Source organism: Blautia sp. MCC283 (assembly GCF_018785565.1).
GTDB lineage: Bacteria > Bacillota > Clostridia > Lachnospirales > Lachnospiraceae > Blautia_A.
Window position 1 is genome coordinate 226,038 of sequence record NZ_WQQB01000069.1, and the last position, 57,671, is coordinate 283,708.

Here is a 57,671-nt window from a genome sequence, read left to right on the forward strand (position 1 = left end):
TATTTGCGAAGCAAATGACATCGAACGACGGAGTCGTGAGATGACCACCGCTGGAGTAGCCTAAAAGAACAGGCGATGCAGCGCAAGCTGCGAGCCCGTGAAAAAAGGCAAATCGGCACGCAGGTTAAATTTGATTCAACAAAAACGATTAACCATCAACAAACACATGTATGTAGTTTTTAAGGTACAAACCTTAATAAATAATCCTCCTTAGCTCAGTCGGTAGAGCATGCGGCTGTTAACCGCAGTGTCGTTGGTTCGAGTCCAACAGGGGGAGTTTTTTTATGCCTGTAAACAGCACTCTGTTTACAGGCATATTTATATTTTCACATAATATCTGTTTAAACTGAATCGGGCAAGTCTCCTGCGGGATGGCGAATCCTCAATCTGCAGACAAAATCCAGAAATTCAGTTTACTCTCATCATACTCGATCGAGGCTCTTTTTCCTGCAAAAAAATTCTCCAGAACCTGATACATTTCATCAAAATGTCCTTCACATGCACAATTCCCAAGCGGTTCGATCCAACAGGATTGTTTTCCACAAGCATCACGAAGATGAATGCGAAAATGAAGTCCCTGATCTTTAAGTAGTCCATTTAGTTCAATGATATCATTAAAAGAAATACAATACATAAAATCAACCTCCCGTCAAATAATTATTGTGGTTAGAAATATCATAGCAAAGAAAAGAAAAACAGGCAATACAGATGCCGGTTTTCCGACAACAGACTGGAAACTGTTTTCAAATCATGTTAAAATATATACTATAGTAAATTTTGTCAGTTCCCAGACATTTTGGTAATCAGATAAAAAATCATCTGATTCACTTAAGAATAATTATAAGAGAAAGAAGCAGACAGATAAGAATGGAAATATTTGATATCATAGATGAAAACGGAAATCCCACCGGAAAGACCGTAGAACGGAGCATTGCCCATGCAGAGGGAATCCGCCATCGCACTGCGCATATCTGGATCATCCGCCGGAAAAATGGAAGAACAGAGATCCTTCTTCAAAAAAGATCCAGAAACAAGGATTCTTTTCCAGAAAAATTTGATACTTCATCTGCAGGCCACATACAGGCAGGGGATGAACCGTTGGAATCAGCATTGCGGGAACTAAAGGAAGAACTGGGGATACATGCAGTGCCAGAATATCTGCAGTTTGCAGGAAAATTCCCGATATCTTTTGCCAAAGAATTTCATGGAAAAATGTTCCGGGATGAAGAGATTGCCTTTGTTTATATCTACGATCATCCGGTAGAGATCGATCGTCTTACACTTCAGAAAGAAGAAGTAGAAGAGGTACAGTGGTTTGATCTGGAAGAAACGTATCAGCAGTGCAGACAGCACAGAGATAAATTCTGTGTTCCATTAGGAGGCCTGCAGCTTGTGCGGGAATTCATAAAAAATAACAACAATAACGAATATAAAGGAGAGAAACAGTCATGAGAAAAGATTTTGGTGCAAAACCTTATACCTATCCACAGCCAGTATTAATGATCGCCACATATGGCGAGGATGGCAAACCGGACGTTATGAATGCTGCCTGGGGCGGAATCAGTGATGATAAGGAAATTTCCATCTGTGTCAGTGAGAGTCACAAAACAACCGAAAATATTCTGAAAAAAGGCGCTTTCACAGTAAGCATGGCGGATGTGGATCATATGACAGCCTGCGATTATGTGGGAATTGTTTCCGGAAACAAAGAGCCGGATAAATTTGCAAAAACCGGATTTACAGCAGAAAAGTCCGAAAAAGTAGATGCCCCCATCATCAAAGAGCTTCCCATCTGTGTAGAATGTAAACTGAAAAGCTACGACAAAGAAACCTGCCGTCTGGTTGGTGAGATCGTAAATGTCAGCGTGGACGAACGTGTTCTGGACAAAAACGGAAATGTAGATGTAGCAAAAGCTGCACCGATCACGTTTGATCCGTTTAACAACGCATATATCCGTCTTGGCGAAAAGGTGGGCGATGCTTTTAAAGCTGGAGCTGCATTGAAATAAATAATATTTATGGAAACAAAAAAGTCTCTTTAAGAAGAAAGGATTGAAAAACCTGCCTTCTGGAAGAGACTTTTTTTATAATATTCCAAACTCTTTAACCAAATCAAGTAAGTCCCCTGCGGGGTTGCGAAAAGCAATAAGCAGTGGGTGGGGACTTGCTTGTATCAGGAGGAGTGCAAGCTCCTCCTGATAAACTGCGGAGCAGTTATTTGGTGTAGAGCCACGTAGCGAAGCGGATTGCGAATATCCGCTTGACATGCCTGGAAAATCCCGTCCTGATCATTACTTTTTGTTATAAAAGAAACAGCAGATGAAGCTACAGATCATATATGAACATAACAGATTCACGAAAAAACTTCGGATTATTCAGAAATTTCATGCTTGTATGTAAATATACGATATGATAACATAATCCATATATTATTTTTTGTAAAAAACATACAAAAAGGAGGAGCTGCCATGCGCCCAATGAGAGAAAAAAATGCATACAGGAGAATTATATCTCCCTAATGACGATGAAATCTTTCAGGATCAGATCAGGAAACTGGACAGGCTTTATGATTTCAATATGACACGCCCTACACAGCTGGATAAAAGAAAAGAAATGCTGAAAGAGATGTTTGCGGAGATTGGTGAAGATTGTTATATCGAGCCACCGCTTCACGCCAATATGGCAGGTGCATATGTCCATTTTGGAAAAAATGTCTATGCCAACTTTAACCTGACACTGGTAGATGACGGTCATATTTATGTTGGCGATTATACCATGATCGGTCCAAATGTGACCATCGCAACTGCGGGGCACCCGATCTTACCGGAGCTTCGTGAAAAAGGATATCAGTATAATATGGAAGTTCATATCGGTAAGAACTGCTGGCTGGGATCTGGAGTTGTTGTGTTACCGGGAGTTACTATTGGTGATAATGTTGTAGTTGGGGCCGGAAGTATAGTAACGAAGGATCTGCCTTCCAATGTGGTTGCAGTCGGCAATCCATGCAGGGTGCTGAGAGAAATGAATGAGCGGGATAAAGAATATTATTTTAAAGACAGAAAAATTGATTATTCTGAGATCGTTTAACCAAATCAAGTAAGTCCCCTGCTTCAATTGCGAAAAGCAATAAGCAGAGGGCAGGAACAGAGGCGTAAGCTTTTGCACATCAACAGATAATGCCGGGAGCAAAGGTCGAATGATCTTATGAAATATGAAACAGGTGGATGAGAACAGGAATGGATGAGGACCTGTCTGATGCTGAAAGAAAAGAGGAAAAATTATGGGAATGAATGAAACACCGTCAGCAGACCGTGTACATATCGGTTTTTTTGGCAGAAGAAATGCAGGAAAATCCAGTATTGTAAATAAAGTGACAGGTCAGGAACTTGCTGTGGTTTCCGATGTTAAAGGAACTACCACGGATCCGGTGAGCAAGGCCATGGAGCTGCTTCCAATGGGACCGGTTGTAATTATTGATACGCCGGGTATTGATGATGAAGGACATCTTGGAGAACTTCGAGTCCGAAAGGCAAAACAGGTACTGAACCGTGTGGATGTGGCAGTTCTTGTTGTGGATGCTACCCTTGGAAAAACCAATGTGGATGAGGAGCTGATCCACATTTTTAAAGAAAAGGAAATTCCGTACCTGGTTGTATACAATAAATCCGACCTTCTTTCGGAAAATCAGAAAATAAATGCGGATTCTCCGGATCGGAATCAGGAACCCTTCATTTACGCCAGTGCGGCAACAGGTCAGAACATCTATGAACTGAAAGAAAAGATCGCATCTCTTGCAGTAACCGATGATCTGAAATTACGTCTGGTAGGAGATCTCCTGGAGCCGTCAGACTTTGCGGTTCTTGTAGTACCGATCGATAAAGCCGCACCAAAAGGCCGCCTGATCCTTCCACAGCAGCAGACAATCCGGGATGTGCTAGAGGCTGGAGCAGCAGCCATTGTCATCAAAGAAAACGAGCTTTCCAATACACTGAAAACCCTGGGCAAGAGCCCCAAAATTGTGATCACAGACAGCCAGGTTTTTGCAAAGGTCAGCAAAGAAACACCGAAGGATATCTGGCTCACTTCATTTTCAATTCTGTTTGCCAGATTTAAAGGAAATCTGAAAACAGCGGCAGCCGGTGCAGCAGCCATTGACCGACTGAAAGACGGAGATAAGATCCTGATCTCTGAGGGATGCACCCATCATAGACAGTGTGATGATATCGGAACAGTCAAGCTTCCACGCTGGATCCGAAATTATACGGGGAAAGATCTGGAATTTGAGTATTCTTCAGGAAGAGATTTCCCGGAAGATGTGACGAAGTACAACTTGATCGTGCACTGTGGTGGATGTATGCTCAATGAGCGGGAAATGCGCTACCGTCAGAAATGTGCGCTGGACCAGGAAATCCCCATTACCAATTATGGAATTGCCATTGCTTACATGCAGGGAATCCTGAAACGATGTGTGGAAATGTTCCCGGATGTAAGAAAAGAGCTGGATGTTTAAAGATATTTTGAATTTATGAAGCAGCTGTTTTTTGCACAGAATTTATTTTCTGTGCAGAGAGCAGCTGCTTTTTGCATACTCATTTATAAAGCAGAAAAAATTTTGAAAAAAGATAGTTTAATTTAACTCAACTGATTGGCAAACAAAGAAAGTTATTTTAAAATAACATTGTTATTAAATAACGGCGTTATTGAATAAAGGAGACAAACATATGAGACCTGTAAATGAGAAACTGGCGGCAGATCTTCTGGAAGCGGGAAAGCAGGAATTTCTGGAAAAAGGTTTTCAGGGAGCTTCCATGCGCGGGATTGCATCCAGACTGTCTGTGACAACCGGTGCACTGTACCGCTATTACACAGACAAGGAATCTCTCTTTGATGTACTGGTAGAAGAACCGGCCAGAGTACTGGAGGAGAGATACCGTGCTATCCAGAAGGGATTTGCAGACCAGCCGGTGGATGCCCAGGTCCAGACACTTCCGGAGGTGTCTGACGAAGGCTATTCCTGGATGGTGGAATACATTTATGATCATTTTGATGCATTTAAGCTGATCGTATGCTGTTCCACAGGAACCCGCTATGAACACTATCTGGATGTCCTCACGGAGATTGAAGTCAATTCCAGTATTGTCCTTATGAAAAAAATGAAAGCAGCGGGTTATCATCTGGAAGAACTGGATGAAAATCTGATCCACATGGTAGCAAGCAGCATGTTTAACGGCATGTTTGAGACAGTACGCCACGACATGCCCAGGGAAAAAGCCAATTCCTACATGAACAGCCTGCGGGAATTTTATTCTGCCGGATGGTTCCGGCTGCTGGGGATCCGTGGATCATGAAAAAAAGGAGTTGATGCATATGGAAAAAAAGAACCTTCCCCGATATCGGTAGTATGGGGATGGGCAGAAAAATATCACAGTAAATTTTATGGCTCTGTAGTCCTGGCTGTACTTGGTGTGGCAGGAACCATGCTGGCTTATTTCAGCATTGCGGCAATGATCCGCATCCTTCTGGAAAACGGGGATTTCAGTCAGTGCCTGCCATGGTGCGGATTTCTCCTGATCGGTTAATAAGGGGTATTGCCGGCGGTTCTTAGCGACTGCCGGCAATACACGTTCAGGGGATGTTTACAATTCCGAAAGAAAGTGCTATAGTACTAGAGTTTGTATTTTTAAAATATAGAGGAGTTATAAACAATGATCGACCAGACACTTGCACAGGCTCTGCAAAAAGAAATTCCCATACTTACAGCCCAGATCCGCAGCCTTTATGCGGAATTTGATAAAAAATTTCATCTCAATGGAGCGAAGATTCCCATTACCTTTGGTATGGAGCCAGATCTTCTGGGATCCTATACAAGAGGCAGTTACCACGAAAAAGAGCATTTTCATTTTTCCCTGCTGTTTATCGGCTACGCGGTAAAAAATCCTCTGAAAAAAGAGGACAGGCTGGACCTTTACAAACATGAATATGCCCATTATATGCAGCATAATTTTCACATTCCCCAAGAGTATCAGTGGCAGCACGGAACTCACGGAAGTGCCTGGAAATACTGCTGCTCCCTGACCGGCGCGGCGCCAACGCCATATTATAAGGCAGGGGAAGCCCTGATGAAACACGACTACGAGAAAAAGCTCCGAAGCCCAATCCATGACCGGACAGTAACAGTACGGGATACTTACCGGAGAAAGCAGCAGCATGAAAATACCCGGAACAGCATTGTGCGCTACGAGATCGGAGAGGATGTGAGCCATCCGAAATTCGGAACCGGAAATATTGAGCATGTAGAGCAGCTTCCAGGCTCCGTAAGGCTTCATATCCGGTTTGGAGAAGATCTGAAAGTGATCGACCAGAAGTGGCTCCTCCGGTCAAAATATAAATAGAACAAAATGGTATAAAAAAATCTCCGGCACAGAAAAACTGTGATCCGGAGATTTTTGAATTTTATAAATTCGATATTTTATTCAGAAACTTTCACAAACTGGCTGTTATAAAGATTCTGATAGAATCCGCCTTTTGCCATAAGTTCCTCGTGATTTCCCTGCTCAATGATACTTCCGTCTTTCATGACAAGGATCTCATCCGCATTACGGATAGTAGAGAGACGGTGGGCAACGATGAAGCTTGTTCTGCCCTGCATCATCCGGTCGAAAGCTTCCTGGATCAGCATTTCGGTTCGTGTATCAATGCTGGAGGTTGCCTCGTCAAGGATCAGCATTGGTGGCAGGCACAGCATGACACGGGTGATACAGAGAAGCTGTTTCTGTCCCTGGCTTAAGCTGTCTTCATAGAGAATGGTATCCAGGCCATTTGGAAGACGGCGGATAAATTCCCAGCTGTGGGACATTTTTGCTGCCTGGATCACTTCCTCATCAGAAGCATCCGGTTTTCCGATACAGATGTTATCACGGACAGTTCCATGTTTGATCCAGGTATCCTGGAGAACCATGCCATAGCTTCCGCGGAGGGCATGTCTGGAAACTTCGGTGATCGGTTTTCCGTCTACGGAGATACTTCCGCCGGTGACGTCGTAGAAACGCATTAGCAGGTTGATAAAAGTTGTCTTACCACAGCCGGTAGGACCTACGATGGCGATTCGTCGGCCAGGCTCTGTGTGAAGGTTAAATCCTTCAATGAGAGGTTTGTCCTCTTCGTAGCGGAAAGAAACATTCTGGATATCTACGGCACCTTTTACATCATCAAGAGTTCCGGACAGGTCCGGGCTTTCCGGTTTTTCTTCCAGAAGGTCAAAGATCCTGGTAGCGCAGGCCAGAGCGTTCTGAAGCTCTGTAATCACGGAGCTGATATCATTAAATGGTTTCATATACTGGTTGGCATAGGCAAGCAGTACGGAAAGACCACCAACAGTCAGATGACCGCCCGGGATCAGGAAGGCGCCTACAAGAGCTACACCTGCATAGATGATGTTGTTGACACATCGTGTGGACGGGTTGGTGAGACTGCTGTAAAAAACAGCTTCCTGGCTGGCATTTCGAAGCTCCTCGTTGATCGAAGCGAAACGCTCCGAAGAACGGTTCTCATAGCCAAATGCCTGAACCACTTTCTGATTTCCGATCATTTCCTCGATCAGTGCAGTCTGACGTCCACGGGCATCACTCTGTGCACGGAACATCTGGAAGGAATGGGAGGAGATGAATTTTGCCACAAAAAAGCTCACCGGAGTCAGGACAATGACCATCAGTGTGATCCACACATTTTTGGAAAACATGAAGATCAGAGTTCCGATGATGGTGATGATACCGGAAAACAGCTGTGTAAATCCAAGGAGCATACCATCAGAAAGAATATCCGTATCCGCAATGACACGGCTGATGATATCACCGGTGCTGTGTCCGTCCAGGTAGGACAGCGGAAGTTTCTGGATATGGCGGATGGATTTCGCACGGATATCCTGTACTGTGCGGTAGGTCATACGGTTGTTGATGATGCTCATGACCCAGGTGGCAATACCGGAAAGCACGATCATGACAAGAATACGGGAAAGATAGAATCCCATTCTGCCAAAATCAACTTCATGGGCAGCAATCACCTCATCAATGGCATAGCCGAAAAGTACGGGAACATACAGCTGCAAAATTACGGTAACTGCGGCAAGGATTACACTTAAGACAAGAAGGAAACGGTATTTTCCGATAAAGCGGAGCACCTTGAAGAAGGTTGCCATGCTGTTTTTGTTCTGGGATTTTTTGTATGTTTTACTCATGCCAGGACCTCCTTTCCGGTTGCTTTTTCATATTTGATCCGTTCTTCTGGGAACTGTGAGAAAAAGATCTCACGGTAAGTTTCACAGGTGGAAACAAGCTCCTGGTGGGTTCCTTTTCCGGCGAGCTGGCCGTCGTCCAGTACCAGGATCAGATCGGCCTGACGGATACTGGCTGCTCTCTGGGATACCAGGAAAGTGGTGGTGTTTCCGCCAAGCTGGTGGAGAGATTTCCGAAGTGCCGCATCTGTGGCAAAGTCAAGAGCACTGGCACTGTCGTCCAGGATCAGGATCTCCGGCTTTTTCACAAGGGCGCGGGCAATGGTAAGTCTCTGGCGCTGGCCACCGGAAAGGTTCCGGCCGTTCTGTTCCAGCTTAAAATCCAGCTGGCCATCTTTTTTCTCCACGATCTCACGGGCCTGGGCAGTGGTAAGAGCCTCCCACATTTCCTCATCTGTGGCGTCTTCCCGTCCCCAGCTTAAGTTCTCGCGGATGGTTCCCTGAAAAAGTGCTGCCTTCTGAGGAACCACGCCGATCTTTTCACGGAGCTCTTTCTGAGAGTAGGTCTGTACATTCTGGCCGTCAAGGGTGACGGTTCCACTGCTTGCGTCATAGAAACGGGCGATGAGATCCACAAGGGTGGACTTACCGCTTCCGGTACCGCCGATGATTCCAATGGTAGAGCCTTTTTTTGCGAAAAAAGTGATGTCCGAAAGGCTGGGTGCGCCGGTTCCTGCATAGGAGAAGGTCACATGGTCAAAAGCAACGGCACAGTCGTTCTTTGCAGCTGCCGGTGCGGAAGTTTTCTCCGGGTAAGTCATGGTGGAATCTACTTTCAGGATTCCGGCAACACGGTCTGCACAGGCCATGGATTTGTTCAGGGTGATGATCAGGGAAGCAAGTTTGATCAGCTCCACGATCATCTGTGCCATGTAGTTGTAAAGGGCAACGACTTCACCCTGCTGCATGTTTCCAAGATTGACCTGTACGCCTGCAGTCTGGATCAGGATCACGGTTGCGATATTGATCAGTACATAGGTGGCCGGATTTAAAAGTGCGGAGATTTTTCCTACAAACTCATTCAGCTTTGTGAGAGCAAGGTTACTTTCGTCAAACTCCGCAACTGCGTGATCTTCCCGGCAGAATGCACGGATCACACGGACACCGGTCAGGTTTTCTCTGGTAAGGCGTGTGACAGTATCCAGGCGTCCCTGTACTTTTTTGAAAAGAGGGATACTTAAGAACATGATCACAAAGACAACCAGGAACAGTACCGGGATGGCAACTACGAAGATCAGTGCACAGCGCACGTTGATGGTAAAGGCCATCACCATGGCACCGAAAACAATAAACGGGCTTCGAAGAAGAAGACGAAGGCCCATGTTTACACCGTTCTGTACCTGGTTTACGTCGTCGGTCAGACGGGTGATCAGGGTATCAGTTCCAAGGGTATCCAGCTCCGTATAGGAAAGCTTCTGGATGTGGTCAAAGACTGCCTGGCGTACTTCTGTGGCAAAACCTACGCTGGCTTTTGCCGCAAAAAACTGGGCCGTGATGCTGACTGCCAGTCCTGCGGCTGCCATCAGTATCAGGATAAAGAATTTCTGTACGATGTAGCCGTGGTCATTGTGAGCAATACCCACATCAATGATCTGGGCGATGACGATAGGCACCAGCAGGTCAAACACAACTTCCAGAAACTTGAAAAAAGGAGCCAGAATGCTTTCTTTTTTGTAGTTTCGAAGATATTTTGCGAGTGTTCGCATTTCTTTTTCTTTCCTCCATTTCCTTTTTATTACAATAAACCTCTGTTATTATACTCCCTCCGGGATGATACGTATAATATTGTTTTTAATGTATTATAATATAAAAATTATATTGAAGAAAACGTGAGTTTATGGGAAGATGATCATAGTATCTGCAAAAATGAAAAAATCATTAGTATGCAGTACAGAAGAATATAGATTGCGAATATCCGCTTGACACAAAGACAGAGAGTGTTTGATGCGGATCATCCGGGAACGGAATGCGGAAATTACAGAAATTATTATATGCAATTAAAAGGAGAAGGATATGGAGATCAGACAGTTGGAATATTTTCATGAGATTGCGGCAACGGGAAGTATCCATGAAGCTGCAAGAAGACTGAATATGTCCCAGCCGCCCTTAAGCTACCAGATCAAACAGCTGGAAGCAGAGTTGAATGTGAAGCTTTTTGAGCGGACCAGGGCAGGGGTGACACTGACAGAAGCGGGAAAGCTTCTTTATGACAGGACGGAGAATATTTTAAATTATGTCCGTTCCACAGAGCTGGAAGTATCCAAGGCAGGGAAAAAGCAGGTCTTACGTATCGGGATCACGCCCACCACAGTAACCACCATTATGCCTTATATTTCCAGATTTTCCAGGGAAAATTCCGATGTAAACTTTGAGGTGCGGGATGCCATTACCTTCACACTTCTGAACTATCTTATGGATGGGATCATTGATGTCTCTGTGGTGCGGACACCTATCAAGCTGGAGGGATTAAATTATCTGGAGCTTTCGGAAGAACCCATGATCGCAGTCCTTCCCCCGGCATTCCCGGAAAACAGGACAAAAAAAGAGGGCATCAGCCTTAAGAAACTGACTGGACGCCCTCTTATTATTTACCGGCGATACGAAGAATTTCTGATGAAAGCCTTTGGAGAAAAAAATCTCCAGCCGGATATTTTCTGTGTCTGCGACGATCCCAGAGATGCCATGCTCTGGGTGCAGGAAGGCCTTGCCACTGCCGTTTTTCCAAGATCCATGGAAGACCTCTGTACAGATCTTCCCATCCGGATCATCGAAGAAGAGAAGCTTACGACTAGGATCCTTCTTGCCTGGAAAAAAGACCGCAGGCCTTCCGCTGTAATGCAGGAGTTTATCAATATCTGTGAGGAATATAAAGAAATCAGTCTTTGAGATGTTCCTCTTTCCAGTGTTTCCACTTCTGAACGGCTTCCGGATTCTGTTTCTCCAGCCGTTCTTCCAGTTTCTTTCTGCGCTGTTCCAGCCGTTCCAGAACTTCCGGGTGTTCGGCCAGGATTTTTTCTTTCAGTTTGCCACGGCGTTTTTCCAGAAGCTGAAGGATCAGTCTCCGGTCGGAAGTCAGCTCTTCCGGCAGTTCGTCCATATGTAACTCGATCCTTCGGAGAAGTTCATCTTCATCCAGAAGCCCCAGGCCATGCCAGTTATCCAGAAGTTCTTCCAGACCTTCTTCGGAGAGACGTTCAATATCCGGGATCTGATGTAACTGTTCGATAATGTGATGGACAGATTTCTCGATCTCTTTTACCGCATCATCTCCGAAAGCCCAGGCAAACTCTTCCAGGGTATCTTCTTCCTCTGCCGGGAGAAAGGCGATGCTGCGGCGGAGAAGTTTTGCCTCGTCCTCCTTTGGAACATCCAGTTCATAAGGAGCTTCGATCCCTGCGTCATGTAAGGCGGCAAGAATGGTACGGCGGACCATACCGTCCTTGATCATATGGCCGATGCCGAACTGACGCAGCTGGTCATTGATCTGAGTGGAATGTTCGGTAAGGTAAAAACGGATCCCTCGTTTTTTCAGGCTTGCAGAGATGGCATCCAGCCGGTCGGCAGCAGTAACGTCAATGCTGTTAATGGCACTGGCATCTACGATCACCACTTTTGTATCTTTCTGGATGCTGTTTTCAATATCTTCCTGAAAGATCTTTACATTTGCGAAAAACAGGTTCTCACTGAAACGGTAGATGACAACGCCTTTGATGGGATAGGCGTAACGGTTTCTGGAAAGATCAAAATAAACATCTCTGCCCGGGATCATACCACGGAAAGAGCGTGGCGGGTTGGTAGCTTTCAGGATCACAGCTACGAAAGAGAGCAGGATGCCGATGATAACGCCATAGATGGTTCCAAGGCAGAGCACGCTGAAACCGGCAGCCATAAAAATGTAAAATTCTGTGCGGCTCACCTTGAAAAGACGTACAGCCAGATGGGTTTCCACCACATCCATCAGAGCAGAGATCACAATGGCTGTCAACACAGGAACCGGAAGATATCCGATAAATCCGGTGCCAAAAAGAAGGATCAGAGCCATGGTGATCCCGGCAGTGATGGAAACTGCCTGAGATTTTCCTCCGTACTGTTCATTGAGAGAGGTACGGGAAATACTGCCGTTTACCGGACAGCATCCCACAGCAGCTGCTGCAATGTTTCCCGCTGCACAGGCCAGGATCTCCTGACGATCGTTCAGTTTATAGTCATTGCGAAAGGCGAAAGTGTTTTCTGCAAGAAGGGTTTCCGCCATAATGACAACGGCAACCATAAGGCCGCGGCCTGCTGCCTGGGTCAGATCAACATTTCCGAAATCCGGGATCACCAGGGAAGGAAGGCCACGTTCTACAGACTGCAAAAGCACAACGCCCTTTTCATCCACATGAAAAACAACGGTGGAGAGAACACCCAGGGCCATGATCGCGATGGCCATGGGGAATTTCGGCGCCAGTTTTTTGAATATGCGGATCAGTATCAGCGCACCAAGTCCCATGCAGAGGGAAAGCCAGCTGATATTTTTTGCGGCAGCGAAGATATGTTCTGCCAGCTCCAGAAGTTCACCGGAACCTGCCGGGCTTCCCATCAGTTTCGGGATCTGCATCAGGATGATGGTGACTGCGATACCGCTGATAAAACCACCCATTACCGGTGTGGAGATGAAATCTACGATCTTATCCGCATGGAGCAGGAAGAACACAAACAGCCACAGGCCTGCAAAAAGTGCAATGGCAGGGACATAATCCATGGCAGCTTCCGATTCCGCGGCAATGCCAAGGGTAGACAGCGCGCCGCCTACAATGGCAGCAGGTGCCGCGTCAACGCCGAAGATAAACTGCCTTGAAGTGGAAAAGAGCGCAAACAGCAGGATTGGCAGAACAGAACCATACAGTCCGTATACCGCCGGAATTCCGGAAATCTGGGCATATCCCATGGAGATAGGAATGGAAACTGCGGCGATGATGATACCGGAAAAAATATCTTTGAGAAGGTATTCTTTCCGGTATCCCCGCAGCGTGGAAAACAGGGAAAGCTTCATATAGTCACATCCTTTTCTGAAAAATATTTTCTATTATATACCAAAGAGAGCCTGCGGGAAAGAAGCAAAGCAAAGGTTCCGGGTGAAAAATCGTGGACAAAGGATATCTGTCATATTATAATAAATGCGAAATTACAGCTGTGTGGGATGCGAAATCCCGTACTTTTGCTGTGTGAAAAAAGATCATCAATGAAAGGTTAAGATATAAATGAAAAAAGCGATCATAGCAATGAGCGGCGGTGTGGACAGCTCCGTGGCAGCTCTTTTGACAAAGGAATCCGGTGACGAGTGCATCGGTGCAACCATGAAACTTTACAACAACGAGGATATCGGTGTCCACAGGGAAAAGACCTGCTGTTCCCTGGACGATGTGGAGGATGCCAGAAGCGTGGCTTATCAGATGGATATGCCTTACTACGTATTTAACTTTACCGCAGATTTCCATACAGAAGTTATGGATCGTTTTGTGGAGGCTTACGAAAACGGCTGCACACCCAATCCATGTATCGACTGCAATCGTTATCTGAAATTTGACAAAATGTTCCACCGTATGCAGGAGATCGGCTACGATTATATTGTAACCGGACATTACGCAAGAGTGGAGTACGATGAGAACAGAGGCCGCTATCTTCTGAAAAAAGCAGTGGACGACACCAAGGATCAGTCCTATGTGCTCTATATGCTGACCCAGGAACAGCTGGCACATGTAAAACTTCCTCTTGGAGGCCTTCGGAAAGATCAGGTCCGTGTCATTGCCGAAGAGCATGGCTTTATCAATGCCAGAAAACATGACAGCCAGGATATCTGCTTTGTGCCGGATGGCGATTATGCGAAATTTATCGAGAAATATACAGGCAAAAAAACACCGGAAGGTGATTTTGTAGATAAAGAAGGAAACTATATCGGACGCCATAAAGGAATCATCCATTATACCATCGGTCAGCGCCGTGGCCTTGGTATTCCGGCAGCCAGCCGTCTTTATGTCTGCGAGATCTCCCCGAAGACCAATACAGTTGTTCTCGGTGACAACGCAGATCTTTTCAGCAGTGAGCTTGAGGCAGATAGTGTAAACCTGATCTCCGTGGATAATTTAAGTGAGCCGAAGAGAGTGACTGCCAAGATCCGTTACCGTCATAAAGAGCAGCCAGCCACTGCATGGCAGACACCGGACGGCATCCTTCATGTGAAGTTTGATGAACCGCAGAGAGCGATCACAAAAGGCCAGGCTGTGGTAATGTATGACGGAGACGAAGTTGTAGGCGGTGGCGTTATAAATAAAATCTATAGCCAGTCATAAATAAAGGTGAGAACCTAAATAGATAAACCCCATTGACATACTAGGAAAAGGGTGATATGATTGCATCATCAAAAAACGGAGCACACAAAACAAGGTGAGCAACGTGATGATCAGGAGGAAATCATGAAGGTTTTACAGAAGTCAACAAGGGTGTTTATCGAAGAAAAGCGAATGTGTTGTTGTCGCTGATAAGCAGATGATCATAAGATAAGAAATTACTATTTTACCGAATATAAAAATAAAAGAAAAGAGGACAAACACATGAGCAAAATTACAAGAGATCAGAGAAAATTCAAATTTGAGACATTACAGCTTCACGTAGGACAGGAACAGCCGGATCCGGTTACAGATGCAAGAGCAGTACCAATCTACCAGACATCTTCCTATGTATTCCGCAACTGCGATCATGCAGCAGCACGTTTCGGACTTGCAGATGCCGGTAACATTTACGGACGTCTTACAAACCCGACAGAGGACGTATTCGAGAAGAGGATCGCAGCACTTGAGGGTGGTTCGGCAGCACTTGCAGTAGCATCCGGTGCAGCAGCTATCACATACACGATCGAGAACCTTGCACAGCAGGGAGATCACATTGTAGCAGCCAAAAATATTTACGGCGGTACAACAAACCTTCTGGAGCATACGCTTCCGGCATACGGAATCACAACAACATTTGTTGATGTATTTAATCTCGAGGAAGTGGAGAATGCGATCCAGGAGAACACAAAAGCTGTTTATATTGAGACTCTTGGAAACCCAAATTCTGATGTTGTAGATATTGAGGCTCTTGCAAAAATCGCTCACAAACATAAAATTCCGCTTGTTGTAGATAATACATTTGCAACACCATACCTCGTAAGACCGATTGAGTACGGCGCAGATATCGTTGTTCATTCTGCAACAAAATTCATCGGCGGTCATGGAACCACAATCGGTGGAGTGATCGTAGAGGGCGGTAAGTTTGACTGGGAGGCATCCGGTAAATTCGCATCCCTTACAGAGCCAAACCCAAGCTACCATGGTGTAAGCTTCACAAAAGCTTGCGGACCAGCAGCATTTGTCACAAAGATCCGTGCAATCCTTCTCCGTGACACAGGAGCAACCATTTCTCCAGTAAGCTCCTTCATCTTCCTTCAGGGACTTGAGACACTGTCTCTCCGTGTAGAGCGTCATGTTGAGAATGCACTGAAAGTTGTACAGTACCTGAACAACCATCCGCAGGTAGAGAAAGTTCATCATCCGTCTGTATCCACAGATCCAAGCCAGCAGGAACTTTACAAGAAATACTTCCCGAACGGCGGTGGTTCCATCTTTACATTCGAGATCAAGGGAGACGCACAGAAGGCAAAAGATTTCATCGACAACCTTGAGCTGTTCTCACTTCTTGCAAACGTTGCAGATGTAAAATCTCTGGTTATCCATCCGGCTACTACAACACACAGCCAGTGCACAGAGGAAGAGCTTCTTGATCAGGGAATCAAACCAAACACAATCCGTCTTTCTATCGGAACTGAGAATATCGATGATATTATCCAGGATCTTGATGAGGCATTCAAAGCAGTTCAGTAAATAAGACAATTAAATAAGAAGAACACCTTCTAAATCAATAGCACAGAAAAATCTGCTCCGGGACGTATGAGAATATAGTTCCGGGGCAGATTTTTTATACGTTTATCTGGAAGATCCAGAAGCTGGAAGATCAGTGCTTGTGGTACTGAGGATGCACAGGGTATGTGCGATTTTTTTCAGGCGGCTTCTACAAGTTCTTCCAACGTTCCGAAAGTGTATCCCATCTCTTCCCATTTCGTCAGCAGTTCATCCAGGATGGAAGCGTTTGTAGAGGAAGTGCTGTGCAGCAGTACAATAGCGCCCGGATGGATCCGCCCCAGAAGTTTTTCAAAGGCTTCTTCTTTTGAGGGCTGTTTATCCTGATACCAGTCCACATAAGCCAGGCTCCAGAAAAACGTGTGATATCCCAGATCTTTTGCCATCTGGAGGTTTTCTGTACTGTAGATCCCCTGTGGCGGACGGTAAAATTTTGTCATTTCTTTTCCAGTTGCTTCTTTATAAAGAGCTTCCACATCTTCCAGCTGTTTCTGAAAAGCCTCTTTTGTGGAGATGCCGGACATATCCGGGTGGGTCATGGTGTGATTGCCAACGGTATGGCCTGCATCCACAATTTCCCGGATCAGTTCCGGTTTTTCCCGGATCAGAGTTCCCACAACAAAAAATGTGGCATGTACGTGATGTTTATGTAAGGCATCCAGAATGGCAGGTGTGTTTCCATTATCATAGCCTGCGTCGAAAGTGAGATATATTTTTTTCTCATCAGTATCATCTGCGTACCAGGCATTGTATTTTTTCAGTTCCTCTATGGAAGCATTTCCTGTAGGCCGTGTGCCCTTCTCCTGAAAACCAAGCCCCCAGTTTTCGCTCTGAGAGGACAAAGAGGCAGAAGAGGGCTGGCTTTTTTTCATAAAATTCTGGTCGGATCGTGATCCGGAAGAAAAATGGGAAGAGATCTTTCCCACAAGACTGCCAAAAGCAAAAGCCATGACAAAGCAAAAGATAAGACGGTAGATATGTTTTCGTTTCATGGTAACCTCGGAGAAAATGGAGTTATTAATATGCTTATGAACGTACAGAGGAAGATATGAATATAGATGATAATGAGACTATGTTCAGCAAAATATGATGGATGAGAACATAAATGTACATTTAGCGGAAAAGTTTTGTGATGGAATGATCTTTATAAAAATGGGATGGTCAACCAGAGAAAAATATGTAGTCATGCAGACTGTAAAAAAGTAGGATATTCAGGAGAGACAGGACAAAAATAGGCAAAAAATAAGAGTCATCAGCGATTCATTTCTTCTGCCGATGACTCTTTCAATTTTCATTATCCAATGGAATATACCTCTCATTTCTTAGATTTAAAACTTATACGGAATTAAAATTTACGTTCTCGGTGGTCCGTACCTCCTTGTTTTAATTATGATGGGAAATCTTTAAATCTTCTGGTGGACTGTACCTCTCTTTCTTAGATTATGGGAAGTAAGTTATGTTTTCGGTGGGTTCACGCTCCTTTTTGATTTGTTTTTTTGTTTTCCGTTTGTTTTATTTGATGGTTATACTATAACAGATAAAAACGATATTGTCAACACTAAATTTGAAAAATAATAAAAATAAATTAAAAGAGAAGAATAACTAAAATAAAATATCTGAAATATTCAGATAATATTGACGCCGGAGAATACGTATAGACCAAAACCTTTTCGGACAAGCTACCCTTATGAACATAAGAAGAGAACAAAAAAGCGCAGGAGATCATAAACAGTATTATTATTTTCAAGGAGGGAAAACTTATGCTACGTTATCTGCCTGTTCGAAAAGTTCACGCTAGACAGGTCCTGGATTCCAGGGGGAATCCTACGGTGGAAGCGGAAGTAACAGTAGGAGAAGGAATCATAGGGATCAACGGATTTACGGGAAGAGCCATGGTGCCGTCCGGAGCATCCACGGGGAAATTTGAGGCTGTGGAGCTGCGGGACGGAAACCGTGAGGAATATCTGGGCCAGAGTGTGAAAAAAGCGGTGGAGAACATCAATACCCGTCTGGCGGATGCCATCATCGGAGAAAATGCCCTGAACCAGGCATGGATCGATCATCTTCTGATCGAAACGGACGGAACGGAAAACAAAAGCAGTGCAGGAGCCAATGCCACACTGGCAGTATCTCTGGCAACGGCCCGTGCTGCAGCCGGTGCACTCCGGCTTCCTCTTTATCAGTACCTTGGAGGTTGTCATACCATGCAGCTTCCGGTGCCGATGATGAATATTTTAAATGGGGGAAAGCATGCGGACAACACCGTAGATCTTCAGGAATTTATGATCATGCCAACCGGGGCAGGGTGTCTGGAAAAAGGTATCCGTATGTGTGCGGAAGTTTACCAGCACTTAAAGCTCCTTCTCCGGGAAAAAGGACTTTCCACAGCAGTTGGTGATGAAGGAGGCTTTGCCCCGGATCTTCCGGATTCAGAGGAAGTGCTGACCCTGATCGTCCATGCAGTGGAAAAAGCAGGATACAAACCTGGTGAAGAGATCACCATTGCCATCGATGCAGCCTCCAGTGAACTTTATGATGAGGAAAAAGGCGTGTACTTTTTCCCGGGGGAGAGCCGCATGAAAGGGGAAAAGATCTACCGGGATGCCAGGGAGATGACAGAGTACTACGAGAAACTGGTGGGAAAATTTCCCATTGTTTCCATTGAGGATGGGCTCTGGGAGGATGACTGGGAAGGCTGGAAATACCTGACGGAACATCTGGGAAAAAAGGTCCAGCTTGTGGGAGATGATCTATTTGTCACCAATATCAAACGTCTGCGCTGCGGTATTCAGTTTGAAGTCGCCAATGCCATCCTCATCAAGGTAAATCAGATCGGAACCCTCACGGAAACCCTGGATGCAGTGGAGATGGCCCAGCATGCGGGATATCGCGCGGTGATCTCTCACAGATCCGGCGAGACCGAGGATTCCTTTATCGCAGATCTGGCGGTAGCTTGCGGAGCCGGACAGATCAAAACAGGTGCGCCCTGCCGTTCGGACCGGAATGCCAAGTATAATCAGCTTCTGCGGATCCATGAACAGCTTGGGACCCTTGGAAGATATGCCGATCCTTTTGCAAAAAGATCTCAGAAAAAGCCCTGCATAAAATAAACGGAAAATGGTTGAAATCCCGGTTTAGCTATGGTAAAATAACCTCTAGTTGATTAGGAGGTGTAACCGCGTGAACATTTTGAAGATTATTCTGACTGTAATTTATGCAATAGATTGTATCGCTCTGACTGTTGTCGTACTGATGCAGGAGGGCAAGCAGCAGGGTCTTGGCTCTATCGCCGGAGTAGCTGATACTTACTGGGGTAAGAATAAGGGCCGTTCCATGGAAGGTGGTCTCGTAAGAGGTACCATTATCATGGGAGTTATTTTCTTTGTACTGTCAATCGTACTGAACATTATCTGATCTGCCAGGAGCAGAACAGAAGTTGGGAACACTCTTGCTGCGTTAGCATGCAGAAGAACCTCGGATGGAGACTTCTTTTGTTAATCAGCAGGAGTGTTTTTGCGTTGATACAGGGTCACGGGTGAGACTTCCTCTGGAATGATAACAGGGTAAAAATGAAATAGAAACAGGAGAAAATGTGAAAAGATCGAAAAATTTTGAAAAAAGAAAAAAGTTTATAATGGAGCTTCTGGGAGATCCGCTGTATAAACCTATGCGGCTGCGAGAGATAGCATCTCTCCTCCAGCTGGATAAGAGTGAGAAAAAAGAGCTTTTTGATGTGCTGGACGAGCTTTGTGCCCAGGGAAAGGCGGAAGTGGATAATAAAGGAAGATACAGCAAGGTTTCCGGCAAGCGCCGAGACAGACGGAAGAAAAAAGATGCTCTGAAGGCAGAGAAGCAGGAGCGTGGCCGTAAGGGAAGAGAACGTAAGGAACATGAGAATGAGGAACGTCATTTTTCCGAGAAGGACGGAACTATCATGGAAGGAACGTTCATCGGCCATTACAAGGGTTTTGGATTCGTGGAAGTGGAAGACCAGGAACAGGATATTTTTATTCCGGAAAATGACACGGGAAGTGCCATGCATCAGGATAAGGTACAGATCCTTGTACGGAATGGCCATAAAGAGGGCAAGCGTCCGGAAGGCGTTGTTCTGAAGGTTCTGGAGAGGGGAATGCCTTCGATTGTTGGAACATACCAGAGCAGCCGTGATTACGGCTTTGTGATCAGTGATAACCCCAAATTTTCCAAAGATATCTTTATTACCAGGAAAAATTCCATGGGGGCAAAAGATGGCGATAAGGTAGTTGCGGAAATCGTGGACTATGGTTCCAGAAACCGGAAGCCGGAAGGAAAGATCACAGAAGTGCTGGGAAATTTACGTTCACCGGGAACAGATATCCTTGCTATTGTGAAGAGTTTTAACATTCCAAGTGTATTTCCGGATAAGGTACTCCGTCAGGCAGACCGTGTGCCGGATCATGTGCAGGAAGCAGATATGGACGGAAGACTGGATCTTCGGGATCTTGTCACAGTTACCATTGACGGCGAGGATGCAAAGGATCTGGATGATGCCATTTCCCTTACAAAAGAAGACGGGATCTATCATCTGGGGGTACACATTGCAGACGTCAGCAATTATGTCCAGGGTGGCAGTGCCCTTGATCGGGAAGCACTGAAGAGAGGAACTTCGGTTTATCTTGCGGATCGTGTGATTCCTATGCTTCCGGAACGGCTTTCCAATGGAATCTGTTCTCTGAACCAGGGACAGGATCGTCTTACTTTAAGCTGTCTGATGGATGTCAATGAAAAAGGTAAGGTAATTTCCCATAAGATCGCGGAAACAGTGATCCGCGTAGATCAGCGTATGTGCTACACCGATGTAAAAAATATTCTGGAAGATACTGACGATGTGGCGAAGAAACGTTATGAATCCCTGATTCCCATGTTCTTTCTGATGAAGGAACTTTCCGGGATCTTACGCAGCCGCCGTCATACAAGAGGTTCCATTGATTTTGACTTTCCGGAAAGCAAGATCATTCTCAATGCTGCAGGGAAAGCTATTGACGTACAGCCATATGAAGCCAATGTGGCAACCAGGATCATTGAGGATTTTATGCTTCTTGCCAATGAAACCGTGGCGCAGGAATACTGTACCGGAGATTATCCGTTTGTATACAGAACTCATGAGAACCCGGATCCGGAAAAGATCGAAAGTCTTCTGATGCTTCTTCATAATGAAGGTGTTAATATACAGAAATCCGGGCAGGAGATCACACCAGGTGAGATCCAGGAGATCCTGGAAAGCATCGAGGGAATGCCAAATGAGGCACAGATCAGCCGTCTGACACTGCGTACCATGAAACAGGCGAAATATACCACCGAATGCAGCGGACATTTTGGCCTTGCGGCAAAATATTACTGCCATTTTACTTCTCCGATCCGAAGATATCCGGATCTTCAGATCCACAGGATCATTCATGACCGCCTGAGAGGCAGACTGGTAAGAGAAGGACGTACCGAGCATTACAAGGAGATCCTGGATGAAGTGGCACGCCAGTCCAGTGTGTGTGAACGGCGTGCAGATGAGGCGGAAAGAGAATCTGACAAGCTGAAGAAAGCAGAGTATATGTCCTATCATCTGGGCGAGGAGTATGAGGGAATTATCTCCGGTGTTACAGGATGGGGCCTTTATGTGGAACTTCCAAATACTGTGGAAGGACTGATCCATATCAACACATTACGGGATGATTATTATGTATTTGACCAGGATGCATATGAACTGCGGGGAGACATGACAGGAAAGATTTTCCGCCTTGGGCAGAAAGTCCGTGTCCGCGTGGCAGATGCGGATAAAATGCTGAAAACCGTGGATTTTGTTCTGGCCGAAGAAGACTGAAGGAGCGCGAAATGGCAAAAAAAACAGGAATGAAACTGATCGCAAATAATAAAAAGGCTTTTCATGACTATTTTATCGAGGACACCTATGAGGCCGGGATCGCACTGGCGGGAACCGAGGTAAAATCTTTACGTTCCGGCAAATGCAGCATCAAGGAGGCTTTTGTCCGGGTGGAAAACGGGGAGGTTTATGTATATGGAATGCATATCACTCCTTATGAAAAAGGAAATATTTTTAACAAAGATCCCCTTCGTGTGCGGAAACTGCTTCTGCACCGTTACGAGATCAATAAGATCGAAGCCAAATTAAAGGAAAAAGGACTGACCCTGGTACCTCTGAAGGTTTATTTCAAGGACAGTCTGGTAAAAATAGAGATCGGCATGGCACGTGGTAAAAAGCTTTATGATAAGCGCCAGGATATTGCCAAGAAAGATCAGAGAAGAGAAGCAGAGAGAGACTTTAAAGTGAAAAATCTTTATTAACCGACCGGTTTCTGCTGGAAAAAAGTATGATAAAAAGTGGGGAATGAAAAATGGCAGAGGTACAGGAAAGACGTAAAAAAACGGTGGAAGCGTCCATGACAGAACAGGTTCATCTGATCATGCAGCAGCATCTGAACGGAGGCGGAAGGCTTTTTGGCGGAGCGCTGATGCAGTGGCTGGATGAGGTTGCCGGTGTGGTGGCCATGCGGCATGCGGAAACCTATCGTGTGGTAACTGCCGCGGTGGACAATCTTCAGTTCAAGCATGCGATCTATGAGGGTGAGATCGTAGTACTTAAGGGATATGTGACGGATGTTGGAAGAACCTCCATGGAAGTCGAGATCGATACGTATGTGGAGCAGCCGGATGGTATGCGCCGTACTGTAAACCGGGCATTCTTTGTAATGGTAGCTGTAGATGAAAATCAGAAGCCGATCCAGGTACCTGAACTGATCATTACCACAGAAGCAGAAAAAGCCCGGAATGAAGCTGCAAAAATGCGCCGCGACATGCGGAAAAAAAGAAGAGAAAACGGCTTCTGACCGCAGATGTTTTAATTTTTGACATAGTCTGAAAAATCTAAAGATTCTGTGAAATTCAAACCGGTCAGGTTGACAAGAAAGTGATACTCTGTAATAATAGAAAGAGGTAAGCTGACAGCAAATAGAACCATTTTATATGGAGGAGATATAATGAAAAAACGTTATTTGATTCTTGCAGGAATTCTTGCGGCAAGTATGCTTGCGGCCGGATGCGGTAAGAAGAGTTCTGTGGCACCTGAGCAGAAAGTGGAAGCAACGGTGACACCGACTGTGACAGAAGCAGCGAAGTCTGATGTGGTAGAAATGCAGACATCTACAGACGATACAGCAAATATCAAGAATGTGATGGGAACCAAGAGCGAGACAACCACAAGTATTGTGTTCACAAATAAAATAGATTCTACAATCTCTGCGATTTATGTCCGCCCTACGAGAGATGACGGAGATGACAGTGATGAGACATGGGGCAGTGATCTTGTAAATGGTAAGTTTACACTGGCTTCCAATGACAAGGCTGTTTATTATATGGAAAAGAGCCAGAAAGATGACGATGGTAATGCAGTTACAAGCTTTGATGTGCGTGTGACATTTTCGGACGAAGATCAGAATGATTGCTTTTTCCGTCAGCTGCCGCTTCTGACAATTTCACAGCTGAATCTGTGCATGGATGGTGAAGGCGAAGATGGAATCCCATATGCTACATATCTGACAAGTGGAAGCACCAAGGAGGTTTCTACGTTGAAAGATGTAAAGGCAAGACTTGGTATTGAAGATGACAGTGAAGAGAGCGATTCCAGCGACAGCACGGATTCTACAGACAGTACAGACAGCACGGATAGTACAGATTCCAGCAGTACAGATTCCACATCTTCTTCTACGGATAACAGTGGAGATAATTCAGACAGCAGTGATTCCGGTAACGGCAGTGATTCTTCATCTTCATCGGATTCAGGATCGGATTCATCTTCAGATACTCCGAATCCAACAGAAACTCCATCCAGTGATGATGATCCGGCTTCGGTAGCTGCTGGCTATATCGGTCGGTCCATGTCTGAACTTGAGAATGCATGCGGCAGCCCAAATGGCAGTGATTATGAGGACGAGCCGGAGTCCGGTAAGACAGGTTATTATTATTATGATACGTTTACGGTATCCACAACTTTTGATGATAATGGCAATGAAGTTGTATCCGGCGTATGGTAAAGGAGAATAAACATATGAAAAGAGTGTTACTGAAATTAAGCGGAGAAGCTCTTGCAGGAGAGCAGAAGAGAGGCTTTGATGAGGCAACCGTTACAGAAGTTGCCAAACAGATCAAGACTATCGTGGATGAGGGACTTCAGGTTGGTATCGTGATCGGAGGAGGAAACTTCTGGAGAGGACGTACCAGTGGGGCCATGGACAGAAGTAAGGCTGACCAGATAGGTATGCTTGCTACGATCATGAACTGTATCTATGTATCGGACATCTGCAGATATGTGGGACTTAAGACAGATGTGTTTACCCCGTTTGTATGTGGTGCATTTACCACTCTTTATTCCAAAGATGCTGTAGAAGAAAGCTTCGCAGAAGGGAAAGTTGTATTCTTTGCAGGTGGTACCGGTCATCCGTATTTTTCTACAGATACAGCTACAGTACTTCGTGCCGTTGAGATCGGTGCAGATGCCATTCTTCTTGCAAAGGCTGTTGATGGAATTTATGACAGCGATCCGAAGGTAAATCCGGATGCCAAGAAGTATGATGAGATTTCTATTGATGAAGTGGTTGCCAAGAAACTGGCAGCTATGGATCTTACCGCTTCCATCATGTGCATGGAGCAGAAGATGCCGATGCTGGTATTCGGTCTTGATGAAAAAGACAGCATCGTCAACACCGTACACGGTAAGTTCTCCGGAACAAAGGTAACTGTGTAATCGGAAGGGAATAATAAAAAATAACCATACAGGGAGATATGTGAAATGGATGAGAGAATTCAGGTATATGAAACAAAAATGGGAAAAACACTGAATGCTTTGGAGAGTGAGCTGACAACGATCAGAGCCGGTCGTGCAAACCCGCATATTCTTGACAAACTTACCGTAGATTATTATGGAGCACCGACTCCGATCCAGCAGGTTGCAAACATTTCTGTGCCGGAGGCACGTATGATCCAGATCCAGCCATGGGAATCCAGCATGATCAAAGCTATCGAGAAAGCAATTCTCTGCTCTGATCTGGGATTAAATCCGAACAACGATGGAAAAATGATCCGTCTTGTTTTCCCGGAGCTTACCGAGGAGCGTCGTAAAGAGCTGGTAAAAGACGTTAAGAAAAAAGGCGAAGGTGCCAAGGTTGCGGTAAGAAATATCCGTCGTGATGCCAACGATGCATTTAAAAAACTTGCAAAACAGGATGTTTCTGAGGACGAGATCAAAGAGCTTGAGGATCAGATCCAGAAACTTACAGATAAGTACATCAAGGAAGTTGACAAGGCGATTGAGAACAAGTCTAAAGAGATTCTGACTGTATAATTGTAAGAGATACGAGGATAAAGAGGGCTTCTTTGAAGAAGCTCTCTTTCTGTATGGAGGAGATTTATGAACGTACCAAATCATATTGCGATCATTCTGGATGGAAACGGACGGTGGGCAAAAGAACGTGGAATGCCCAGAACTTATGGACATGTAAAGGGATGTGCCAATCTTGAAAATATCTGTTACGATATTAAAGACCTGGGAGTGAAATACCTTACCGTTTACGCTTTTTCCACAGAAAACTGGAAACGTTCCAGGGAGGAAGTGGAGGCACTGATGAAACTGTTCCGCAGTTACCTTAAGAAATGTATCAAGATTTCCAAGAAAAATAATATGCGGATGAAAGTTATCGGAGATATTACTGCTTTTGCACCGGATATCCAGCAGAGTGTCCGGGAACTTGAGGAATATTCCAAAGATTTTGACGGAATTTATTTTCAGCTGGCATTAAATTACGGAAGCCGGGATGAGATCCGTCGTGGTATGCAGAAGATGGCACAGGATGTAAAAGACGGAAAAGTCGAGCCGGACAGCATTACAGAAGAGACTATTGAGAGCTATCTGGACACTGCCGGTGTACCGGATCCGGATCTGATGATCCGTACGAGCGGAGAGCAGCGCCTTTCCAATTTCCTGCTCTGGCAGCTGGCTTATTCGGAGTTTTATTTTACACCGGTTGCATGGCCGGATTTTAATAAAAAAGAGCTGATCAAGGCCATCGAGAAATATAATCAGAGGGACAGACGCTACGGCGGTGTCAAGGAGGAGTAGATCATGTTTAAGACAAGACTGATAAGCGGTATCATCCTTGTCATCATTGCCCTGGCAACTATTATTTCCGGCAGCTGGATCCTGTTTTTTACACTTCTGGCTGTTTCACTGATCGGAATGAGAGAGCTTTACAAGGTAATGAAGGTAAGTGATGAGCACGTTACCGTGTTGGAACTTGTGGGATATCTTGGAGCAGTGCTTTATTATATTGCCATGAGATTTGATTTTGGAAGTTATGGAACAATGGCGATCATCATCAGTATGATCCTGATCCTGTTTGTTTATGTATTCGGTTATCCGAAATACCGTGCGGAACAGGTGATGGCAGCATTTTTCGGAATGGTGTATGTTGCGGTGATGCTTTCCTTTATCTATCTTACCAGAAACCTTCCGGATGGAAAATTCCTGGTATGGCTGATATTTTTATGCTCCTGGGGTTGTGATACCTGTGCCTACTGTGTGGGAATGCTCATTGGCAAACATAAGATGGCTCCGGTTTTAAGCCCTAAGAAATCTATCGAGGGAGCAGTAGGCGGTGTTGTGGGAGCGGCGCTTCTTGGAGTGATCTATGCAGCGGCCACACAGGGAAAAATGGCAGAGTATGCCCTGATCTGTGCAGTTGGAGCGCTGATCTCCATGGTAGGTGATCTGGCAGCATCTGCCATCAAGAGAAATCAGAACATCAAGGACTATGGTAAGCTGATCCCGGGCCATGGAGGAATCCTGGACCGTTTTGACAGCGTGATCATCACAGCTCCTGTTATTTACTATCTTGCAAAAACCATTCTTGGAATTTAGGAGATATTGAAATGAAAAATATTGCAATCTTAGGTTCTACCGGCTCCATCGGAACCCAGACACTGGATGTGGCAAGAAAAAACGAAGACCTTCGTGTTGTTGCAGTCAGTGCGGGAAAAAGTGTGGAGAAACTGGAAGAGCAGATCCGGGAATTTCACCCGATTTTGGCAGCGGTCTGGGATGAAAAGGCAGCCCGGGACCTGAAAACACGTATTGCGGATACTGACACAAAGGTAGTCAGCGGAATGGAAGGGCTTCTGGAACTTGCGTCCATGCCGGAATCCGATATCCTGGTCACTGCGATCGTGGGAATGATCGGGATCCGTCCTACCATGGAGGGAATCCGTGCCGGAAAGGATATTGCCCTGGCCAATAAAGAGACTCTTGTCACGGCAGGTCATCTGATCATGCCAATGGCAAGAGAATATGGTGTATCCATCCTTCCGGTAGATAGTGAACACAGCGCCATTTTCCAGGCTATCCACGGAGAAGAAAACAAAGAGATCCATAAACTTCTGATCACGGCATCCGGCGGCCCGTTCCGCGGACGTACTACAGAAGAGCTTCGAAATGTCACGGTTGCAGATACTCTGAAACATCCAAACTGGGTAATGGGACGGAAGATCACCGTAGATTCCGCGACCCTGGTAAACAAGGGCCTGGAAGTTATGGAAGCCAGATGGCTGTTTGATATGGATCTGGATCATATCCAGGTGGTGGTGCAGCCGCAGAGTATCATTCATTCCATGGTGGAATTTAAAGACGGCGCGATCATGGCACAGCTTGGAACTCCGGATATGAGACTCCCGATCCAGTACGCTCTGTACTATCCACACAGACGTTATCTGGATGGAGACCGTCTTGATTTCACGAAACTCCGTGAGATCACATTTGAGGTTCCGGATATGGACACATTCCGCGGACTTCCTATGGCAATCCAGGCATCCCGGGAAGGGGGAAGTATGCCGACTGTCTTTAATGCGGCCAATGAGCTTGCAGTAAAGAAATTCCTGGAAGAAAAGATTGGCTTTCTGGATATTTATGAGATTATTGCACAGTCTATGGAAAGACATAAAAAAATCGCGCATCCGGATCTGGATGAGATCCTTTCTGTAGAGCAGGATACTTACCAGTGGATCGAAAGCAGGTGGTAAATTGAGATTTGTGATTGCTGTAATTATTTTCAGCGTTGTGATACTGATTCATGAACTGGGACATTTTCTCCTGGCAAAAAAGAACCACATTGAGGTGGTGGAATTTTCTCTTGGCATGGGTCCGAGGATCATAAGTACGGTAAAAGGTGGCACCCGCTATTCTGTGAAACTGCTTCCTCTTGGCGGTTCCTGTGCCATGGCAGGAGAAGATGCGGAAGATGACAGTCCGGGAACCTTTAATTCTGCTCCTGTGTGGGGCAGGATTGCGGTGGTTGCCGCTGGTCCGGTATTTAATTTTCTGCTGGCCTTTGTCCTGTCTGTGATCATTGTGGGCTGTATTGGCTATGATCCTGCAACTGTATTGCAGGTAACAGAAGGTTCCGCAGCAGAAAAGGCAGGCCTGAAAGAAGGCGATGTGATCACAGAGTACCAGGGATATCACATTGACTTGGGAAAAGATCTCTATGTGTATTCGTATCTCAATGAACTGAAAGAGGGAGAGACCATCCATCTGAAGGTAAAACGTGATGGAAAAGAACAGGAGATCTCTTATAAGCCGGATGTGAATGTACGGTATCTCCTTGGTTTCAACCGTTCTGATGTAAATTCCATGACAGTGGAATCTCTGATCAAGGGAATGCCACTGGAAGAAGCAGGTCTGGAAGCGGGCGATGTGATCACGAAGATCAACGGTGTGGAAGTCCCGGATGGAAATGCATATGAAAAATATATCGAGGAGCATCCACTGTCTGATGAACCTGTGACGATCACTTATGAACGAAATGGGCTGGAATATGAGGCGGAGATTACACCAAGAGAATACAGGACACCGGTTTCCGGTTTCGGATATAACACATACAGCGAAAAGACTTCCGGTTTCAATGTTCTGAAATACGGTGCGGTGGAAGTAAAATACATGATCCGCACTACGATCTTAAGTCTGAAAGAGCTTGTGACCGGTCATCTTGGAATGAAAGACTTAAGCGGCCCGGTTGGTGTTGTGGATGCCATCGGTGATACTTACGAACAGTCCAAGAGCGAAGGAACACTGATGATCTGGATGAACATGCTGAATATGGCAGTTCTACTTTCGGCCAACCTGGGAGTGATGAACCTGCTTCCTCTTCCGGCACTGGATGGGGGAAGGCTGGTATTTCTGGTGGTAGAAGCAGTTCGGAGAAAACCGGTAAATCGCCAGGTAGAAGGCATGATCCATTTTGCGGGACTGATGCTTCTGATGGCGTTGATGGTTGTGGTTATGTATAATGATATTTTGAAGATTTTCTGATATCTGACAAAATAAGGCAAATATTTAGTGCTGTATGATCTATGAGAAGATGATACAGCACTTTTTCTGTGCAGATATTTATTATATAATGAAGATATCAGAGCAAAAGAGAAGGAGATATGGGAATTTGAAAAAGAATATTTTAATACTGGCGGCTTTGATAGCAGTTGTTCTGGCGGTACCTTTTCTGATCATAAAAGCGGATGAGGCAATCCAGATAAAAAATGCAGAATTTAAGGAAAAACAGAATAATGTATGTTATGAAAAAGCGGGAGAATGCATGGATGCAGGTGAATATGATGAAGCGATAGAATTACTTGAAAAACTTCCGGGAAATTATGAGGATGCAGAATATATTATCCGGTATGCAAAGTTTTGCAAAGCTGTTCAGAACGAAGAAGGAATTGAGGAGCTGCATAAACTCATATGGAATTTTCCGAAAGAGGATAAGTACAGTGGTAAATATGCAGAAGAAATGAAAAGGGTTAAAGAAGATACAGAAGTACAGTATGAAAAATATATGGCACAGAAAGAAAAAGAAGAAGAGGAAAAAATGAGGAAGAAAGATGAGACATATAAAGGAATGAAAGAAAAATATATAAATATTACGCTTCTGGGAAGGGCGAAAGAGAAAAGAACAGAACATTACTGGCGGGATACACCGGGAAAAAGGACACAGGATATTCAGTACAGATATATGTGGTATAACAGCAACGGAACAAAAAAATTCATGGCAGTCTGCAGAAACGGACGGGTCAGCAGTGTAGTTGAGTTTGTTCCGTCCACAGCATCCAGAAAAAATAGTTACAGTGGAAATACCAGCAGGAATAATACCAGAAAAGATATGTATGATGTGCAGGACTACGATGATCCGGAAGATTTTTACTATGATCATGCAGATGAATTTGATGATATTCAGGATGCGGAAGATTACTGGGAGGAAGCACAGTAAGATATATGGCATTTTTTCGATTTTGTGCATATACTGGCAGAGAGTCAGTGTGTTTTCAGGCACAAAAAGGAGTCTCTGTTTATGAAAAATCATTCTTATCTTTCCATGCAGCAGGATACCCCGGATCAGGGACGGCTGCAGGTGACGGTGCAGGACGGAGCTAATAACCGCCCTGTGGAAAATGCCAGAGTGCGGATTTCTTATACGGGAGTACCGGATAATGTGATCGAGGAAGTCCGCACCGATTCTTCCGGAAAAACACCGATGCTGGATCTGGCAGCTCCTCCTCTGGAATACAGCATGAAGCCGGTGGAAGAGCAGCCTTATGCGGAATATACCGTTCAGATCAGTGCAGATGGTTTTGAACCAAAAGAAGTGGCAGGAACGGAAGTTCTTCCCCAGGTGATCGCACAGCAGCCGGCATCTCTTATGAGACAGAGAGGCGCAGGAGAGGATTATCAACGCATTGTGATCGGCCCTCACACCTTGTTTGGTGAGTATCCGCCCAAAAATCCTGAGGCTGAGATCAAGCCGGTAAATGAATCCGGAGAGATTGTTTTAAGCCGGGTGGTGATCCCGGAGTATATCGTAGTCCATGATGGACCAGTAGGAGATACTAATGCGCAGAACTATTATGTACGTTACAAAGATTATATCAAAAATGTGGCCAGCAGCGAGATCTACGCTACCTGGCCGGATGATACAATACGCGCAAATGTCCTGGCGATCATGTCGTTTACATTAAACCGGGTGTATACGGAATGGTACCGGAACAAAGGCTATGATTATACCATCACATCCTCTACCGCATACGACCACAAATGGATCAATGGCCGGAATATTTTTGAGAGTATTGACCGGATCGTAGACGAACTTTTTGAAAATTATCTTTCAAGGCCGGATGTGCGTCAGCCAATCCTGACCCAGTACTGTGACGGGCGTCAGGTGCAGTGCAGGGATAGGGGATGGATGACTCAGTGGGGAAGCAAGGCGCTGGGAGACCAGGGATATTCTGCGATTGAGATCCTGCGGAGTTTCTATGGAAACGATATGTATATCAATGTGGCGGAAGCAGTTTCCGGGATTCCCGCATCCTGGCCTGGATATGACCTGACTATTGGAGTCACCGGAGAAAAAGTACAGCAGATCCAGGAACAGCTCAATGCCATAGCAAAGGCCTATCCAGCCATTCCGACAGTAACTGTGGACGGTATTTATGGCCCGGCTACTGCGGCATCTGTGAAAAAATTTCAGAATGTATTTGGACTTCCCACGTCCGGAGTGGTGGATTATCCAACCTGGTATAAGATTCAGGAAATTTATGTGGCAGTGACCAGGATCGCGGAACTGCGTTAATTTGAAAAAAGTGTTTGACGTTTCTGAATAAACCAAGTATAATGGCTGTTTGTATCTTTAAATGCGTTGTAAAACAATTGCGTTTATGAACATATGATAAAGCGGAATGAGAATGTCCGTTTTACAAAAGGAGCGATGAGAATGACATTTTATCAGGAACTACAGTTAAGCTCAACCGGATCAAAACAGCTGATTCGAAATACCACAGACAAAAAAGAAAAACGAAGGCACATTCTGATCTATAATTTTAAAGTATATCTTGTCATGGCATTTTGTGTGGCGGTTGTGACATTGTACAGTAAGATAACCGGCAATGATAACAGTGTTGTAGGAGTAACCGTACTTCTGGCAGTGCTGGTTTTGAGACAGGCGGATTTCGGGATCCGGACCACACATGGCTTGCTGTCCATTGCCGGAATCTTTGGTATTTTGATCATAGGACCGCGACTGTCCAATATGGTTTCACCGGTGCCGGCATTTTTTGTAAACGCTGTAAGTATCCTTTTGCTGATGATCCTGGGATGCCACAATGTAATTATGTATAATCATTCCACATTTGTCCTCGGTTATCTGCTTCTGATGGGATATGACGTAACCGGAAAAGCGTATCTGCTTCGCGTGGAGGGCCTTCTTGTGGGAATGTTCCTTTGCATGGTGATCTTTTATAAGAATCAGAAAAATCGTCCGTATCGCAGAACATTTCTGGATCTGTTCCGGGAATTTGACCTGCATTCCGCAAGAGGCAGATGGTACCTGCGGCTGACACTGATCGTTTCCAGCGCCATGCTGATCATGTCACTTCTTGGACTTCCAAGAGCAATGTGGGCCGGAATTGCCTGCATGTCGGTGTGCCTGCCATTCACTGAGGACTGTAAAGTCAGAGCCGGAAAAAGAGGCATGTTCAACATTGTGGGATGCCTGCTGTTTGTGGTGCTTTATCTGGTGCTTCCAAAGTCCATGTACCCTTACATCGGAATGATCGGAGGAATCGGTGTGGGATATTCCGCAGGCTATGCGTGGCAGACGGCATTTAATACATTTGGAGCGCTGTCCATCGCATCAGGACTGTTTGGAATGCCGGCAGCTGTGCTGTTGCGTATCGGGGCCAATGTGTTCGGGGCAGCTTATACCATGATCCTGAATAAGCTTGGAGATAAATTCGCGCAGTATATGTGGGTACGGAAAAAAGCGGAAATCTGATGGCAGATCAGGAGAAACCGCATTGTAAATATATGCCAGATATGATAATATGAAGGAAATAGTCGCAGGGTGTTTTTGAAAACATCTTACAGGAAATAATGCATCGCAGGGTTATGATAACCGGGTGCATTATTTTTTTGAATGTAAATTGCAAAAATGAATGTGAATGTCTGCTTTAACAGGGATTACACTACATATTTTTAAGAGAGGGGTTCTAAAAAAATGAACACATTAACAGTTTTACTGCAACAGATCGGAATGTTCGTGATCTACATTATCACAGGCGTGATCCTGATCCGCACAAAAGTACTGACACGGGAAAATCTGGAGATCATTTCAAAAGTTGTGATCAAACTGTCACTGCCGGTGATGATCTTTATCAATACGGTAAACGGGGTGGATCGGCAGTCATTTTTTTCCTCATTGTCCATCCTCGGAATTGCGGCAGTGATGTATGTGTGTCTGCTGATCCTGGGCACCTTATCCGGAAAAGTATTTCATCTTCATGGAGAACATCTGCAATTATATCGTGCAATGACTGTATTCGGAAACGTGGGATTTATGGGAATTCCTATTGTTGTCAGCATATATCCGGAAAAAGGAATGCTGTATATGGCTGTTTTTACGATTATTGATCAGCTGATGTTGTGGACTCTGGGGGTAAAACTGACTTCCTCAGAAAAAGAAAGCGGAACTTTTAATCCGAAAAAACTGATCAATCCTGTAACGGTGGCCATTATTCTGGCAATGATCTGTGTACTGACAGGAATCAGGATCCCACTGGTTTTAAATACGGCACTTCAGAAGATGGGAGCGACAGCAACACCACTGGCAATGATCTATCTGGGAGGTGTTTTTGCCTGCATTGATGTGTTAAGCTTTGTTAAGAAGCCGGATTATTATGGGATCACATTGATAAAAATGATTGGATTTCCAGTGCTTTTTTATATCCTGCTGAGGCTTGTCCCTATTCCGGCAGATATCCGGATGACTATGGCGCTGACTTCTGCCATGCCTGTGATGTCGTCGGTGGTAATGATGGCAAATGCCTCCGGATCAGATGGAGATTATGCAATGGGAGGAATTGTGGTTACTACGTTATGTTCAGTCCTGACACTTCCTGTGGTATCCTGGATCTTTCAGGCGCTTGGGTAAAAGTATTGCTCTGAAAAAAAATTTGCCGTATAATGGGCAATAGCAAAACGGACCGGTGATACGGGCCGGATAGAGGAGAAATACTATGTACGAAGAGACAACAGAGAAACTGCTGGAATTTATCAGCAAAAGCCCCACAGCCTTTCAGGCGGCAGAAGAGACAAGAAAACGTTTTCTGGAGGAGGGCTTTACAGAACTGAAAGAGGAGGAAAGCTGGAACCTGGAAAAAGGCGGAAAATATTTTGTCATGAGAAATCATTCCGCCATCATTGGATTTTCCATTCCTGTCAATGACTGCAGAAGATATCATATCATTGCAAGCCACAGCGATTCTCCGTCTTTTAAAATAAAAGAAAATCCTGAGATGTCCGTAAACGGAGCTTACGTGAAACTGAATGTGGAGCGGTACGGAGGAATGATCCTATCTACCTGGTTTGACCGTCCCCTTTCTGTTGCAGGCCGGATGATCGTCCGCAAGAACGGAAAAATCCTGGAAAAACTTGTGAATATTGACAGAGATCTGGTCATGATCCCAAGCCTTGCCATCCATATGAACCGGGATATCAACGGAGGCTATCATTACAATGTTCAGAAAGATATGCTTCCACTGTACAGTGGCAGTGGTGAAAAAGGAAATTTCATGCGGATGATGGCAGAAGAGGCGGAGGTTCGGCCGGAGGATATTCTGGGACATGATCTGTTTCTTTATAACCGGATGCCCGGAACGATCTGGGGTTCCCGGAATGAGTTTGTTTCCAGTCCAAGGCTGGATGATCTGCAGTGTGCTTTCGCTTCGCTGGAAGGTTTTCTTCAGGCAGATAAAAAGAAAAATATTGCAGTCCACTGTGTACTGGATAACGAAGAGGTGGGGAGTACCACAAAACAGGGAGCAGCATCCACATTTCTTAAGGATGTGCTGTTCCGGATCAATCTGGCCCTTGGCGGAGATCAGGAAAGTTATCTGATGGCCCTTGCGGAGAGCTTTATGATCTCTGCGGATAATGCACATGCGCTTCATCCGAATTATACAGACAAGGCAGATCCTGTAAACCGTCCGGTGATGAATGGTGGAATCGTGATCAAATATAATGCGAACCAGAAATACTGTACGGATGGGATCTCCACAGCGATTTTCAAGGAGCTCTGCAGAGAAGCGGATGTGCCGTATCAGACATTTGTAAACCGCTCTGATATTGCCGGTGGATCTACTTTGGGAAATATTTCAAACACCCAGGCAGCCATGAATACGGTAGATATCGGCCTTCCTCAGCTGGCAATGCATTCCGCTTATGAGACGGCCGGAGTGAAAGATACGGAAAGCCTGATCCGCGCGGTAAAGGTATTTTACAGATGACATCGGAGGACAGGAAAATGAGCAGAAAAGCAGTATTTTTTGATGCGGACGGAACTGTCTGCGATATGAAAAAAGGTGTGCCGGACAGTGCCATTGAAGCCATCCGTGCGCTGGTAAATAATGGACACGAAGCATGGCTCTGTACAGGAAGAAGCCGCGCCTTTGTTTCCTGGTATCTGGAGCAGATTCCTTTTACCGGAATGATCAGTGCCTGCGGGTCCACCATTGAAAAAGACGGGAAGAGACTTTTTAACAAAGAGATGACACCAGAAATTGCAAAACTTTCCGTGGAGGTTTTAAGAAAATACGGCCTGATTCCGGTAATGGAAGGTGCGGATTTCATGTACTATGACAAAGAGGAATATACCGATGAAGTGAACTGGTATGCCAGCCTGATCACGGAATCTCTGGGTGATAAATGGAGACCGATCCGTGGAAATGAGGATTGCATGCGGATCAATAAGATCAGCGCAAAAATGACTGCAGGGTGTGATGCAGAGGCTGCATTGTCCATTTTGTCAGAATATTATGATATCATCCGTCATGAGGGCAGCAGTTCATTTGTGGGAAATACCATTGAACTTGTGCCAAAAGGATTTAATAAGGCGGTGGGAATCGCGGCAGTGATCCGCCTGTTTGATATTCCGTGGGAAGATACCATTGTTTTTGGAGACAGCAACAATGACCTTGCCATGTTTGAATACGCTGCAACAAAAGTTGCCATGGGAAATGCTTCCCCGAAGATCAAAGAACTGGCAGATTATGTTACGTCCGATATGTTCCATTATGGAATCCGGGATGGGCTGAGATATCTGAAACTGATCTGAAAATAAAAAATGCTGTGGAGATGTACATAAAACATTTTCCACAGCATTTTTGTATTATGATGGTGTTCAGATCAGACCCAGGCTTTTACAGAGAAACAGCCAGAATGTCAGGGTAAAAGCACTGAACAATGTAGTGAGAAGCACGACTCCCGAAGAAAAAGAGCCTTCATGTCCCATATTTTTCGCCATGACAAAACAGGTAACTGTGCTGGCAGATCCCAGCATAATGATAATGGAAACCAGCTTGTCCTTTGTAAAACCGCATCGGATGGCAAGGGGCAGAAAAAGAGCTTCATAACCGATCAGTTTCATAAAGGTACAGGCGACGGATGCTTTGAGCCTGGAAAAAGCTTTCCCAAAATGAAGAGATCCACCCATGGCCATGAGACCAAGAGGAGTAGCAGTTTTGGCAAGATTGCCTACGGTAGAGTCCAGGATCTTCGGAAAGGGAAGGCGAAGAAGAGACCAGAGTGTACCGGCAACAATACCGAGAATGATGGGATTGGTGACAATGCCTTTTAAAGTACGCTTCAGAACAGTTCCATCCAGCCTTCCCTGATCCGGTTTAAAGACAGAGAGAACTACAACGGCCATCACATTATAAAGAGGTACACTTGCAATGATCATCAGCGGTGCCATGCCTGCGTTTCCGTAAAGATTCTGGATAACAGCGATGCCAAGGATTGCGGCACTGCTGCGGTAGGATGCCTGGATAAACTCGCCCCGGATATCGGATGGATGGAGGAGGCGGGACAGGAGTACGGAAATTATGATACTGACTGAGGTGATCAGAAAACAGAAGATCACCATTTTGGAATCCCATGCTTCGTAAATATCGATCTTGGCGATATCCTGAAACAGAAGAACTGGCAGCGGGATGACGAATACGAATTTGTTCATACGGTTGACAAATGCCTCATCAAAAAGTCCGATTCTCCGGAAAAAATATCCAAGGAGCAGAGTAAGAAAGATAGGCACGGTAACGTTCAGACAGAAAATAAGATTGTCCATAAAAGAAAGCCTCCCTGAGGTAAAATATCTTCATTCATTATATCGAATCTGCGAAAATTGTCAAACAAGGTATACGGAACTGTAAAATTCTGGTATGATAAAAAGTGTTGCGAAAAAGCAGCACAGGGGTCGAGAAGGAGAAAGAAAAAATGAGATACGGAAAAATACGGATCGAAGATGGCTTTTTTGTATTTACCAGACATATGATGCTCAACAGTCTTCCTTGTAAAGATATCCTCTGGGCGTATATGCGCCGGGAAGGAGCAGATAAAACCAGCGAAAAACAGCTGATCATCAATTACCTGGTAATTATAACCAGGCGTCAGAAACGTTATAAATTTGATATGACAGAGCAGGAAGTACAGGACTGTCTCCGGCTTCTGAAAGTACTGAATCCGGATCTCGCGGTGGGTTTTCCAAAAGGAAGCAGGCTTCCGCTTCAAAACCTTCCAAATACAAGAGATCTTGGCGCTTTGATGACCGAAGATGGTTTGCATATTCTTCCCAGAAAACTTCTGCGCAGTGGTGAAATCTATCACGCATCCATAGCAGATACCAGAATCCTTTCAGAAGAGTATAACGTAAAAACAGTGATTGATTTCCGCTCTGCAGCGGAAGTAAAGAAAAAACCGGATGACATTATGGCGGGTGTAGAGTATTACCATATTCCAATCCGTGATGAGGAGAGTAACGGAAACAGTTTTTTTGAACGTGTGATGTCCTGTTACGGGGAAGGAGAACGATATATACAGGAACGGTATCGAAGTCTTATTACCGATGAATATTCCCTGAAACAGTATGCGCGCTTTCTGGATGTACTGCTTCACGTAAAAAATGGAGCCGTTGTTTTTCACAGTACTACGGGAGAAGACAGGACAGGAGTCGGGACGGCACTTTTGCTCTTCGCACTGGGAGTGCCAAAGGAAACAATACGAAGGGATTACATGCGGTCGAATCCATGTCTTGAGGAAGAACTGAAATACATGCGGAGGCTTTACCGTGCAGACAGGCCGGAAAACAGCCGGAAACTTGCAGATCTGAAAGCTTTTTATCAGGTGAAGGAATCTTACATCAATACGGTTTTTGATGTCATTGAAAAAGAAAACGGAGGAATCGAGAGATTTCTGCGGAGAAAACTTTATCTGACACCAAAAGCATCCGAAGAGCTTAAGAAAAAATATCTGATCTGAGGATAAAAACACTTCTTATTAATTTGAAGGAATTTTACGGAAAATTTTGATTGACAAAATTTTCGAAGTTGTTATAATGATAACAAAGCAAATGTTTATTAGATTAAAGCGTTAACTGACGAAGTCGGTTTTCTATACATAAAAGTGTTGAAAGCAGGTGTATTATGGAAAAGAGAATACTATCCATCCTTGTGGATAATACTTCCGGAGTCCTTAGCCGTGTGGCTGGTCTTTTCAGCCGCCGTGGATATAATATCGACAGCATTACCGCAGGTGTGACCGCGGATCAGAGATATTCCCGCATGACAGTTGTTTGTGAGGGAGATGATCAGATGCTCCAGCAGATCACCAAGCAGCTGGCGAAGCAGGAGGATGTGCAGGATGTCAAGATCCTTGAGCAGGATGACAGCGTTGCCCGTGAGCTGATGCTCGTCAAGGTCGCTGTGAAGCCGGAACAGAGACAGGGAGCACTTTCCATTGCGGATATCTTTCGTGCCAAGGTAGTGGATGTGAGTAAGGATTCTCTTATCATGGAGATGACAGGAAGCCAGAACAAGCTGAAGGCATTTGTGGAGCTGATGGCTGACTATGAGATCCTTGAGCTTGCAAGAACAGGAATCACAGGCCTGTCACGAGGCAGCGACGATGTCCGTTACCTGTAAATTTTTTACATATGTTTGCTAGGAGAGCAGCCACTCTCTTAACGATAAATAATTTTTATGAAGAAGATGTGATGAACATCAGAGGAGGAAAGCAAAATGGCTAATAAGATTTTTTATCAGGAAGATTGTAATTTAAGTTTACTGGATGGTAAAAAAATTGCAATTATTGGATACGGAAGCCAGGGACATGCACATGCTCTGAACTTAAAAGATTCCGGATGTGACGTCATTATTGGTCTGTACGAAGGCAGCAAATCTTGGAAAAGAGCCGAGGAGCAGGGCTTTAAGGTATATACAGCAGCAGAGGCTGCCAAACAGGCAGATATCATCATGATTCTTATCAATGATGAGTTACAGGCTAAACTTTACAAAGAGTCTATCGAGCCGAATCTTGAAGAAGGCAATATGCTTATGTTTGCTCATGGTTTCAATATTCATTTCGGATGCATCAAGCCACCGAAGAACGTTGATGTAACAATGATCGCTCCTAAAGCACCTGGCCATACAGTAAGAAGTGAGTATCAGGCTGGAAAAGGAACACCTTGTCTTATCGCAGTAGAGCAGGATTACACAGGAAAAGCTCAGGATCTTGCACTTGCATATGGTCTCGGTATCGGCGGAGCAAGAGCTGGTCTTCTTGAGACAACATTCCGTGTAGAGACAGAGACAGACCTCTTCGGTGAGCAGGCTGTACTTTGCGGTGGTGTTTGTGCACTTATGCAGGCTGGTTTCGAGACACTTGTTGAGGCTGGTTATGACCCAAGAAACGCATACTTTGAGTGTATCCATGAGATGAAACTGATCGTTGACCTGATCTATCAGTCTGGATTCGCTGGAATGAGATATTCTATCTCCAACACAGCTGAGTATGGCGATTACATCACAGGACCGAAGATCATCACAGAGGATACAAAGAAAGCGATGAAGAAGATTCTTTCCGATATCCAGGATGGTACATTCGCAAAAGAGTTCTTACTCGACATGTCCGATGCAGGTGCACAGGTTCACTTCAAAGCGATGAGAAAATTAGCTGCTGAGCATCAGTCCGAGAAAGTCGGCGAGGAGATCCGTAAACTCTACAGCTGGAACGGCGAAGATAAGCTTATCAACAACTAAGCAAAATTTATTGCAAAGCAATAAATTTTGCGCTACTCGAACGAAGCGAAGCGGAGTTTGAGTCAAAGAAATAAGCGCAGGAATAAAGTAGCAGGAAACTTTTTTGTTACCAGCTATTATGAAGAAAACCATCTGGTCAATGAGATCAGATGGTTTTTTAATAGTAGCATTTAGTTGAATTCTTCAGTTAACTTCCCTGCTTATTCCTCCCCAAAAAACGGCACAATCAAATCCAAATTCGCATCTTTCTGTCTGCATACAAACCCGATTTCACGTGGAGGAAAAGAAAATCCTACCGGTACTTCTACCAGTGTCCCTTCTTCCAGTTCTTTTTTTACAAAATCCCGGATCACGCAGGCAATTCCAAGACCAATTTCCGCAAACTGGATCAGAAGATCCATAGTTGTTACTTCCAGGATATGACTCAGCTCCACATGATGTTCTTTCAGCTGCGCGTTCACAGTCTGTCGGGTGATATTATCCTCATCCAGCATCATAAAAGTCGCCGCCTGGATCAGTGGTTCGTCGGGATAGAGTTTTTTCTGATTTTCCAGATATTGCCGCGTACAGACAAAAGTATCCCGGATTTTTAAGAGGGGATGAAAATAATATCCGCGAAGCTTCTGTGGCCGTCCGATGAGCCCCAGATCGATTTTTTCCTCATCCAGAAGATGTAGTGTCTGATAGGTGGACTGGCAGGAAATGGTGATGCGTACATGGGGAAAATGTGCAATATAATTTTCAAGGTGGGAGAGCAGCACATATCTGGTCAGAGTGGAACTGGCTCCCAGACGCAGCTTTGGGATATCGCGGGATCGATTATGACGGATGGAATTTTCGCCTTCATCCAGAAGGAAAAGAGCCTCTTTTACCTTCTCAAAAAGAAGTTCGCCGTCAGGGGTCAGAGTTACACCCCGGGAACTCCGTTTAAAAAGTAGGGTGTCCAGATTCTGTTCCAGTTTCTGGATTGCCTTACTGATGGCCGGCTGGCTGATATAAAGTTCTCTGGAGCTGTGGGAGATGCTGCCGGTACGGGCAACCGTATAAAAAATATGATAGAGAGACAGGTTATCCTGCATACGAAGCCTTCCTTTCCAAAAAGGGGTAGATAGTAATCACAATAGTAATCAACAATAATCATTTCCGGATAATAAAAAAGATTTCCGATTCATCGGAAATCCCTGGTTTTACAGCATTTTATAATGTTCAATCGGGGCAACAGGATTTGAACCTGCGACCTCACGGCCCCCAGCCGTGCGCGCTACCAAGCTACGCCATACCCCGTAACGAAGAAAATTATAACAGAAATTCAATGCAAATGCAACTGCTTTTTGCAGATGAAAGATAGTCTTTGGGAGTATCCTCAGACATTGGGGAAAATGGAGGATTTGTCGGGGATAGTTGTTTTTTGGAGAAAAATTAGATATAATATAACAATAGCGTGCTTAAATTAAGACATCGCGTATGAATAAGTTACAAAAACAGATCGGGAAAGCATAAATATTTATAATTTATTTCCTGCAAGAAGTGATGTAACCGGAAACAGGAGGAGAAAAGATGTCGGATAGAGTAATTGAACAGGCGGATCTTAGAACCATTGAACACAATCTTGGAGCGATCCACAATGATCTTCAGACACTGGATTCCAATGTAGGGGCAGTCAACAGCAACATAAAGGTTGTCTATGATGAGATTGGGAGTCTGGCAAAGGAATTTCATGATTTTGTCAGTGTTCAGCAAAGAGCAAACCGGCTTAATCAGGCAGAAACGAGACTTGTAAAGATCAGGCAGGAACTGGAGAAGAAATATGGACATTATGATATTGTACGTCGTACAACAACCGGAATCCTGCAGGCAGATGATATTGGAATTGTAAAGAAAGATACGATCAGTAATGCAACAGAGGAACTGATGATTTCCACTCCAGGTTACTGGCTTGCACCTTGTCTTGTTGCACTTGCAGCATGGATCAACGATCAGCCGGAACTTGCAGAGAAAGCCATTAAAGAAGGCATCAAACGCAACGATGAAAAGACATCACTGTTTTTTGCACTGATCTGTCGCCGTGCGGATCGAAAAGAAGCGTGTCTGAAATGGACGCAGAGATATCTTGCAAACCAGGATGAGGAAAACCTTGACCGAAAGACGATCATTGTTCTGGATGCGTTTGCCAGCGGTCTGTTTGGCGCAGATACAGAGGGCGTTATTTCCCGCCAGATGAATGAATGGCTGCAGCATCTGGAAGAGAAGCCGGGATTCACAGAAAAACAGACACAGCAGTGGTCAGAGGCGATCAACCTTAAGAGAAAACCGATAGATACTTCTTCTTATACCTACCTGAGAAAATACAGCAAAACATGGCCGGTACTGGAGGACATTCTGGAGGGTGCACATCTTCATGCGGAGATGCTTGAATATCTGATCGGGATTTTTGAACAGAAAGTCTCTACAGCAACTGTGAGAGAACAGCTGGATGATATTCTGGACAGTCTGGTAACGGATTTTGATGATGAAGAACTGCCTCTTCGAAAAGAAGAAAAATTTGAACAGTTTATCGTAGATTTCAGAGGCGATGAAAGTCGTGCCCGCCAGAATATGAATGTAGAGCAGACGGCTTTTGAGACACATAAGGATTTCACGCAGCTTTTGACAGACGCTGCCATGAAGCCGGAAACAGCCCACTCCAGTGTGTCAACACAGAAATTTGCATTTGCTTTGTCAAGAGATTGGGTGATGAATGCGTATAATGATGTTGTTGCCCAGAACCGTATGAAGATTCCAAATGAAATAGAAATAAATGTTGATACATTTAATGATACAACTGTCGATGGTCAGAATGAGAATGAGCTTCTTGAAAGATTCAGTACACTTGTCAGTTCAGAAAGAGATGCGGAACTTGCAACATGCGTAATGAGCAGTTTTGAGCAGTTCTGTCTGTATGGCGGAATTGCAGTCGGAGTGATCGGACTTGTGATGCTTCTGTTCGGAAATAAGTTTCTGGGCCTTATTGCTGTAATTGCAGGTGTAGGCATGGTCCTTAACCATTTTTCAAAGAAAAAAGATATAGAAAACAAGCGACAGAATATTGCAGAGCGTTATGAGAAAAAACGCAGCAGTGGTTCTGAGATCATTCGTGCTACACTGGCAGAAGTTGTTGATTTCCGTATTGAATTTGCGGATAAAGATAGCGAAAGCGAGCAGGTCATTGACTTTCTGGAACAGTTGTCTCCGGATCAGTATGTAAGAAAACTGGCAACTTCCAATCGAAGAGTCAAGATGTAAAGGAGAAGAGACATGGACGCAAAAATGAGAGCTGATTTTGTGAATTCCGTGGCCAGTGGACAGAAAGTTCCCTGCCCGGTCTGCAATACATTGAATGATCCAGATGGGAGTTTCTGTATTGCCTGTGGTCATTCTTTAAAGAAAGAAGAGAAAAAAGATGAAAATTCTGGTACGGTAATCTGCCCGGTTTGCCAGAATGCGAATAAAAAGGGATTTCGCTTTTGCACGGTCTGTGGAAATAAATTAGACGAGGCAGAAAGCACAAAGAGCAGTGACCCGGTTACACCACAGCCGGCAGCAGCTCCGGCACAGTCAAAGGCAGCAGGACAGCAGCCGGCAGCTCCGGCTCAGGACGTACAGAGAAATATGGGCAAAAATGCATTCCAGGTTGCTCCGGCATTTGAACCGGCAAAAAAAACGGCAGCTGCCCCAATCCGAAAAGATCCACCGATCCAGAGTAAGCCTGTCCGGAAAAAAATGGCATTTAACTTTGCGGAGCCGGAGGTGGAAGAATATAAGGAGCCGGTAAGTGTATTTGCACAGGGACTTCCTTCCTGGGATGTAGTTCCGCCGCAGATCATGGTCAGGAGGAAGAAGAAAAAATGACAGCAGTACCAAATACATACTCAGAATGGGTTACAGTATTAACCGATTTCAAAAATAAAAAAAATGATGAAGATGTCTTAAGAGCAATGAAGGCAGGGTCCATACAGTGGCAGTCAGGTGTGGCAGAAAGGTTTTCACGGAAACTGATCGAAGCAGTGAATTTTCGTATGAATGCTGCTTCGGATAAGTTTCAGAAGGATCTGTCCAGATCCCATGGACAGGAAGGCGCCATTGTTCAGGCAATATTATCCTTAAGAAAAGAAATGGCATTCCTTGCAAATGCAATCGATCTGCCTGCTTTACCGGATGATGAAAGAAAGCATTATCTGGCTTTGGTTATTGAACAGGCGGATAATATGCAGAAATCGCTGGAAGATTCTGCGAAAAATGACAGAAGCGGAAGAATGTCCAGCATTGTCAGAAATCACAGGGTGAATTCATTTTAGGAGAGAAGACAGATGAGTGATACAGCTAAAAGCAAGGAACTTTTGACACGGTATTCTATAGCAAGAATTCCTTTTATTGCAATTAATACCATAGAACCTGGCAGAACACTGGAGATGTTGAAAGAGATATCCGAGGATCTGCAGCTTCCGTTTCATGTACATACGCTGACAAAGGGAGTTTATGATCTGGCAACGGATAAGAATCTCAGTGATGACAAATCCGTTTATGGTGCGATTGATTATATGACGGAGCAGATGAAACGCAAGCAGTATGAAACGATCATTCTGACAGAAGTTCCGGACCTGAGCACAGAAAACAGCGATTCCAAACAGATACTGGCACTGGTAAATCTGGCTAATGAGTCTGGTGGAGTTGTCATTGTATTTACCAACGCGCCAGTCTGGAATCAGCTTCAGCGCCAGGGAATGACGATCAAGATCGATCTCCCAAATGAAGAAGAAATGTATTCCATAATCAAAGAATATATTGATGATTATCGAAATGAAATTCCTATTGAATGGGATAATACAGATATACGGGAGGCCGCTGCAACCTTAAATGGAGTTACACGAATTGAAGCGGAGAATGTGATCGCCGCACTGATCGCCAACAAACGTATTCGGAAATCAGATATGGATGAAGTACGTTTTGCGAAAGACCGTCTTTTTTCGGATATTTCCGGACTTGAGAAGATCGAAGTGGACGACAGTGTAAAGGATGTAGGTGGACTGGAAGGACTCCGGAAGTGGCTGGATGAAAAAAAAGAACTTCTCACACCGGAAAAGAAAGATGAGCTGCGTTCCAAAGGTCTGCAGCCACCGAGAGGGATTTTGCTTGTAGGAGTTCCGGGATGTGGAAAGTCTTTATCTGCGAAATCCATATCCGCAAACTGGAAACTGCCTCTTTACAGGCTAGATTTTGCCACAGTGCAGGGAAGTTATGTAGGACAGTCAGAACAGCAGCTGAAAGATGCACTGACAACAGCTGAAAATGTATCTCCCTGCATCTTATGGATCGATGAGATTGAAAAAGGATTATCCGGAGCTACCGGAGGCGCCGGAGACGGAGGAGTGTCCACCAGAATGGTTGGACAGTTTCTGTTCTGGATGCAGGAATGCAAAAAACAGGTGTTTGTTGTAGCAACAGCCAATGATGTGTCCATGCTGCCGTCAGAACTGCTCCGCCGCGGAAGATTTGATGAGCTGTTTTTTGTTGATCTTCCTACCGCAGATGAAAGAAGAGATATTTTGTCTTTATATATGAGAAAATATTTAAATCTGGAATTTTCCGGTGAATTTGCAGATAAAGTAGTTGAGATCAGTGATGGATTTACAGGAGCAGATCTGGAGTCTACAGTCAGAGATCTGGCGTACCGGTCTATCGCAAATGCAAACTTTATTTTAAGTGAGGAGAATATAGTAACTGCATTTAACAATGTAGTTCCACTTTCTCAGACAAGCCCGGAAAAAATCGAAGCGATCAGGGATTGGGGGAAGGAAAGAGCAGTACCGGCTTCCGGAAAGCCGATTGGTGGAGAGGAACTTATCCAGAAGAAAAGTGGACCAAAGACGCGAAAAGTTCTTGTATAAGGAGTGTGAATCATGCCAAGACCGATGTTAAGAACACCACAGAATCAGACACAGTCACAAACTGTAAATAATAATATCTTAAGTGCAACCAGAAATCAGGAGCATGAGCAGCAACAACAGCAAATGGATAAGATGAAACTAGATCAGCTGCTGAGAAAAAAAAGATCAAAAGAATATATGGAAGCATTGCATAAACTGGATGCGGGCGGACACGTTCATAATCAGAATAAAGTAAATGATATCATCCGCACGATACAGGAGGAGTTTCCGGAAGTTCAGCTTGGAGGCGTCCTGCTTGGATATGTTTCCATCTGTTATCTCGGAAAGCCTTATGAAGTGCATACACTGGATCTTACAGGTGGCATCATTGAACATTATAAAACAGGAGAAACACTTCCAGATGGCCTCGAAAAGGCACGTACCATTGCCATGCGTGGCGGATATGAGTTTATTGAAGTTTATAAAGACTGCTGCAGGGCGGTCAGTGCCAGCGGATATGTTTCTGTAATACCAGGCTGAAAAAAACAAAAATCCGGGATGCAGATGATAAGCATCCTGGATTTTATGAAGAAAATATAGTAGTATAAAGACCGGATAAATATATCGGAGAATTGCGATAGGTATCCGGAAAGGATATACAAATGAAAGATATTATAGCGAATATTACAGCGAATGTACTGACTGCACTGTATCAGCCCTTCTGGTTTTCTGTAGCCCTTTCAGTACTGACTTTGTTTTTTTATCTGTTTGCTTATCATAACGAGACTGGTGGAAGGGGATTAAAGGCGGCTTTTTCTGTCTGGTGGAAATATTTTCGTGAGGATCTGTTTTTTCGGAAACTGTTTTTTCTTACGTTTTATACGACTATGATACTGTTCCGTACTTTGCTGAACCGTGATATGTGGATGAATCCTCTTTCTGATGTTTTTGGAAACTGGTGGATCTGGAAGTATGCGGAAGATGGGAGCAGGCAGCTTACAACAGAGTGCATTGAGAATCTGATGCTGTTCATTCCGTTTACGGTTCTTTTTTTCTGGACTGTTCGTGATAAAGTTACGGAAAAAATGACATTTTGCGGTACTGTATGGAAGGGACTTAAGATCACATTTCTGTTTTCTCTGTCCATTGAATTTCTGCAGCTGTTCCTGCGTCTTGGAACTTTTCAGTTTTCAGATCTGTTTTACAATACTCTGGGTGGAGGCGTTGGAGGCCTGATTTACTGGTTTGGATCTTACATGTCAAAGAGAAAACACCATTGACAAATTTATCGTAACGTGTTAACCTAATACCAGTTTCAAAAAGAGAAATGCATAGATGAGGAATAGTACACATTGAGCGGAGCACAGAGAGCTGCTGGCCGGTGAGAAGCAGTGGAAGGGATTTGTGGAACTCGCCTCGGAGCATCTGCCCGAAATCCTATAAGAGAGTAGGCGCAGACGGTGTCCGCCGTTACCCGGAGAGGATATAAGGATGTTTTTACATTCCGTATCTGTCAAGTGTGTGATTTTTTATTCATGAAATAAGAGTGGTACCGCGTAGGACAGCAGTTGTCTTTCGTCTCTTGCAGAATCTGCAGAGCCGGAAGATTTTTTTATGTCTTAATACAAAATGAAATTACAGAAACCAAAAAAATTAATGGAAGAGAAAATGGAGGAAAACGAAAATGATGACACCATCTAAGTACAAACGTCAGTATTACATGCCGCCGGTGAAATGTATGAAATGGGCGGAGAAAGAGTATGTGGATAAGGCTCCGATCTGGTGCTCTGTAGACCTTCGTGACGGAAACCAGGCACTTGTGATTCCTATGAGCCTGGAGCAGAAAGTGGAATTTTTCAAGCTTCTTGTAAAAATCGGTTTTAAGGAGATTGAGGTGGGTTTTCCGGCAGCTTCAGAGACAGAGTATGAGTTTCTTCGTACCCTGATCGAACAGAACCTGATTCCTGAGGATGTTACCATTCAGGTACTGACTCAGGCAAGAGAGCACATCATCCGCAAAACTTTTGAGGCCGTAAAGGGTGCTCCGAAAGCGATCGTTCATGTATACAATTCCACATCTGTTTCTCAGAGAGAGCAGGTATTTAAGAAATCCAAAGAAGAGATCCTGAAGATTGCGGTAGATGGCGCAGCTCTTCTGAAAAAACTGGCAGATGAGACAGAGGGTAACTTCCAGTTTGAGTACAGCCCGGAGAGTTTTACAGGAACAGAGCCGGAATATGCACTGGAAGTCTGCAACGCAGTTCTTGATGTATGGCAGCCAACGGAAGATAACAAGGCAATCATCAACCTGCCTGTTACTGTTGAACATTCCATGCCGCATGTGTATGCAAGCCAGGTGGAATACATGTGTGACAATCTGAAATACCGTGAAAACGTAATCGTTTCCCTTCATCCTCACAATGACCGTGGATGCGGTGTTGCAGATTCCGAGATGGGCCTTCTGGCAGGCGCTGACCGAATTGAGGGTACTCTCTTTGGAAATGGCGAGCGTACCGGTAATGTGGATATTGTAACACTGGGTATGAATATGTATTCCCAGGGCGTGGATCCGAAGATCGATTTTTCTGATATGCCACATATCTGTGAGGTTTATGAGAAATGTACAGGAATGCAGATTTATGAGAGAAGCCCATACAGTGGAGCTCTTGTATTTGCAGCATTTTCCGGATCTCATCAGGATGCTATCGCAAAAGGTATGCACTGGAGAGAGAATGGAGATCTGGAGCATTGGACTGTTCCGTATCTGCCGATCGATCCGACAGATGTGGGAAGAAATTACGATGCGGATGTTATCCGTATCAACAGCCAGTCCGGAAAAGGCGGCGTAGGTTATATCCTGGAAACAAAATTCGGACTGAACCTTCCACCGAAAATGCGCGAAGCTATGGGTTATGCAGCGAAAGCAGTGTCCGATCACAAACACAAAGAGCTTCATCCGGACGAGATCTTCAGCCTGTTCAAATCTACCTTCGAAAATGTGGTTGAGCCATACAGCATTAACGAAGTTCATTTCCAGCAGAAAGACGGTGGCATTGTAACTCAGGTTACTTCTACATTCCGTGGAAAAACCATTGTTACAGAAGCTACCGGCAATGGCCGTCTTGATGCAGTAAGTAATGCATTGAAGAAAGCTTATGAGCTGAAATATACACTGGAAACTTATCAGGAGCATGCGCTGGAGCGCAGTTCCACATCCAAAGCGATTGCGTATGTGGGAATCCGCAAACCGGATGGTACTCTTGCATGGGGAGCTGGCGTTGATCCGGATATCATCCGTGCGTCTATCGATGCGCTGGTAACTGCGATCAATAACCGATAAGAACAGATATAAAAAAAGAAGCTGCCGCAAAAAGCCGCTTCTTTTTTTATTGTACAGATGATATAATGGTTCGGAATGTGAGAATAACAGGAAACATAAGAGGTACAATATGAAAAATGAGAAAAAAAGCAGAAGAACTTGTCATCTGTCATCTGATCTGAAGGATATAATAAAATACATCCTGATTTTTGGTACGATCCTGGTCTTTGGAGTATATCTTCTGGCAGATGCAGAGATCCTTGGCAATGTAAAACAGCAGGAAAGACCGGAAACATCAGTGATGATCGGATCCGGAGAAAAATTTGAAACAAGTTTCTTTTGCAAAACAAACCGGCTTTCCGGGGTAGAACTTTTTTTATCTACGGAAAGTGCGTCTGTCACAGGAAGCTTTCATGTAACACTTTATCAGGAAGAAAAAAAAATTCAGGACTGGGAAACAAATCGGCTGACAATATCTGCAGGCGATACTGCGTATTTTCAACTGGATCAGAGAATCCTAAACTGTAAAGGCCAGAAATTTCGGATCATCCTGGATGAAGCAACAGGGGATACAGGTGTGGCTGCCGGTGTGATAAATAAAAAAGACGGCACGCAGACACTTGCTTACCGTGCTATTTCCAGACCATTTTCAAAGGGACTTGTGCTCATGGCTATTTCAGCGGCGTCAGTGATTATGCTGCTGGTGTTTGCGTTTCTCAGAAGGAGAAAAGTAAAGACCGAAGTATTATTTGCAGTAATTTATCTTTTTATGAGTTTTACTACTCTGGCAGCAGTTCCTGCTTTTAATTCACCGGATGAATACAGCCATTTTCTGAGAAGTTATGAAGTTTCCAGAGATCATATGACTTCAGAGGGGAATGGGGGGAATGATCTGTTTTCATATGGGAGAACTTTTAACAGCGGCCTTATCCCTGATTTTTCCTCCAAAGACCATGTTTCACTCTGGGATATCGGAGGCAATATAAATCAGCGGATCGATACCGGAAAAACACAGTTCTACGGATTTGGAAATACAGCTCTGTATGCGCCTACATCTTATCTGCCACAGGCTATAGGGATTCGGATCGCAGATCTTTTCACAGATCGTCCGATTGTTCTTGCCTATGGAGGAAGAGTCGCCAATATGTTATGTTTTGGTCTGATTTTCTTTCTGGCGATCCGTTTTACACCTGTGGGTAAAAACTTTATTGCATTGCTGGGACTCGTGCCCATGAATATCCAGTCCGCAAATTCCATGTCTGCAGATGCGCTGGCACTGGCATTGACAGTAGCCATGATCGTGTTTGTACTGTACATGCGCTATAAAGAAAAACGGGTAATGAAAAAAGGACAGCTTGTGTTAATGTATGCAGTGACGGGATTTTTGTGTTTGTGTAAAGTTGTTTATATGCCATTTTGTCTCTTTTTATTTCTGATTCCGAAGGAGCGGTTCCGGAATAAAAAGAACTACTGGCTTCATGTGGCGTGTGCGGGGACAATGATCCTGCTCTTGAGCTTTGGCTGGCTTGCAATTGCGTCCGGATATCTCTGCGAGTCGCAGCCGGGAGTAGATACGGCTGCCCAGCTTATCGGAATCCTGAAAAATCCGGTTGCTTTTATACTTACCTTTGTACGTAGCCTGGATGCGTTTGGACTGGCTTATCTTACAGAAATGGTGGGAAGTACCCTTGGCTGGCTGAATATTCCAGTCTGCAGTCTTCTGGCAGTGGGTTATCTTGTTATGATGTTACTGCAGGTTTCACGAAATAACGATGTGGAAGGAATTCGTATGGATCCTTTTGCAAAAATAATGCTGGCAGGTATCAGTATTCTGGTTTTCGGCCTGATTTTTGTTACTCTTTATGGTCAGTGGACGGCCTATGGGTATGATAAGATTCTGGGGGTTCAGGGACGTTATTTCCTGCCGCTGCTTTTGCCGGTAGTGCTTGCATTGAAGCCAAAGAGATTTGCGGAAGGTACGAACGGAACTCCGTGGGGACTGTTTCTGGGAGCCTGGAGTATCGATCTGTGTGTATATGCTACACTTTTTGTACAGGCTCTCTGTCAGTATAAATAAGCAGGTTAACCTTGTTTTGATTATAAAGTGAACAGCAACAGCTATAGGAATCTGTCGATTATGATCGGACGGAAATCCTTGACTGTATGAAGCCGCAATATTATAATCAATTATAGCGTTTCTGGAAACACTATGATAAATAACCGGAAAGAAAAAACTGTTCTGACAGAAACAAGGACAGATAGAAATACATTTTTTACAGTACAAAAGTACAATTGTTACAAAAAAATGTATTTACTATCTGTCCTTGTTTGTTTTCAAAAAGTGGATAGTTATGTGTATAACTGCGGATTCGTATGTGGAATCAATGTGGAAGGGATGTGGATAACAAATAAATGCTGTTATTATGGACAGAAATAGCTGAAAAAGCTTGACATATCACACTTTATTAAATATAATTTTCTTATACATTACAGAAATGTTACAAACATGTAAACAAAGAAAGGGAAATATAACGCAGGGAATGAAATTATGAAAGTTGAGAAAGATTTACGGGATTCTGCAGAAATACAGGATGAACGTAAAAATGGAAAAACCGCAAGGAATTCCGTGCGCAGTTTTGCAGTACTGACAGTGTGTGCAGTTTTTGCAATGGTGATCTCTTTGGGAACAAGAGGATTTGCAGAAAACGGCAATGGCAGTAAAGTCTATGCTGCTTCGGATGGTGGAACGAGATCTTCGGATGAAGAGGTAGCTGTTCCTACAGGAATTGCGGGAGTCGTTTCCGGAGTTTCCGACACACCTGTGTCGGGGAGTACAGTAACCAGGATTGGAAGTTCCTGTGAGCAGGTGATCGTAGGTCAGAGAGTACAGACTGTAAAGAATACCACAGCAGATCTCAATGTAAGCTCCTCCATGGAAAATAAAGTGAATGAACTGGATGCAAGGTCGATTACACTTGCCGAGAATCCTACGCTGATGTCAGATGAGGATTATGATACGCTTCTGCGTATTGTTGAGGCAGAAGCTGGCAGTGAGGACATCAAAGGTCGTGTATTGGTGGCAAATGTGATCATGAACCGCATGAAAAGTGATGATTTTCCCAATACAGTGACAGAAGTTGTATGGGATAACAGCGATGGAGTACCACAGTTTTCACCTACCTATGATGGAAGAATCAATGAAGTTACGGTCTCGGATGAAACAAAGGAAGCTGTGAAACAGGCACTAAAAGGCACCGATTATTCAGAAGGGGCATTGTTTTTTATCCAGAAATCCGCGGCGGAAGCTCATAACATTAAATGGTTTGAAAAAGATCTCAGAAAGCTTTTCAAGTATGGAGTCCATGAATTTTATACATACAAATAAAAAGTGCTGATTCAGCACTGGACAGAACGCCGGTAGAGAAAAAGAGCCGGCGTTTTGTTTTTTTGGAGAAAAACAATTTCAGGTTTTTTTTAAAGTGGTGGCATTTTCCATAATTCCATGCTATAATGTGATAACGTTAGAAAGAAAACGAATATTTTACAATAGAAAGGCGGAACACCAATGCAGGTATTGTACAAAAGCACCAGAGGAAAAGAGCAGGCAGTTACAGCGTCAATGGCCATACTGAAAGGCCTTTCTGAGGACGGCGGACTGTTCGTGCCTGAGCGCATTCCACAGTTGGATGTACCAATGGACAAACTGGCTCAGATGACTTATCAGGAAACAGCATATGAGGTAATGAGCCGTTTTCTCACAGATTTTACAGAGGAAGAGCTTAAGAACTGTATCAGCAAGGCATATGACAGCAAATTTGATACAGAAAAGATCGCTCCTCTTCATGAAGCCTGTGGAGCTTATTTTCTGGAGCTGTTCCACGGCGCAACTATTGCGTTTAAGGATATGGCCCTTTCCATCCTTCCTCATCTGATGACAACAGCAGCGAAGAAGAACCATGTGAAAAATGAGATCGTAATTCTTACCGCAACATCCGGAGATACCGGTAAAGCTGCCATGGCAGGTTTTGCAGATGTACCGGGAACCAAAATTATCGTATTCTATCCGAAACATGGCGTCAGCCCGATTCAGGAGAAACAGATGGTAACCCAGAAGGGAGCCAATACTTATGTGGTAGGTATTACCGGAAACTTTGACGATGCCCAGACTGCAGTTAAGAAGATGTTTAATGATCATGAGATGGCAGCAGAGCTGGATCAGGCAGGCTTCCAGTTTTCATCCGCAAATTCTATCAATATCGGACGACTTGTTCCGCAGATTGTATATTATGTATACGCTTATGCAACACTGGTACGTGACGGTAAGATCAAAGACGGACAGGAGATCAATGTGGTAGTTCCTACCGGAAACTTTGGAAATATTCTTGCCGCATACTATGCAAAACAGATGGGACTTCCGATCCACAAACTGATCTGTGCATCCAATGAGAATCGTGTTCTCTATGATTTCTTCCGCACAGGAACCTACGACAGAAAGAGAGATTTCATTCTTACGACTTCTCCTTCCATGGATATCCTGATCTCCAGCAACCTGGAGCGTCTGATCTATCGCCTTACAGGAGAGAATGCTGAGAAATGTGCAGAGCTTATGAAATCTTTAAGTGAGGGCGGAGAGTATACCATTACAGAAGAGATGAAAGCACAGCTCGGCGATTTCTATGGTAATTTCTGCAGTGAGGAAGAGACTGCAAATACCATCAGCGAAATCTATAAAGACAGCAATTATGTAATTGATACACATACTGCAGTTGCCGCAGGCGTATATAAGAAATATGTAAGTGAGACAGATGATCATCTTCCAACTGTTATTGCTTCTACAGCCAGTCCATATAAATTTACAAGAAGTGTTATGGATGCGCTTGGGGAAGATCATAAAGATCTGGATGATTTTGGCCTGGTAGATGCATTATCCGCGCTTTCAAAAGTGCCGGTTCCGCGTGCTGTTGAGGAGATCCGTACTGCACCGGTTCTTCATGATAAAGTGGTAGATGCAGTGGATATGCCAGCAGCAGTAAAAGAGATTCTTAACATTAAATAATAAAAATCAGTAAGAATGTGTATTTTCTGTTGAAAAAGCACAAATACTGGTTTATAATAAAAACAACGAAAACCGAATCCTGGAATGTTCGATCCCCCTTTTCTTTTTGAACCTACATTGACATTTTGGGAATCCAAAATCGCAGGTTGGATGTCAGACCTCACGTCGTGGTAGGCAGAAGACACTGTTGAGGATACCCACCTAGCATCTGCTAGGCGTCAAAAATAAGGGAACGGCATCCCGGGATTAATCGGTTAAAGACATAGAGCCGGTTGATGGCTCTTTTTTCATATATGGGAGGAATTACAGCATGAGTGTTTCTGAGAGAAAATTTGGAACACTTCCTACAGGGGAAGAAGTAAAGATCTATCATCTTGAGAATAAAAAGGGCGCCTATGTCGAGGTACTTCAGTATGGCGCTATCCTGGTGAAAGTATGCGTGCCGGATAAGAATGGAGAACTTAAGGATGTGGTTCTGGGATATGACGATATGGAAAGTTATGAAGTGAATGGCTGCTTCTTTGGTGCGATCATTGGAAGAAGTGGAAACCGTATCGAAAATTCCAGATTTTTTATTGATGATAAAGAAGTGATTCTTACAGAGAATGAAAATCATAATAATCTGCACAGTGGTCCTGATGGCTTCGAGAAAAAACTCTGGGCGGTAAAAGAAATTTCCCAGGATAAGAACAGCGTGGATTTCTTCCGCATCAGTCCGGATGGTGAAAATGGTTTTCCGGGAGAATTTTCGATTGTTGTGAAATATGAATTCACCGAGGAAAATGAACTGAAGATCTTTTACAGAGGACGCTCCGATGCGGCAACGGTTGCCAATATGACCAACCATTCCTATTTTAATCTGAAAGGGGAGGGCAGTGGAGATGTACTTGACCAGGAAGTATGCATTCATGCGAAATATTTTACTCCTGTGAAAGACAGTCAGTCCATTCCTACCGGTGAATATGCGCCGGTAGCAGGAACGCCGATGGATTTTAATGTTGCGAAACCAATCGGCAGAGATATTGAGGCTGATTTTGAGCAGCTGAAGTTTACGGGTGGTTATGATCATAACTATGTAACTGACAATTATGCCAAGGGTAATGTCCGTTCCATTGCCAGTGCGTACTGTAAGGAATCCGGGATTGGAATGGAAGTTTCTTCTGACTGCCCGTGTGTACAGTTCTATGCAGGTAATTTTGTCAAGGATGAGAAGGGTAAGAACGACCATGTTTATCATGAACGGTATGGATTCTGCCTGGAAACACAGGTGGAGCCAAATGCGGTAAATGTGGACGATTTCCACTCTCCGATCCTGCGTCCCGGTGAAGAATACAGTTCAGAGACTGTTTACCGTTTCTGGGTGAAATAGGGAAGAAACAAAAAATAAAAGAGGTGTAATAAAGCAATGCAGATACGTGTGGCAGAAGAAAAAGATGCGGCAGCACTGGTAGAGATTTATTCCTACTATGTAGAAAAAACGGCGATCACATTTGAATATGAAACACCGTCCACAGAGGAATTTGTGGAAAGAATTCATAACATAAAAGAAAAATATCCATATATTGTGGCAGAAGAGAACGGAGAAATCCTGGGTTATGCCTATGGCTCTGCCTTTCATCCAAGAGCTGCTTATGGGTGGTGCGCTGAAATGTCCATCTATGTGAAACATGATCGAAGAGGCAGCGGTGCAGGCGGAAGACTCTACCGTGCCCTGGAAAGTCTTCTTGCGGAGATGGGAGTGCTGAACCTGAATGCGTGTATTGCGGTGGCACCGAAAGAAGATGAATATCTGACTAATGCCAGTGTGGACTTTCATAAACATTTTGGATATAAACGCGTGGGAGAGTTCCACAGATGCGGATATAAGTTTAACCGCTGGTATAATATGATATGGATGGAAAAGATGATTGGCGAACATAAAAGTGTACAGCCGGAAGTAAAAGCTTTTCCGAAAATCCAGGATAAGATTGGCTTTGAACGGTTTTCCTGGTAAAAAAACTTGAGGGGGTCAGCATGGACGAGGAAAAGAAAAATATAATCCAGCTCATGCTGGGGTTTGTGCGAAGGGCAAACGGAGATCATGTCAGTGCATATGCGGCCCAGGCAGCGTATTTTTTGATCATGTCTTTTATCCCGTTTATCCTTTTTCTCACAACACTGATCCGTTACACACCGTTAAGCTATAATGTAGTCCGGGACGCCATTGTCGGTTTTGTGCCCGGAAATCTGCAGACTTTTGTGCTGAGCATTGTAGTGGAAGTGTACAAAAGAAGCACAGCGATCGTCCCGTTGTCTGCGCTGATGGCGCTTTGGGCATCCGGAAAGGGAATGCAGGCTATTATTAACGGTCTGAATACCATTTATCATGTGAAGGAAACACGAAACTGGCTGATGAACCGGATCTATTCGGTTTTTTATATGCTGCTGTTTGTTCTGGCGATCATTGTTACCCTTCTGGTTCTGGTCCTTGGTAACCGGATCCAGATGGCTGTACAAAAAACGATTCCAATTCTGGGACGACTGATGGCCAGGATCATGGGAGCCAGGACATTGCTGGTGTTTGCGGTACTGTTTGTGGTATTTCTGGTGTTGTATAAAGTGCTGCCCAACCGGAAGGCAACCTTTAAAAGCCAGCTTCCCGGAGCGTTTATCATTGCTACGGCATGGCTGATCTTTTCCTATGGATTTTCTCTGTATTTTGAATTTTTTCCGAATTTCGGAAATATGTATGGAAGCCTGACTGCACTGATCATGGTAATGCTGTGGCTGTATGTGTGTATGAACCTGATTCTTTACGGGGCAGAGATTAATGCATACTTCGAAAATGAATTCCGAAAAGCCCAGAAATCCGTAAAAACTCTCCTTACCAAGAAAGAAAATGAAAAAAACAGCTCCAAAGAATCCTGACTTTGCGCTTGACAGAAAGCAGACCTTGTGGCAT

The 57,671-nt window shown here is 44.5% G+C and carries 50 protein-coding genes, 2 tRNA genes, 1 other RNA gene and 1 other annotated feature; of the genes, 45 read left to right on the forward strand and 8 right to left on the reverse strand.

Annotation, left to right across the window (positions count from 1 at the left end; genetic code table 11):
* Positions 1-204 precede the first annotated feature (204 nt).
* A tRNA-Asn gene (locus tag GPK81_RS17500) sits at positions 205-277 on the forward strand.
* A 105-nt stretch (positions 278-382) separates the two neighbouring features.
* On the opposite strand, the gene GPK81_RS17505 is transcribed toward GPK81_RS17500, so the two are convergent.
* Positions 383-634 (reverse strand): RDAC family protein, encoded by a 252-nt coding sequence (locus GPK81_RS17505; RefSeq protein WP_021977951.1) that lies wholly within the window; start codon positions 632-634, stop codon positions 383-385.
* 233 nt (positions 635-867) lie between these two features.
* Here GPK81_RS17505 and GPK81_RS17510 point away from each other — a divergent pair, with 233 nt between their 5' ends.
* The 6 genes from GPK81_RS17510 (at position 868) to GPK81_RS17535 (ending at position 6,392) form a co-directional block, all read left to right on the forward strand.
* Positions 868-1,452 (forward strand): NUDIX hydrolase, encoded by a 585-nt coding sequence (locus GPK81_RS17510; protein ID WP_215707414.1) that lies wholly within the window; start codon positions 868-870, stop codon positions 1,450-1,452.
* Complete coding sequence (locus GPK81_RS17515) at positions 1,449-2,009, forward strand: flavin reductase family protein (protein ID WP_215707415.1); 561 nt, start codon at positions 1,449-1,451, stop codon at positions 2,007-2,009. Before GPK81_RS17510 ends, GPK81_RS17515 begins: the two co-directional genes overlap by 4 nt.
* 481 nt (positions 2,010-2,490) lie before the next feature.
* On the forward strand, positions 2,491-3,087 hold the full coding sequence (locus GPK81_RS17520; RefSeq protein ID WP_215707416.1) for a sugar O-acetyltransferase: 597 nt from the start codon (positions 2,491-2,493) through the stop codon (positions 3,085-3,087).
* Between the two features lie 193 nt (positions 3,088-3,280).
* Entirely contained in the window at positions 3,281-4,510 is a 1,230-nt protein-coding gene (hydF, locus tag GPK81_RS17525; RefSeq protein WP_138277643.1) for a [FeFe] hydrogenase H-cluster maturation GTPase HydF, read from the forward strand.
* A 211-nt stretch (positions 4,511-4,721) separates the two neighbouring features.
* Entirely contained in the window at positions 4,722-5,348 is a 627-nt protein-coding gene (locus GPK81_RS17530; protein WP_215707417.1) for a TetR/AcrR family transcriptional regulator, read from the forward strand.
* Between the two features lie 357 nt (positions 5,349-5,705).
* Positions 5,706-6,392 (forward strand): hypothetical protein, encoded by a 687-nt coding sequence (locus GPK81_RS17535; RefSeq protein WP_215707418.1) that lies wholly within the window; start codon positions 5,706-5,708, stop codon positions 6,390-6,392.
* Between the two features lie 77 nt (positions 6,393-6,469).
* On the opposite strand, the gene GPK81_RS17540 is transcribed toward GPK81_RS17535, so the two are convergent.
* Together GPK81_RS17540 and GPK81_RS17545 are read right to left on the reverse strand one after the other, a co-directional pair.
* The gene (locus GPK81_RS17540) at positions 6,470-8,233 is read right to left on the reverse strand and encodes an ABC transporter ATP-binding protein (RefSeq protein WP_215707419.1); all 1,764 of its coding nucleotides are present in this window, start codon (positions 8,231-8,233) and stop codon (positions 6,470-6,472) included.
* Complete coding sequence (locus tag GPK81_RS17545; RefSeq protein WP_215707420.1) at positions 8,230-9,996, reverse strand: ABC transporter ATP-binding protein; 1,767 nt, start codon at positions 9,994-9,996, stop codon at positions 8,230-8,232. Before GPK81_RS17545 ends, GPK81_RS17540 begins: the two co-directional genes overlap by 4 nt.
* A gap of 307 nt (positions 9,997-10,303) precedes the next feature.
* On the opposite strand from GPK81_RS17545, the gene GPK81_RS17550 reads away from it, so the two are divergent.
* Complete coding sequence (locus GPK81_RS17550; RefSeq protein ID WP_177289671.1) at positions 10,304-11,176, forward strand: LysR family transcriptional regulator; 873 nt, start codon at positions 10,304-10,306, stop codon at positions 11,174-11,176.
* On the opposite strand, the gene GPK81_RS17555 is transcribed toward GPK81_RS17550, so the two are convergent.
* A complete protein-coding gene (locus GPK81_RS17555) occupies positions 11,166-13,325 on the reverse strand; it encodes a SulP family inorganic anion transporter (RefSeq protein WP_215707421.1) in 2,160 nt (719 codons plus the stop codon). The genes GPK81_RS17550 and GPK81_RS17555 overlap by 11 nt on opposite strands.
* Positions 13,326-13,533: 208 nt before the next feature.
* On the opposite strand from GPK81_RS17555, the gene mnmA reads away from it, so the two are divergent.
* A complete protein-coding gene (gene mnmA / locus GPK81_RS17560) occupies positions 13,534-14,622 on the forward strand; it encodes a tRNA 2-thiouridine(34) synthase MnmA (protein WP_118170462.1) in 1,089 nt (362 codons plus the stop codon).
* Between the two features lie 261 nt (positions 14,623-14,883).
* Positions 14,884-16,191, forward strand: a complete 1,308-nt coding sequence (locus GPK81_RS17565) for an O-acetylhomoserine aminocarboxypropyltransferase/cysteine synthase family protein (protein ID WP_118064221.1) — start codon at positions 14,884-14,886, stop codon at positions 16,189-16,191.
* 176 nt (positions 16,192-16,367) lie between these two features.
* On the opposite strand, the gene GPK81_RS17570 is transcribed toward GPK81_RS17565, so the two are convergent.
* Entirely contained in the window at positions 16,368-17,219 is an 852-nt protein-coding gene (locus GPK81_RS17570) for a polysaccharide deacetylase family protein (RefSeq protein WP_021976277.1), read from the reverse strand.
* Between the two features lie 768 nt (positions 17,220-17,987).
* Between GPK81_RS17570 and eno the strand changes: the two genes are divergently transcribed.
* From eno to GPK81_RS17660, 18 genes are all read left to right on the forward strand, one after another.
* Entirely contained in the window at positions 17,988-19,337 is a 1,350-nt protein-coding gene (gene eno / locus GPK81_RS17575; protein ID WP_215707422.1) for a phosphopyruvate hydratase, read from the forward strand.
* A 70-nt stretch (positions 19,338-19,407) separates the two neighbouring features.
* A complete protein-coding gene (gene secG / locus GPK81_RS17580) occupies positions 19,408-19,641 on the forward strand; it encodes a preprotein translocase subunit SecG (protein WP_021652956.1) in 234 nt (77 codons plus the stop codon).
* Positions 19,642-19,819: 178 nt separating this feature from the next.
* Positions 19,820-22,081, forward strand: coding sequence for a ribonuclease R (rnr, locus tag GPK81_RS17585; protein WP_118064219.1), 2,262 nt, complete (start codon positions 19,820-19,822; stop codon positions 22,079-22,081).
* Between the two features lie 11 nt (positions 22,082-22,092).
* Positions 22,093-22,563, forward strand: a complete 471-nt coding sequence (gene smpB / locus GPK81_RS17590; RefSeq protein ID WP_021652954.1) for an SsrA-binding protein SmpB — start codon at positions 22,093-22,095, stop codon at positions 22,561-22,563.
* Positions 22,564-22,613: 50 nt separating this feature from the next.
* Complete coding sequence (locus tag GPK81_RS17595; protein ID WP_021976281.1) at positions 22,614-23,105, forward strand: acyl-CoA thioesterase; 492 nt, start codon at positions 22,614-22,616, stop codon at positions 23,103-23,105.
* Positions 23,106-23,255: 150 nt separating this feature from the next.
* Entirely contained in the window at positions 23,256-24,308 is a 1,053-nt protein-coding gene (locus tag GPK81_RS17600) for a hypothetical protein (protein WP_215707423.1), read from the forward strand.
* 14 nt (positions 24,309-24,322) lie between these two features.
* Positions 24,323-25,018 (forward strand): UMP kinase, encoded by a 696-nt coding sequence (gene pyrH, locus GPK81_RS17605; protein ID WP_215707424.1) that lies wholly within the window; start codon positions 24,323-24,325, stop codon positions 25,016-25,018.
* A gap of 45 nt (positions 25,019-25,063) precedes the next feature.
* Positions 25,064-25,615, forward strand: a complete 552-nt coding sequence (gene frr / locus GPK81_RS17610) for a ribosome recycling factor (RefSeq protein ID WP_021976284.1) — start codon at positions 25,064-25,066, stop codon at positions 25,613-25,615.
* Positions 25,616-25,681: 66 nt separating this feature from the next.
* Positions 25,682-26,389: an isoprenyl transferase gene (locus tag GPK81_RS17615; RefSeq protein ID WP_021976285.1), complete on the forward strand. Its 708-nt coding sequence runs from the start codon at positions 25,682-25,684 to the stop codon at positions 26,387-26,389.
* A 3-nt stretch (positions 26,390-26,392) separates the two neighbouring features.
* Positions 26,393-27,187, forward strand: coding sequence for a phosphatidate cytidylyltransferase (locus GPK81_RS17620; protein WP_118064215.1), 795 nt, complete (start codon positions 26,393-26,395; stop codon positions 27,185-27,187).
* A gap of 11 nt (positions 27,188-27,198) precedes the next feature.
* The gene (gene dxr / locus GPK81_RS17625) at positions 27,199-28,341 is read left to right on the forward strand and encodes a 1-deoxy-D-xylulose-5-phosphate reductoisomerase (protein WP_021976287.1); all 1,143 of its coding nucleotides are present in this window, start codon (positions 27,199-27,201) and stop codon (positions 28,339-28,341) included.
* Positions 28,342-28,351: 10 nt separating this feature from the next.
* The gene (gene rseP, locus GPK81_RS17630) at positions 28,352-29,629 is read left to right on the forward strand and encodes an RIP metalloprotease RseP (protein ID WP_330384698.1); all 1,278 of its coding nucleotides are present in this window, start codon (positions 28,352-28,354) and stop codon (positions 29,627-29,629) included.
* A 127-nt stretch (positions 29,630-29,756) separates the two neighbouring features.
* Positions 29,757-30,581 carry a hypothetical protein gene (locus tag GPK81_RS17635; RefSeq protein ID WP_215707425.1) on the forward strand — a complete coding sequence of 275 codons (825 nt, stop codon included), beginning with the start codon at positions 29,757-29,759 and terminating at the stop codon, positions 30,579-30,581.
* Positions 30,582-30,662: 81 nt separating this feature from the next.
* Positions 30,663-31,937, forward strand: a complete 1,275-nt coding sequence (locus tag GPK81_RS17640; protein WP_021976290.1) for a peptidoglycan-binding protein — start codon at positions 30,663-30,665, stop codon at positions 31,935-31,937.
* Positions 31,938-32,078: 141 nt separating this feature from the next.
* A complete protein-coding gene (locus GPK81_RS17645; RefSeq protein WP_021976291.1) occupies positions 32,079-33,137 on the forward strand; it encodes an FUSC family protein in 1,059 nt (352 codons plus the stop codon).
* Between the two features lie 222 nt (positions 33,138-33,359).
* Entirely contained in the window at positions 33,360-34,292 is a 933-nt protein-coding gene (locus GPK81_RS17650; RefSeq protein WP_118064202.1) for an AEC family transporter, read from the forward strand.
* An 85-nt stretch (positions 34,293-34,377) separates the two neighbouring features.
* Positions 34,378-35,646, forward strand: a complete 1,269-nt coding sequence (locus GPK81_RS17655; RefSeq protein ID WP_118071827.1) for a M18 family aminopeptidase — start codon at positions 34,378-34,380, stop codon at positions 35,644-35,646.
* Positions 35,647-35,663: 17 nt separating this feature from the next.
* Positions 35,664-36,473 carry a Cof-type HAD-IIB family hydrolase gene (locus GPK81_RS17660; RefSeq protein WP_118071828.1) on the forward strand — a complete coding sequence of 270 codons (810 nt, stop codon included), beginning with the start codon at positions 35,664-35,666 and terminating at the stop codon, positions 36,471-36,473.
* Positions 36,474-36,539: 66 nt separating this feature from the next.
* Here GPK81_RS17660 and GPK81_RS17665 read toward each other — a convergent pair whose 3' ends face one another.
* Positions 36,540-37,484: an AEC family transporter gene (locus GPK81_RS17665; protein ID WP_118071829.1), complete on the reverse strand. Its 945-nt coding sequence runs from the start codon at positions 37,482-37,484 to the stop codon at positions 36,540-36,542.
* A 149-nt stretch (positions 37,485-37,633) separates the two neighbouring features.
* Here GPK81_RS17665 and GPK81_RS17670 point away from each other — a divergent pair, with 149 nt between their 5' ends.
* The 3 genes from GPK81_RS17670 to ilvC all read left to right on the forward strand — a co-directional run bounded on the left by GPK81_RS17670 (position 37,634) and on the right by ilvC (position 40,452).
* Positions 37,634-38,674: a tyrosine-protein phosphatase gene (locus tag GPK81_RS17670; RefSeq protein ID WP_021976296.1), complete on the forward strand. Its 1,041-nt coding sequence runs from the start codon at positions 37,634-37,636 to the stop codon at positions 38,672-38,674.
* 164 nt (positions 38,675-38,838) lie between these two features.
* Positions 38,839-39,336: an acetolactate synthase small subunit gene (ilvN, locus tag GPK81_RS17675; protein WP_021976297.1), complete on the forward strand. Its 498-nt coding sequence runs from the start codon at positions 38,839-38,841 to the stop codon at positions 39,334-39,336.
* Positions 39,337-39,432: 96 nt separating this feature from the next.
* Positions 39,433-40,452, forward strand: a complete 1,020-nt coding sequence (gene ilvC / locus GPK81_RS17680) for a ketol-acid reductoisomerase (protein WP_021976298.1) — start codon at positions 39,433-39,435, stop codon at positions 40,450-40,452.
* A gap of 200 nt (positions 40,453-40,652) precedes the next feature.
* On the opposite strand, the gene GPK81_RS17685 is transcribed toward ilvC, so the two are convergent.
* Positions 40,653-41,531: a LysR family transcriptional regulator gene (locus GPK81_RS17685; protein ID WP_118064189.1), complete on the reverse strand. Its 879-nt coding sequence runs from the start codon at positions 41,529-41,531 to the stop codon at positions 40,653-40,655.
* 131 nt (positions 41,532-41,662) lie between these two features.
* Positions 41,663-41,736, reverse strand: a tRNA-Pro gene (locus GPK81_RS17690).
* Between the two features lie 273 nt (positions 41,737-42,009).
* Here GPK81_RS17690 and GPK81_RS17695 point away from each other — a divergent pair.
* The 14 genes from GPK81_RS17695 to GPK81_RS17760 all read left to right on the forward strand — a co-directional run bounded on the left by GPK81_RS17695 (position 42,010) and on the right by GPK81_RS17760 (position 57,637).
* Positions 42,010-43,734 carry a hypothetical protein gene (locus GPK81_RS17695; protein ID WP_021976300.1) on the forward strand — a complete coding sequence of 575 codons (1,725 nt, stop codon included), beginning with the start codon at positions 42,010-42,012 and terminating at the stop codon, positions 43,732-43,734.
* A gap of 12 nt (positions 43,735-43,746) precedes the next feature.
* Positions 43,747-44,340: a zinc ribbon domain-containing protein gene (locus tag GPK81_RS17700; RefSeq protein ID WP_215707426.1), complete on the forward strand. Its 594-nt coding sequence runs from the start codon at positions 43,747-43,749 to the stop codon at positions 44,338-44,340.
* Positions 44,337-44,786, forward strand: coding sequence for a hypothetical protein (locus GPK81_RS17705; protein ID WP_021976302.1), 450 nt, complete (start codon positions 44,337-44,339; stop codon positions 44,784-44,786). Before GPK81_RS17700 ends, GPK81_RS17705 begins: the two co-directional genes overlap by 4 nt.
* A gap of 12 nt (positions 44,787-44,798) precedes the next feature.
* Entirely contained in the window at positions 44,799-46,376 is a 1,578-nt protein-coding gene (locus GPK81_RS17710; protein WP_118064185.1) for an AAA family ATPase, read from the forward strand.
* 12 nt (positions 46,377-46,388) lie between these two features.
* Complete coding sequence (locus GPK81_RS17715; RefSeq protein WP_118064183.1) at positions 46,389-46,895, forward strand: hypothetical protein; 507 nt, start codon at positions 46,389-46,391, stop codon at positions 46,893-46,895.
* Positions 46,896-47,017: 122 nt separating this feature from the next.
* Positions 47,018-47,635, forward strand: a complete 618-nt coding sequence (locus GPK81_RS17720; RefSeq protein WP_177968517.1) for a VanZ family protein — start codon at positions 47,018-47,020, stop codon at positions 47,633-47,635.
* Between the two features lie 43 nt (positions 47,636-47,678).
* Positions 47,679-47,941, forward strand: a binding site (T-box leader).
* Positions 47,942-48,039: 98 nt separating this feature from the next.
* Positions 48,040-49,695, forward strand: coding sequence for a 2-isopropylmalate synthase (locus tag GPK81_RS17725; RefSeq protein WP_021976306.1), 1,656 nt, complete (start codon positions 48,040-48,042; stop codon positions 49,693-49,695).
* A gap of 109 nt (positions 49,696-49,804) precedes the next feature.
* Positions 49,805-51,751 carry a DUF2142 domain-containing protein gene (locus GPK81_RS17730; protein WP_215707427.1) on the forward strand — a complete coding sequence of 649 codons (1,947 nt, stop codon included), beginning with the start codon at positions 49,805-49,807 and terminating at the stop codon, positions 51,749-51,751.
* Positions 51,752-52,222: 471 nt separating this feature from the next.
* Complete coding sequence (locus tag GPK81_RS17735) at positions 52,223-53,059, forward strand: cell wall hydrolase (protein WP_021976308.1); 837 nt, start codon at positions 52,223-52,225, stop codon at positions 53,057-53,059.
* Between the two features lie 180 nt (positions 53,060-53,239).
* Complete coding sequence (gene thrC, locus GPK81_RS17740) at positions 53,240-54,730, forward strand: threonine synthase (RefSeq protein ID WP_118064177.1); 1,491 nt, start codon at positions 53,240-53,242, stop codon at positions 54,728-54,730.
* Positions 54,731-54,803: 73 nt separating this feature from the next.
* Positions 54,804-54,981, forward strand: a non-coding RNA gene (ssrS, locus tag GPK81_RS17745) — 6S RNA.
* Positions 54,982-55,040: 59 nt separating this feature from the next.
* The gene (locus tag GPK81_RS17750) at positions 55,041-56,099 is read left to right on the forward strand and encodes an aldose epimerase family protein (protein ID WP_021976310.1); all 1,059 of its coding nucleotides are present in this window, start codon (positions 55,041-55,043) and stop codon (positions 56,097-56,099) included.
* Between the two features lie 36 nt (positions 56,100-56,135).
* On the forward strand, positions 56,136-56,723 hold the full coding sequence (locus tag GPK81_RS17755) for a GNAT family N-acetyltransferase (protein ID WP_215707428.1): 588 nt from the start codon (positions 56,136-56,138) through the stop codon (positions 56,721-56,723).
* 20 nt (positions 56,724-56,743) lie between these two features.
* Entirely contained in the window at positions 56,744-57,637 is an 894-nt protein-coding gene (locus GPK81_RS17760) for a YihY/virulence factor BrkB family protein (protein ID WP_021976312.1), read from the forward strand.
* Positions 57,638-57,671: the final 34 nt, after the last annotated feature.

Bases quoted from the DNA above. Each gene is read 5' to 3' on its own strand.
- GPK81_RS17505 (WP_021977951.1), bottom strand. From the start codon at position 634: ATGTATTGTATTTCTTTTAATGATATCATTGAACTAAATGGACTACTT.
- GPK81_RS17510 (WP_215707414.1), top strand. From the start codon at position 868: ATGGAAATATTTGATATCATAGATGAAAACGGAAATCCCACCGGAAAG.
- GPK81_RS17515 (WP_215707415.1), top strand. From the start codon at position 1,449: ATGAGAAAAGATTTTGGTGCAAAACCTTATACCTATCCACAGCCAGTA.
- GPK81_RS17520 (WP_215707416.1), top strand. From the start codon at position 2,491: ATGCATACAGGAGAATTATATCTCCCTAATGACGATGAAATCTTTCAG.
- hydF (WP_138277643.1), top strand. From the start codon at position 3,281: ATGGGAATGAATGAAACACCGTCAGCAGACCGTGTACATATCGGTTTT.
- GPK81_RS17530 (WP_215707417.1), top strand. From the start codon at position 4,722: ATGAGACCTGTAAATGAGAAACTGGCGGCAGATCTTCTGGAAGCGGGA.
- GPK81_RS17535 (WP_215707418.1), top strand. From the start codon at position 5,706: ATGATCGACCAGACACTTGCACAGGCTCTGCAAAAAGAAATTCCCATA.
- GPK81_RS17540 (WP_215707419.1), bottom strand. From the start codon at position 8,233: ATGAGTAAAACATACAAAAAATCCCAGAACAAAAACAGCATGGCAACC.
- GPK81_RS17545 (WP_215707420.1), bottom strand. From the start codon at position 9,996: ATGCGAACACTCGCAAAATATCTTCGAAACTACAAAAAAGAAAGCATT.
- GPK81_RS17550 (WP_177289671.1), top strand. From the start codon at position 10,304: ATGGAGATCAGACAGTTGGAATATTTTCATGAGATTGCGGCAACGGGA.
- GPK81_RS17555 (WP_215707421.1), bottom strand. From the start codon at position 13,325: ATGAAGCTTTCCCTGTTTTCCACGCTGCGGGGATACCGGAAAGAATAC.
- mnmA (WP_118170462.1), top strand. From the start codon at position 13,534: ATGAAAAAAGCGATCATAGCAATGAGCGGCGGTGTGGACAGCTCCGTG.
- GPK81_RS17565 (WP_118064221.1), top strand. From the start codon at position 14,884: ATGAGCAAAATTACAAGAGATCAGAGAAAATTCAAATTTGAGACATTA.
- GPK81_RS17570 (WP_021976277.1), bottom strand. From the start codon at position 17,219: ATGAAACGAAAACATATCTACCGTCTTATCTTTTGCTTTGTCATGGCT.
- eno (WP_215707422.1), top strand. From the start codon at position 17,988: ATGCTACGTTATCTGCCTGTTCGAAAAGTTCACGCTAGACAGGTCCTG.
- smpB (WP_021652954.1), top strand. From the start codon at position 22,093: ATGGCAAAAAAAACAGGAATGAAACTGATCGCAAATAATAAAAAGGCT.
- GPK81_RS17595 (WP_021976281.1), top strand. From the start codon at position 22,614: ATGGCAGAGGTACAGGAAAGACGTAAAAAAACGGTGGAAGCGTCCATG.
- GPK81_RS17600 (WP_215707423.1), top strand. From the start codon at position 23,256: ATGAAAAAACGTTATTTGATTCTTGCAGGAATTCTTGCGGCAAGTATG.
- pyrH (WP_215707424.1), top strand. From the start codon at position 24,323: ATGAAAAGAGTGTTACTGAAATTAAGCGGAGAAGCTCTTGCAGGAGAG.
- frr (WP_021976284.1), top strand. From the start codon at position 25,064: ATGGATGAGAGAATTCAGGTATATGAAACAAAAATGGGAAAAACACTG.
- GPK81_RS17615 (WP_021976285.1), top strand. From the start codon at position 25,682: ATGAACGTACCAAATCATATTGCGATCATTCTGGATGGAAACGGACGG.
- GPK81_RS17620 (WP_118064215.1), top strand. From the start codon at position 26,393: ATGTTTAAGACAAGACTGATAAGCGGTATCATCCTTGTCATCATTGCC.
- dxr (WP_021976287.1), top strand. From the start codon at position 27,199: ATGAAAAATATTGCAATCTTAGGTTCTACCGGCTCCATCGGAACCCAG.
- GPK81_RS17640 (WP_021976290.1), top strand. From the start codon at position 30,663: ATGAAAAATCATTCTTATCTTTCCATGCAGCAGGATACCCCGGATCAG.
- GPK81_RS17645 (WP_021976291.1), top strand. From the start codon at position 32,079: ATGACATTTTATCAGGAACTACAGTTAAGCTCAACCGGATCAAAACAG.
- GPK81_RS17650 (WP_118064202.1), top strand. From the start codon at position 33,360: ATGAACACATTAACAGTTTTACTGCAACAGATCGGAATGTTCGTGATC.
- GPK81_RS17655 (WP_118071827.1), top strand. From the start codon at position 34,378: ATGTACGAAGAGACAACAGAGAAACTGCTGGAATTTATCAGCAAAAGC.
- GPK81_RS17660 (WP_118071828.1), top strand. From the start codon at position 35,664: ATGAGCAGAAAAGCAGTATTTTTTGATGCGGACGGAACTGTCTGCGAT.
- GPK81_RS17665 (WP_118071829.1), bottom strand. From the start codon at position 37,484: ATGGACAATCTTATTTTCTGTCTGAACGTTACCGTGCCTATCTTTCTT.
- GPK81_RS17670 (WP_021976296.1), top strand. From the start codon at position 37,634: ATGAGATACGGAAAAATACGGATCGAAGATGGCTTTTTTGTATTTACC.
- ilvN (WP_021976297.1), top strand. From the start codon at position 38,839: ATGGAAAAGAGAATACTATCCATCCTTGTGGATAATACTTCCGGAGTC.
- ilvC (WP_021976298.1), top strand. From the start codon at position 39,433: ATGGCTAATAAGATTTTTTATCAGGAAGATTGTAATTTAAGTTTACTG.
- GPK81_RS17685 (WP_118064189.1), bottom strand. From the start codon at position 41,531: ATGCAGGATAACCTGTCTCTCTATCATATTTTTTATACGGTTGCCCGT.
- GPK81_RS17695 (WP_021976300.1), top strand. From the start codon at position 42,010: ATGTCGGATAGAGTAATTGAACAGGCGGATCTTAGAACCATTGAACAC.
- GPK81_RS17700 (WP_215707426.1), top strand. From the start codon at position 43,747: ATGGACGCAAAAATGAGAGCTGATTTTGTGAATTCCGTGGCCAGTGGA.
- GPK81_RS17705 (WP_021976302.1), top strand. From the start codon at position 44,337: ATGACAGCAGTACCAAATACATACTCAGAATGGGTTACAGTATTAACC.
- GPK81_RS17710 (WP_118064185.1), top strand. From the start codon at position 44,799: ATGAGTGATACAGCTAAAAGCAAGGAACTTTTGACACGGTATTCTATA.
- GPK81_RS17715 (WP_118064183.1), top strand. From the start codon at position 46,389: ATGCCAAGACCGATGTTAAGAACACCACAGAATCAGACACAGTCACAA.
- GPK81_RS17720 (WP_177968517.1), top strand. From the start codon at position 47,018: ATGAAAGATATTATAGCGAATATTACAGCGAATGTACTGACTGCACTG.
- GPK81_RS17725 (WP_021976306.1), top strand. From the start codon at position 48,040: ATGATGACACCATCTAAGTACAAACGTCAGTATTACATGCCGCCGGTG.
- GPK81_RS17730 (WP_215707427.1), top strand. From the start codon at position 49,805: ATGAAAAATGAGAAAAAAAGCAGAAGAACTTGTCATCTGTCATCTGAT.
- GPK81_RS17735 (WP_021976308.1), top strand. From the start codon at position 52,223: ATGAAAGTTGAGAAAGATTTACGGGATTCTGCAGAAATACAGGATGAA.
- thrC (WP_118064177.1), top strand. From the start codon at position 53,240: ATGCAGGTATTGTACAAAAGCACCAGAGGAAAAGAGCAGGCAGTTACA.
- GPK81_RS17750 (WP_021976310.1), top strand. From the start codon at position 55,041: ATGAGTGTTTCTGAGAGAAAATTTGGAACACTTCCTACAGGGGAAGAA.
- GPK81_RS17755 (WP_215707428.1), top strand. From the start codon at position 56,136: ATGCAGATACGTGTGGCAGAAGAAAAAGATGCGGCAGCACTGGTAGAG.
- GPK81_RS17760 (WP_021976312.1), top strand. From the start codon at position 56,744: ATGGACGAGGAAAAGAAAAATATAATCCAGCTCATGCTGGGGTTTGTG.